54 protein-coding genes, 1 tRNA gene and 2 riboswitches (2 of these 57 cut by a window edge) are annotated in these 56,596 nt (G+C 65.9%); of the genes, 29 read left to right on the forward strand and 26 right to left on the reverse strand.

Going from position 1 to position 56,596, the window contains the following annotated elements:
- The 7 genes from urtA to FYJ92_RS17470 form a co-directional block, all read right to left on the reverse strand.
- Positions 1–646: the 5' portion of an urea ABC transporter substrate-binding protein gene (urtA, locus tag FYJ92_RS17440; protein WP_185261823.1), read on the reverse strand. The gene continues 620 nt to the left of window position 1, outside the view; only the first 646 of its 1,266 coding nucleotides appear in the window; it begins with the start codon at positions 644–646; the stop codon falls past the left edge of the window.
- Positions 647–952: 306 nt separating this feature from the next.
- Entirely contained in the window at positions 953–1,378 is a 426-nt protein-coding gene (locus tag FYJ92_RS17445) for a heat shock protein transcriptional repressor HspR (protein ID WP_185261824.1), read from the reverse strand.
- Between the two features lie 15 nt (positions 1,379–1,393).
- Positions 1,394–2,368, reverse strand: coding sequence for a DnaJ C-terminal domain-containing protein (locus tag FYJ92_RS17450; RefSeq protein WP_185261825.1), 975 nt, complete (start codon positions 2,366–2,368; stop codon positions 1,394–1,396).
- Between the two features lie 193 nt (positions 2,369–2,561).
- Positions 2,562–3,248 (reverse strand): nucleotide exchange factor GrpE, encoded by a 687-nt coding sequence (locus FYJ92_RS17455; protein ID WP_185261826.1) that lies wholly within the window; start codon positions 3,246–3,248, stop codon positions 2,562–2,564.
- A gap of 2 nt (positions 3,249–3,250) precedes the next feature.
- Complete coding sequence (gene dnaK / locus FYJ92_RS17460) at positions 3,251–5,122, reverse strand: molecular chaperone DnaK (protein ID WP_185261827.1); 1,872 nt, start codon at positions 5,120–5,122, stop codon at positions 3,251–3,253.
- 222 nt (positions 5,123–5,344) lie between these two features.
- Positions 5,345–5,572, reverse strand: a complete 228-nt coding sequence (locus FYJ92_RS17465) for a hypothetical protein (protein ID WP_185261828.1) — start codon at positions 5,570–5,572, stop codon at positions 5,345–5,347.
- A 173-nt stretch (positions 5,573–5,745) separates the two neighbouring features.
- Positions 5,746–7,980: an efflux RND transporter permease subunit gene (locus tag FYJ92_RS17470; protein ID WP_185261829.1), complete on the reverse strand. Its 2,235-nt coding sequence runs from the start codon at positions 7,978–7,980 to the stop codon at positions 5,746–5,748.
- Positions 7,981–8,162: 182 nt separating this feature from the next.
- Here FYJ92_RS17470 and FYJ92_RS17475 point away from each other — a divergent pair, with 182 nt between their 5' ends.
- From FYJ92_RS17475 to FYJ92_RS17505, 7 genes are all read left to right on the forward strand, one after another.
- Positions 8,163–8,672, forward strand: a complete 510-nt coding sequence (locus FYJ92_RS17475; protein ID WP_185261830.1) for a MarR family winged helix-turn-helix transcriptional regulator — start codon at positions 8,163–8,165, stop codon at positions 8,670–8,672.
- A 44-nt stretch (positions 8,673–8,716) separates the two neighbouring features.
- Positions 8,717–9,535 carry a methyltransferase domain-containing protein gene (locus tag FYJ92_RS17480; RefSeq protein WP_185261831.1) on the forward strand — a complete coding sequence of 273 codons (819 nt, stop codon included), beginning with the start codon at positions 8,717–8,719 and terminating at the stop codon, positions 9,533–9,535.
- A 59-nt stretch (positions 9,536–9,594) separates the two neighbouring features.
- Positions 9,595–9,906, forward strand: a complete 312-nt coding sequence (locus FYJ92_RS17485; protein WP_309233242.1) for a type II toxin-antitoxin system prevent-host-death family antitoxin — start codon at positions 9,595–9,597, stop codon at positions 9,904–9,906.
- A complete protein-coding gene (locus tag FYJ92_RS17490) occupies positions 9,906–10,295 on the forward strand; it encodes a type II toxin-antitoxin system VapC family toxin (protein ID WP_185261832.1) in 390 nt (129 codons plus the stop codon). The genes FYJ92_RS17485 and FYJ92_RS17490 overlap by 1 nt, the downstream gene beginning before the upstream one ends.
- Positions 10,296–10,358: 63 nt before the next feature.
- A complete protein-coding gene (locus FYJ92_RS17495; protein WP_185261833.1) occupies positions 10,359–10,982 on the forward strand; it encodes a LysE family transporter in 624 nt (207 codons plus the stop codon).
- A gap of 40 nt (positions 10,983–11,022) precedes the next feature.
- A complete protein-coding gene (locus FYJ92_RS17500) occupies positions 11,023–11,472 on the forward strand; it encodes a bile acid:sodium symporter family protein (protein ID WP_370526046.1) in 450 nt (149 codons plus the stop codon).
- Entirely contained in the window at positions 11,469–13,625 is a 2,157-nt protein-coding gene (locus tag FYJ92_RS17505; RefSeq protein WP_185261834.1) for a chorismate-binding protein, read from the forward strand. Before FYJ92_RS17500 ends, FYJ92_RS17505 begins: the two co-directional genes overlap by 4 nt.
- 22 nt (positions 13,626–13,647) lie before the next feature.
- Here the strand turns inward: FYJ92_RS17505 and cls are convergent, their stop codons facing one another.
- Positions 13,648–15,120 (reverse strand): cardiolipin synthase, encoded by a 1,473-nt coding sequence (cls, locus tag FYJ92_RS17510; RefSeq protein WP_185263864.1) that lies wholly within the window; start codon positions 15,118–15,120, stop codon positions 13,648–13,650.
- Positions 15,121–15,215: 95 nt separating this feature from the next.
- Between cls and FYJ92_RS17515 the strand changes: the two genes are divergently transcribed.
- The 9 genes from FYJ92_RS17515 to FYJ92_RS17555 all read left to right on the forward strand — a co-directional run bounded on the left by FYJ92_RS17515 (position 15,216) and on the right by FYJ92_RS17555 (position 23,670).
- Positions 15,216–16,157 carry an aminodeoxychorismate lyase gene (locus tag FYJ92_RS17515; protein ID WP_185261835.1) on the forward strand — a complete coding sequence of 314 codons (942 nt, stop codon included), beginning with the start codon at positions 15,216–15,218 and terminating at the stop codon, positions 16,155–16,157.
- Positions 16,158–16,225: 68 nt separating this feature from the next.
- On the forward strand, positions 16,226–16,693 hold the full coding sequence (locus FYJ92_RS17520; protein ID WP_185261836.1) for an NUDIX domain-containing protein: 468 nt from the start codon (positions 16,226–16,228) through the stop codon (positions 16,691–16,693).
- Between the two features lie 48 nt (positions 16,694–16,741).
- Positions 16,742–17,206, forward strand: a complete 465-nt coding sequence (locus FYJ92_RS17525; RefSeq protein ID WP_185261837.1) for a pyridoxamine 5'-phosphate oxidase family protein — start codon at positions 16,742–16,744, stop codon at positions 17,204–17,206.
- A gap of 13 nt (positions 17,207–17,219) precedes the next feature.
- On the forward strand, positions 17,220–17,801 hold the full coding sequence (locus tag FYJ92_RS17530; protein ID WP_185261838.1) for a GNAT family N-acetyltransferase: 582 nt from the start codon (positions 17,220–17,222) through the stop codon (positions 17,799–17,801).
- Positions 17,798–19,063: an acetyl-CoA C-acetyltransferase gene (locus FYJ92_RS17535; protein WP_185261839.1), complete on the forward strand. Its 1,266-nt coding sequence runs from the start codon at positions 17,798–17,800 to the stop codon at positions 19,061–19,063. Before FYJ92_RS17530 ends, FYJ92_RS17535 begins: the two co-directional genes overlap by 4 nt.
- Before the next feature lie 47 nt (positions 19,064–19,110).
- Complete coding sequence (locus FYJ92_RS17540) at positions 19,111–20,694, forward strand: long-chain fatty acid--CoA ligase (RefSeq protein WP_185261840.1); 1,584 nt, start codon at positions 19,111–19,113, stop codon at positions 20,692–20,694.
- 974 nt (positions 20,695–21,668) lie between these two features.
- A riboswitch (SAM riboswitch) is annotated at positions 21,669–21,784 on the forward strand.
- A 13-nt stretch (positions 21,785–21,797) separates the two neighbouring features.
- Positions 21,798–22,055, forward strand: coding sequence for a DUF1737 domain-containing protein (locus tag FYJ92_RS17545; protein WP_185261841.1), 258 nt, complete (start codon positions 21,798–21,800; stop codon positions 22,053–22,055).
- Positions 22,052–22,465: a rhodanese-like domain-containing protein gene (locus tag FYJ92_RS17550; protein ID WP_185261842.1), complete on the forward strand. Its 414-nt coding sequence runs from the start codon at positions 22,052–22,054 to the stop codon at positions 22,463–22,465. The genes FYJ92_RS17545 and FYJ92_RS17550 overlap by 4 nt, the downstream gene beginning before the upstream one ends.
- On the forward strand, positions 22,462–23,670 hold the full coding sequence (locus FYJ92_RS17555) for an O-succinylhomoserine sulfhydrylase (protein ID WP_185261843.1): 1,209 nt from the start codon (positions 22,462–22,464) through the stop codon (positions 23,668–23,670). Before FYJ92_RS17550 ends, FYJ92_RS17555 begins: the two co-directional genes overlap by 4 nt.
- A gap of 18 nt (positions 23,671–23,688) precedes the next feature.
- Here FYJ92_RS17555 and FYJ92_RS17560 read toward each other — a convergent pair whose 3' ends face one another.
- On the reverse strand, positions 23,689–24,591 hold the full coding sequence (locus tag FYJ92_RS17560) for a LysR family transcriptional regulator ArgP (RefSeq protein WP_219729668.1): 903 nt from the start codon (positions 24,589–24,591) through the stop codon (positions 23,689–23,691).
- Between the two features lie 70 nt (positions 24,592–24,661).
- Between FYJ92_RS17560 and FYJ92_RS17565 the strand changes: the two genes are divergently transcribed.
- A complete protein-coding gene (locus tag FYJ92_RS17565; protein ID WP_185261844.1) occupies positions 24,662–25,285 on the forward strand; it encodes a LysE/ArgO family amino acid transporter in 624 nt (207 codons plus the stop codon).
- A gap of 138 nt (positions 25,286–25,423) precedes the next feature.
- Complete coding sequence (locus FYJ92_RS17570; RefSeq protein WP_185263866.1) at positions 25,424–26,059, forward strand: hypothetical protein; 636 nt, start codon at positions 25,424–25,426, stop codon at positions 26,057–26,059.
- A gap of 46 nt (positions 26,060–26,105) precedes the next feature.
- On the opposite strand, the gene FYJ92_RS17575 is transcribed toward FYJ92_RS17570, so the two are convergent.
- Both FYJ92_RS17575 and FYJ92_RS17580 read right to left on the reverse strand, forming a co-directional pair.
- Positions 26,106–27,332, reverse strand: coding sequence for a glutamate--cysteine ligase (locus tag FYJ92_RS17575; protein ID WP_185261845.1), 1,227 nt, complete (start codon positions 27,330–27,332; stop codon positions 26,106–26,108).
- Between the two features lie 64 nt (positions 27,333–27,396).
- Entirely contained in the window at positions 27,397–28,920 is a 1,524-nt protein-coding gene (locus tag FYJ92_RS17580; protein WP_185261846.1) for a UDP-N-acetylglucosamine 1-carboxyvinyltransferase, read from the reverse strand.
- Positions 28,921–29,208: 288 nt separating this feature from the next.
- On the opposite strand from FYJ92_RS17580, the gene FYJ92_RS17585 reads away from it, so the two are divergent.
- Positions 29,209–29,946: a hypothetical protein gene (locus FYJ92_RS17585; RefSeq protein ID WP_370526048.1), complete on the forward strand. Its 738-nt coding sequence runs from the start codon at positions 29,209–29,211 to the stop codon at positions 29,944–29,946.
- A gap of 48 nt (positions 29,947–29,994) precedes the next feature.
- On the opposite strand, the gene FYJ92_RS17590 is transcribed toward FYJ92_RS17585, so the two are convergent.
- From FYJ92_RS17590 to FYJ92_RS17600, 3 genes are read right to left on the reverse strand one after another with little or no spacing between them, the layout of a single operon-like run.
- Positions 29,995–30,789 carry an energy-coupling factor transporter transmembrane protein EcfT gene (locus FYJ92_RS17590; RefSeq protein WP_185261848.1) on the reverse strand — a complete coding sequence of 265 codons (795 nt, stop codon included), beginning with the start codon at positions 30,787–30,789 and terminating at the stop codon, positions 29,995–29,997.
- Positions 30,786–32,429 (reverse strand): ABC transporter ATP-binding protein, encoded by a 1,644-nt coding sequence (locus tag FYJ92_RS17595; protein WP_185261849.1) that lies wholly within the window; start codon positions 32,427–32,429, stop codon positions 30,786–30,788. Before FYJ92_RS17595 ends, FYJ92_RS17590 begins: the two co-directional genes overlap by 4 nt.
- Positions 32,429–33,079 (reverse strand): ECF transporter S component, encoded by a 651-nt coding sequence (locus FYJ92_RS17600; RefSeq protein ID WP_058930860.1) that lies wholly within the window; start codon positions 33,077–33,079, stop codon positions 32,429–32,431. The genes FYJ92_RS17595 and FYJ92_RS17600 overlap by 1 nt, the downstream gene beginning before the upstream one ends.
- 64 nt (positions 33,080–33,143) lie before the next feature.
- Positions 33,144–33,285, reverse strand: a riboswitch (TPP riboswitch).
- Between the two features lie 56 nt (positions 33,286–33,341).
- Here FYJ92_RS17600 and FYJ92_RS17605 point away from each other — a divergent pair.
- Both FYJ92_RS17605 and FYJ92_RS17610 read left to right on the forward strand, forming a co-directional pair.
- Complete coding sequence (locus tag FYJ92_RS17605; RefSeq protein WP_185261850.1) at positions 33,342–33,884, forward strand: heme-degrading domain-containing protein; 543 nt, start codon at positions 33,342–33,344, stop codon at positions 33,882–33,884.
- Positions 33,885–33,925: 41 nt separating this feature from the next.
- Positions 33,926–34,189 (forward strand): DUF4235 domain-containing protein, encoded by a 264-nt coding sequence (locus FYJ92_RS17610; RefSeq protein ID WP_185261851.1) that lies wholly within the window; start codon positions 33,926–33,928, stop codon positions 34,187–34,189.
- A 117-nt stretch (positions 34,190–34,306) separates the two neighbouring features.
- On the opposite strand, the gene mnhG is transcribed toward FYJ92_RS17610, so the two are convergent.
- From mnhG to FYJ92_RS17640, 6 genes are read right to left on the reverse strand one after another with little or no spacing between them, the layout of a single operon-like run.
- Positions 34,307–34,729 carry a monovalent cation/H(+) antiporter subunit G gene (mnhG, locus tag FYJ92_RS17615; protein ID WP_185261852.1) on the reverse strand — a complete coding sequence of 141 codons (423 nt, stop codon included), beginning with the start codon at positions 34,727–34,729 and terminating at the stop codon, positions 34,307–34,309.
- Complete coding sequence (locus FYJ92_RS17620; RefSeq protein ID WP_185261853.1) at positions 34,719–34,997, reverse strand: monovalent cation/H+ antiporter complex subunit F; 279 nt, start codon at positions 34,995–34,997, stop codon at positions 34,719–34,721. The genes mnhG and FYJ92_RS17620 overlap by 11 nt, the downstream gene beginning before the upstream one ends.
- Positions 34,994–35,539, reverse strand: a complete 546-nt coding sequence (locus tag FYJ92_RS17625) for a Na+/H+ antiporter subunit E (RefSeq protein ID WP_185261854.1) — start codon at positions 35,537–35,539, stop codon at positions 34,994–34,996. Before FYJ92_RS17625 ends, FYJ92_RS17620 begins: the two co-directional genes overlap by 4 nt.
- The gene (locus FYJ92_RS17630; protein ID WP_185261855.1) at positions 35,536–37,143 is read right to left on the reverse strand and encodes a Na+/H+ antiporter subunit D; all 1,608 of its coding nucleotides are present in this window, start codon (positions 37,141–37,143) and stop codon (positions 35,536–35,538) included. The genes FYJ92_RS17625 and FYJ92_RS17630 overlap by 4 nt, the downstream gene beginning before the upstream one ends.
- Positions 37,140–37,733, reverse strand: a complete 594-nt coding sequence (locus FYJ92_RS17635) for a Na(+)/H(+) antiporter subunit C (RefSeq protein ID WP_185261856.1) — start codon at positions 37,731–37,733, stop codon at positions 37,140–37,142. Before FYJ92_RS17635 ends, FYJ92_RS17630 begins: the two co-directional genes overlap by 4 nt.
- Entirely contained in the window at positions 37,730–40,774 is a 3,045-nt protein-coding gene (locus FYJ92_RS17640) for a Na+/H+ antiporter subunit A (RefSeq protein WP_185261857.1), read from the reverse strand. Before FYJ92_RS17640 ends, FYJ92_RS17635 begins: the two co-directional genes overlap by 4 nt.
- 195 nt (positions 40,775–40,969) lie before the next feature.
- Between FYJ92_RS17640 and FYJ92_RS17645 the strand changes: the two genes are divergently transcribed.
- The 3 genes from FYJ92_RS17645 to FYJ92_RS17655 all read left to right on the forward strand — a co-directional run bounded on the left by FYJ92_RS17645 (position 40,970) and on the right by FYJ92_RS17655 (position 44,136).
- Positions 40,970–42,373, forward strand: a complete 1,404-nt coding sequence (locus FYJ92_RS17645; RefSeq protein ID WP_185261858.1) for an MFS transporter — start codon at positions 40,970–40,972, stop codon at positions 42,371–42,373.
- Positions 42,374–42,466: 93 nt separating this feature from the next.
- Complete coding sequence (locus FYJ92_RS17650) at positions 42,467–42,949, forward strand: cation:proton antiporter regulatory subunit (RefSeq protein ID WP_185261859.1); 483 nt, start codon at positions 42,467–42,469, stop codon at positions 42,947–42,949.
- 5 nt (positions 42,950–42,954) lie between these two features.
- The gene (locus tag FYJ92_RS17655) at positions 42,955–44,136 is read left to right on the forward strand and encodes a cation:proton antiporter (protein ID WP_185261860.1); all 1,182 of its coding nucleotides are present in this window, start codon (positions 42,955–42,957) and stop codon (positions 44,134–44,136) included.
- A 63-nt stretch (positions 44,137–44,199) separates the two neighbouring features.
- Here the strand turns inward: FYJ92_RS17655 and dcd are convergent, their stop codons facing one another.
- Positions 44,200–44,775: a dCTP deaminase gene (dcd, locus tag FYJ92_RS17660; RefSeq protein WP_185261861.1), complete on the reverse strand. Its 576-nt coding sequence runs from the start codon at positions 44,773–44,775 to the stop codon at positions 44,200–44,202.
- Positions 44,776–44,913: 138 nt separating this feature from the next.
- Here dcd and FYJ92_RS17665 point away from each other — a divergent pair, with 138 nt between their 5' ends.
- The gene (locus FYJ92_RS17665; protein WP_370526051.1) at positions 44,914–46,635 is read left to right on the forward strand and encodes a CAP domain-containing protein; all 1,722 of its coding nucleotides are present in this window, start codon (positions 44,914–44,916) and stop codon (positions 46,633–46,635) included.
- Positions 46,636–46,638: 3 nt separating this feature from the next.
- Here FYJ92_RS17665 and FYJ92_RS17670 read toward each other — a convergent pair whose 3' ends face one another.
- Complete coding sequence (locus tag FYJ92_RS17670; protein WP_185261862.1) at positions 46,639–47,082, reverse strand: SRPBCC family protein; 444 nt, start codon at positions 47,080–47,082, stop codon at positions 46,639–46,641.
- 249 nt (positions 47,083–47,331) lie between these two features.
- On the opposite strand from FYJ92_RS17670, the gene FYJ92_RS17675 reads away from it, so the two are divergent.
- Positions 47,332–47,405, forward strand: a tRNA-Gly gene (locus FYJ92_RS17675).
- A gap of 40 nt (positions 47,406–47,445) precedes the next feature.
- On the opposite strand, the gene FYJ92_RS17680 is transcribed toward FYJ92_RS17675, so the two are convergent.
- Entirely contained in the window at positions 47,446–47,823 is a 378-nt protein-coding gene (locus FYJ92_RS17680) for a hypothetical protein (protein ID WP_185261863.1), read from the reverse strand.
- A 199-nt stretch (positions 47,824–48,022) separates the two neighbouring features.
- Here FYJ92_RS17680 and FYJ92_RS17685 point away from each other — a divergent pair, with 199 nt between their 5' ends.
- Together FYJ92_RS17685 and FYJ92_RS17690 are read left to right on the forward strand one after the other, a co-directional pair.
- Positions 48,023–48,160, forward strand: a complete 138-nt coding sequence (locus tag FYJ92_RS17685) for a hypothetical protein (protein WP_185261864.1) — start codon at positions 48,023–48,025, stop codon at positions 48,158–48,160.
- Positions 48,157–49,311 (forward strand): N(5)-(carboxyethyl)ornithine synthase, encoded by a 1,155-nt coding sequence (locus FYJ92_RS17690; protein WP_185261865.1) that lies wholly within the window; start codon positions 48,157–48,159, stop codon positions 49,309–49,311. The genes FYJ92_RS17685 and FYJ92_RS17690 overlap by 4 nt, the downstream gene beginning before the upstream one ends.
- 94 nt (positions 49,312–49,405) lie before the next feature.
- Here the strand turns inward: FYJ92_RS17690 and FYJ92_RS17695 are convergent, their stop codons facing one another.
- Positions 49,406–50,782, reverse strand: coding sequence for an MFS transporter (locus tag FYJ92_RS17695; protein ID WP_185261866.1), 1,377 nt, complete (start codon positions 50,780–50,782; stop codon positions 49,406–49,408).
- A 161-nt stretch (positions 50,783–50,943) separates the two neighbouring features.
- Here FYJ92_RS17695 and FYJ92_RS17700 point away from each other — a divergent pair, with 161 nt between their 5' ends.
- The gene (locus tag FYJ92_RS17700) at positions 50,944–51,798 is read left to right on the forward strand and encodes a LysR substrate-binding domain-containing protein (RefSeq protein ID WP_185261867.1); all 855 of its coding nucleotides are present in this window, start codon (positions 50,944–50,946) and stop codon (positions 51,796–51,798) included.
- Between the two features lie 613 nt (positions 51,799–52,411).
- Here FYJ92_RS17700 and FYJ92_RS17705 read toward each other — a convergent pair.
- Both FYJ92_RS17705 and FYJ92_RS17710 read right to left on the reverse strand, forming a co-directional pair.
- The gene (locus FYJ92_RS17705; protein WP_185261868.1) at positions 52,412–55,930 is read right to left on the reverse strand and encodes a bifunctional proline dehydrogenase/L-glutamate gamma-semialdehyde dehydrogenase; all 3,519 of its coding nucleotides are present in this window, start codon (positions 55,928–55,930) and stop codon (positions 52,412–52,414) included.
- A 307-nt stretch (positions 55,931–56,237) separates the two neighbouring features.
- A protein-coding gene (locus FYJ92_RS17710) for an amino acid permease (RefSeq protein ID WP_185261869.1) crosses the window boundary here: on the reverse strand, positions 56,238–56,596 show its 3' portion. The gene runs 1,105 nt beyond the window's last position; only the last 359 of its 1,464 coding nucleotides appear in the window; its start codon lies beyond the right edge, outside the window; it ends in the stop codon at positions 56,238–56,240.

The following is a 56,596-nucleotide window of genomic DNA, read 5'->3' on the forward strand; positions in this document are numbered from 1 at the left end:
CTTCGATCCCCTTGGCTGCCGCGTAGGCCTGGATGATCTTGTTGGCTGTACGCGGGAAGACATAGTCACTGCCCACCAGGAAGAGGGACTTGGTTCCCTGCTCGGCCAGGTAGTCCAGGGCTGGAATGATCTGCTGGTTGGTGGTGGCCCCGGTGTAGAAGATGTTCTTGGACGATTCCAGGCCTTCGTACTGCACCGGGTAGAACAGCAGCGCGTCGTTGGCCTCAAACACGGGGAGCATCGCCTTGCGGCTTGATGATGTCCAGCCGCCGAACACCGCGGCGGTGCAGTCCTGCTGGATCAGTTTCCCGGCACGCTCCGCGAACTTGGTCGGTTCGCTGGCGCCGTCCTCACTGATGACCTCAAGCTTTTTGCCCAGAACACCGCCGGAACCATTGATTTCCTCGGCGGCCAGGGTCAGAGAGTCGAAGACGGTGCTCTCGCTGATTGCCATGGTGCCTGAGAGCGAGTTGATGAACCCCACTTTGACGCTGCTGCCCGAAGTGTCAACACAGGACGTGCCGCTGCTCGCGGCGGAGCCGGCGGACGCCGGATCGGCTATCTGGCTGCCGCAACCCGTTAGGACTGTGGCCATGGCGGCCGCCGCCAGAGGAAGGAAAGCGCGTTTGGTGATCAAAAACCTCATGTGTACCTGCTTCTCACTCCGCCGCTGCGCTGGGCAGCGGCTCGCCTCCGAGGTCCGTCAGAAGTGACCCCTTGCGATGAACGTAGAAGCGAATTGTTTCGGCGCCTGCTTGGTTGGTTTCGGAACCGTTTCGGGGCTCTCGCTATCCCGGCCTGAAGTTGAGGTGCACCACAATCGTGCGGGAAAAAACCGCGGGACGGCGGGCCTTGGGAGAATTAACCTGCGGGAAACCTGCCGCGGCGTAACTTTGGCCCGGCAGCCGGACACAATCCGGCCCGGACACGAATGACCGGCCCTGACCTGCGGCTATTCGCCGAGCGCTCTCGGCCGCCAGACCACCACGGCCTGGGATCGGGCGCGGGGGCGCTGGCCGCGGGCCAGGCTCACCACGTCGCCGGCGGCACCGGCCGCGAAGATCCGCGAATCAAGGGGATCCCGACGGCGGACCAGCTCCTCGGTCAGCTCGCCCACCCTGCGCTGCAGCGCGGCCACCTGGTTCTCGAGCTCAAGGATCCGTTTGATGCCTTCAAGGGAGACGCCTTCGTGGGACAGCCGCTGGACTTCACGCAGCATGTTGACGTCCCGCTGCGAGTAGCGGCGCGATTTCCCCGGCGCCCGGCTGGGCGAGACAATGCCCAGCCGGTCGTACTGCCGGAGCGTCTGCGGGTGCATATCCGCCAGTTCAGCCGCGACGGAGATCACGAAGATCGGCTGGTCAGCGCTGATGTCCACGGTCTGCTCCGTTGCTTAGAGCCGGGCCTTGGCGGCCAGGCCCTCACGGACATCGGCGTCGGCGGTGGCTTCGGCAAAGGCCTTCACGGCTGCTTCGGCTTCCTTGTTCAGGTTCTTCGGAACCGCGACGTCGATGGTCACCAGGAGATCGCCGGTTACCTTGGAGGTCTTCACGCCGTGGCCTTTGACCCGGAGCGTTCGCCCCGAGGGCGTGCCGGCCGGAACGCGGACCTTCACGGTCTCGCCGTCGATCGTGGGGACCTGGATGTCGGCGCCCAAAGCAGCTTCCGGGAAGGTGACCGGGACATGGATGCGGAGGTTGTCGCCGTCACGCGTGTAAAACTCGTGGGGCTTGACGGACACGGCCACCATCAGGTCGCCGTTGCCGGCAGGCCCTGGCTGGCCCTTGCCACGGACGCGCACCTTCTGGCCGTCCTTGATGCCGGCGGGAACGCGGACGTCAATGACGTCACCGCTGGGTTCGCGCAGGCCGATGGTGGTGCCGCGGATGGACCCGGAGAAGGAAATGCTGGTGGTCGCTGTGCGGTCGGCACCCTTCGAAGGCGGACGCTGGAAGCCGGGCTGGCCACCGAATCCACCGCCGCCAAACAGATCGGCGAACTCGGGCGGGATGCCGCCTGACCGGTTGAACCCGCTGGGCTGACGCCCTTGGCCGCCGGTGAACAACCCGCCAAACATGTCCTCGAAGCCGCCGTTGCCGCCGCCGGCCCCGCCGGGAGCGAACCTGGCGCCGCCGCCCATGGCCCGGATGGCGTCATACTGCTGGCGCTCATCCGGATCAGACAGCACCGAGTAGGCCTCGGAGATGTCCTTGAATTTCTTCTCCGACGCAACGTTCCCCGAGTTTGTATCCGGGTGGTGCTGGCGGGCAAGTTTCCGGTAGGCCTTCTTGATGTCGGCGTCGGAAGCGTCCTTGGCGATACCAAGGATCGCGTAAAAGTCCTTGTCAACCCAATCCTGGCTAGCCAATGGCGTTTCCTTTCAAAAGTACAAAAGCGTTAAGGCGAGATTACCGCCAGCGCGGAGGCCGGATATGGGGCGGCGGTGTGGAGGGCACCCGTGGGGGGCCCGCTGCCGCGAGGGTCCCGACGCGAGCTTGCGAGCGTTGGGAGCGGCAGGGGACGGGCACCGCCCCATATCCGGCGTAGCGCATCGGTGAGGATCAGGCCGGGACGGCCACAATCACCTGTGCTGCGCGGAGCACGCGGTCCCCTGACTTGTAGCCGGAGCGGAGCACCTGGCTGACGGTGTCAACCTCGATGTCTTCGCCAGGCTGCTGGATGAGGGCCTCGTGGATCGTGGGATCGAACTCCACTCCGGTCTCATCAATGCGGACCAGGCCGTACGTCTTCAGCGCGTTCTCCAATTTGGTGGCGATCGCGGCGAACGGGCCGTCGGACAGGTCACCGTGCTGGCGGGCGGCGTCGACGTCGTCAAGTACCGGAAGCAGGGAGTTCAGGACGCCGATGACGGCCATCTCCCCTGCCACGGCCCGGTCGCGCTCAACGCGCTTGCGGTAGTTGACGTATTCAGCCTGGAGCCGGAGAAGATCGTTCTTCATCTCGGCGGCTTCAGCCTGTCCTGCACCCTGTGCCACCGATTCCTCGGCCGGGACCTCGATGCCGTTGAGGATTTCCTCGGCCTGGGCGAGCGCATCGCCGTCGCTGTCCACAGGCTCGCCCACCGGGGACTCGCCTGCCGGCGCGTCAGCGGGCTGCCCGCCCTCCGGGTGCCGGGCCTGCCCGGTCACCGGATCAACCTTGCGGTTGTCCCGGATGACCGGCTCCTGGTGGCCGCTGCCCTGGTCTGGTGAAGAGTTGTGCTCTTCCTCGTTACCGTGGTGCGGCATGGCTACTTCTTCGCTTCGTCTTCGTCGATGATCTCGGCGTCGACGATATCCTCGTCAGCAGCCTTATCCCCACCGGCGGGAGCACCCTCGGCACCTGCGGCACCGGTGGCACCGTCCGGCGAACCGGCCTGGGCGTAGATGGCTTCGCCGAGCTTGGTCTGGGAAGCCTGGAGCTTCTCGAACGCGGTCTTCACGGCTGCGTCGTCGGTGCCTTCAAGGGCCTTCTTGAGTTCGTCGACGTCGGCTTGGACCTCGGTCTTGACTTCTTCAGGCAGCTTGTCGGTGTTGTCGGCGATCAACTTGTCCACGGAGTACGCGAGCTGCTCGGCGGTGTTGCGGGTGTCGGTCGCCTCGCGGCGGGCCTTGTCCTCGGCTGCGTGCTCCTCGGCGTCCTTGACCATGCGCTCAATGTCTTCCTTGGAGAGCGCGGTGCCGCCGGTGATGGTCATGGACTGTTCCTTGCCGGTGCCCTTGTCCTTCGCGGAGACGTGGACAATGCCGTTGGCATCGATGTCGAACGTGACCTCGACCTGCGGGACACCGCGCGGAGCCGGCGCGATGCCGGTCAGCTCGAACGTGCCCAGCGGCTTGTTGTCCCGGGTGAACTCGCGCTCGCCCTGGAAGACCTGGATGGCCACGGACGGCTGGTTGTCATCAGCCGTGGTGAAGGTCTCGGACCGCTTGGTGGGGATGGCGGTGTTGCGCTCGATCAGGTGCGTCATGACGCCGCCCTTGGTTTCGATGCCGAGGGACAGCGGGGTGACGTCGATCAGCAGGACGTCCTTGCGCTCGCCCTTCAGAACGCCGGCCTGGAGTGCTGCGCCAACGGCCACAACTTCATCCGGGTTTACGCCCTTGTTAGGCTCCTTGCCGCCGGCCAGTTCTTTGACCAGGTCGTACACAGCGGGCATACGGGTGGATCCGCCAACGAGGACGATGTGGTCGATCTCGGAAAGCTTGATGCCGGCTTCCTTGATGACGTCGTGGAACGGCTTCTTGGTGCGCTCCAGCAGGTCCTTGGTGAGCTCCTGGAACTTGGCGCGGGTCAGCTGCTCGTCGAGGTGCACCGGGCCGTCGGGGGTGACGGAGAGGTACTGAAGCGAGACGTTGGTGCTGCTGGAAGAAGAGAGTTCCTTCTTGGCCTGCTCAGCGGCTTCACGGAGGCGCTGCAGGGCGATCTTGTCCTTGGACAGGTCCATGCCCTTGACCTTGAGCTGGTTCAGCAGGTAATCCACAACGCGCTGGTCCCAGTCGTCGCCGCCGAGGCGGTTGTCGCCTGCGGTGGAGCGGACCTGGATGGTGGAGAAGTTGTCTTCATCCTTGCCCACTTCGAGCAGGGAGACGTCGAACGTGCCGCCGCCGAGGTCGAAGACCAGGATGAGCTCGTCTTCCTTGCCCTTGTCCAGGCCATAAGCCAGCGCAGCCGCGGTTGGCTCGTTGACAATGCGCAGGACGTTGAGGCCCGCGATTTCGCCGGCCTCCTTGGTGGCCTGGCGCTCGGCGTCGTTGAAGTAGGCCGGAACGGTGATCACTGCGTCGGTGACCTTCTCACCGAGGTAGGACTCGGCGTCGTTCTTAAGCTTCATGAGCACACGGGCGGAGATTTCCTGCGCGGTGTACTTCTTGTCATCGATGCCAACGGACCAGTCAGTGCCCATGTGGCGCTTGACGGAAGCGATGGTGCGATCAATGTTGTTGACGGCCTGGCGCTTGGCGATCTCGCCAACCAGGACTTCGCCGGACTTGGAGAATGCAACGACGGACGGCGTGGTGCGGCCACCCTCGGCGTTGGCAATTACGGTGGGCTCGCCACCTTCGAGAACGGAGACGACGGAGTTAGTGGTTCCGAGGTCGATACCTACTGCACGTGACATGTGTTGCTTCCTTCTTTTCCTTGGAAACTTGCTGGCGCTCGAGTGTTGAGCGTTCTGCACTCAACTTTACTCAGGGCGCAAGCGATGTCAATCCAAGGTTGAGCGGAGTCCGCTCAACCTTGGATTGTTAGGTCACGGCATCTTCGGGCTATCCCCGGATTTCCGGGGCATTTATGCCGAAATTCCGCTTCCCCGGCGGTAGTTCGCTGTGCGTGAACGGCACTACGGGTTCTTGTCCTCGTCCACTTCCACTTCGCGGGCGCTGTCAACGGAGCCGGCCTCGCCATAGTCACCTTCGGGGTAATCGCCTTCCTCGGGCTGGTTCTCCGCGCCGCCCACAACGCCGGCCTCGCCGTAGTCACCTTCCTCATACTGGCCGCCTTCACCCTCCAAACCGGGTTCGGTGCTGCCCTTGCGGCGGTCTTCTTCAGGTGCGGTGTTCTCACTCATGACGTGATCTCTCCTTTGAGTTTCCGCGTCCATCCGGGCGCAATTGGAGTCTACTCAGCCGGAGGCCTGCTAAACAGGGGGTGGCGCAGGCTTCGGGGCGCCCTCCGGGTTTCCGTCAGGCGCCGAGGCCGGCCATCCCCGCGAAGACGGCGAGGTGGTGCTCAAAGAGTTCATCACGGGCCCGGACGGCGGCCGGCGCCCTCCGTCTCGGATGGGCGGGCTTCGTCGTCGCGGAGCTCTGACGCGTCCAGCTCAGGCCTGCCCAGCTTGCCGGGCCACCAGATGCGCGGGCCGATGTCGTAAGCCAGCGCGGGGACCAGGAGCGAGCGCACCAGCACAGTGTCCAGCAGCACGCCGAACGCCACAATGAAGGCAAGCTGTACCAGGAACATGATGGGGATGACCCCCAGCGCGGCGAACGTGGCGGCGAGCACCACACCGGCAGAGGTGATCACGCCGCCGGTCACGCCAAGGCCGCGCAGGATGCCCGGCCGGGTCCCGTGCTTCAACGATTCCTCCCGCACCCGGCTCATCAGGAAGATGTTGTAGTCAACGCCCAGGGCCACCAGGAACACAAACCCGAACAACGGCACAGTGGCGTCAGCGCCGGGGAATCCCAGCAGGCTGTTGAAGACCACAGCCGAGACGCCCATGGCTGCCCCGTACGACAACACCACGGAGAGCACCAACAGCACCGGCGCCACCACGGAGCGAAGCAGCAGCATCAGGATGAACAGAATAACCACCAGCACGATGGGGATAATGATCACCAGGTCGCGCTGGGCGGTGATGTTGGTGTCCAGGGCCGTGGCGGTCACACCGCCAACCAAAGCGCCGGCGTCGACCGTTTTTACGTCTTGGCGCAGCGCCTTGACCGAGTCCTCCGCCTCAATGGAATCCGCGGCATAGTTGAGCGTGGCGTTGATCAGCACCTTGCCGTCGTGGACGTCGGGAGCGCTGGGACTGCTGGGCGCGCCGGGTGCTGCTGGTTCGGTGGAAATGATCGGCACCCCGCCTTCAGCCAGGAGGTAGGCGTCCCCCACGCCGTCGGCCGCTTTGACCTTTGCCAGCACTTCATCGGCTTTGCTTTCGTCCGCAATGACGACGGCGGGGCTGCCGCTGCCGGCGTCGAAATGCCGCGCCAGCGCGTCCTGGCCGTCCACCGCATTGGACGCGGTGAGGATGACGTCGGTCTGCGGCACGCCGTTGGCCTTCAGCTGCAGCACGCCGGCCGAAGCCACCAAAAGGAGGAGGACCGACGCCACCCAGACCGTGCGCGGGCGGCGGGAAACCAGCGACCCGGTGGCCCGCCAGATGCCCTTCTGCCCCTCCAGGCCGCTGACCAGTTCGGGCTCACGCTCGCCCGCCGGAACCAGCTTGGGGCGGAACGGCCAGAACGCGGCCCGGCCCAGGAGCGCCATCAGAGCGGGCAGTAGGGTCAGCGCGGCGAACAGCGAGCAGAGGATGCCGGCGGCCGCAACAGGGCCCAGCGCCTTGTTGGAATTCAGGTCCGAGAACAGCAGGCAGAGCAGGGCAATGATGACGGTGGCGCCGGATGCCAGGATCGGCTCGAACGACGCCTTCCACGCCGTTAGCACGGCTGCGGTCCGGTTGCGCGTGTGGGTCAGGGCCTCGCGGAACCTCGCCACGTACAGCAGCGCATAGTCCGTGGCCGCGCCGATCACCAGGATGGACAGGATGCCCTGGCTCTGGCCGCTCAACTGGATCCAGCCGAGCTTGGCCATGCCGAAAACGAGCAGAATGGCGGCGCACAACGCAAAGACCGAGGTGAGCAACACGGCGAGGGGCAGGAGAAGCGAGCGGTAGACGATGAGCAGGATCAGGAACACCGCACCGAGTGCCACCAGGAGCAGGATGCCGTCGATGCCGGCGAAGGCGCTGACCAGGTCTGCGGTCAGGCCCGCGGGGCCGGTGACGAAGGTCTGCATGCCTTCAGGAGCGGAATCCGCCAAAAAGTCCCGCAACTCCTGGACGGATTCCTTCAGCTCACCGGTGGACCCGATCGGAACGATGAACTGGACTGCTTTCCCGTCTTCCGAAGGGATGGGTCCGATCACAGCGCTGCCTGATTCGAGGCCCTCCAGTCCCGTTTTCAGGGATGCCAGTTCGCCAAGCTCCGCGGGGCTTATGGCGTCGCGGTTCTCGATGACGATAACGGCCGGCACTTCGTCTGAATCACGGAACTTCGCCTGCCAGTCCTGCGCGGCGGTGGCTTCGGCGCTGGCCGGCAGGAAGGAAGCCTGGTCATTGGAGGAGACCTCGTCGAGGCGCCCGAAGGTGGGTCCGCCCACCCCGGCGATGGCCAGCCACGTGAGCACCAACAAAACAGGAAGGAGCCAGCGCAGCCAGAACGGAACGCTCGCGCTGTGTTGGGGACTGGATTTCATGATTCCTACTTCACCTAGGGTGGCCGGGTAAGCTTGTGTCCATAATAGAGTATCTCTAAGATAGAGATAAATACCCGGGATTTTTTGTTCTACACCAATCAGCTGGCATCGCTGCAGTAATATCCGTCAGGGCACCAGGCAAGTTCACGGGCACCAGGCAAGCGAGTGGAGGAGGGCCGGATATGACGGACGAATCGTTCCAGCGCCCACCGAACTCCGCGCCCTTTGCCCTTGTCCGCCTGCTCCAGGACTTCACCCTGGAGGCCAACCGCTACGTGGACACCGCCGGCGGCCGCAACGACATGCACCGCACGGACCTCAATGCGCTGGCGGCGATCATGCGGCACACCGCCAAGGGCCTGGTGGTCACGCCGGGCATCCTGCGCAAAGAACTCAACCTCAGCTCCCCCGCCACCACCGCCCTCATCGACCGGCTGGACAGTTCGGGGCACGTGGTCAGAGAGCGTCTCGGCCCGGACCGGCGGCAGGTCCAGCTCCGCATGACACCGAAGGCGTTCCAGGACGGCAGTGCCATGTTCATGCCGCTGTCGCGCCACATGGGTACCGCCATGGCGGACTTCTCGCCCGCCGAACTGGAGCTCGTCACGCGATTCATGACCGCCATGGTGGAGGCCACCGTCGCGGCCCGTGAGGAGGCGGCCGGCGGCGGCCCCGCCGCCCCCGCCAAGTAGGAAGGTTCCGTCCGTTTTCCATTGGGGAGGGGTAGCGTTTCACTATGAGCGCGCAGCAGCCTGACGACGATGTGTACACGCACGGCCACCACGATTCTGTGGTCCGCGCCCACGCCTCCAGGACCGCGGAGAACTCCGCGGCCTTTGTCATTCCCCACCTCACGCCCGGGGTTTCAGTGCTCGACGTCGGCTGCGGCCCTGGGAGCATCACCTGCGATTTCGCGGGGCTGGTGTCGCCAGGAAAAGTCACCGGCCTGGACCGGTCACCGAACATCATCGCCCAGGCCACGGCACTGGCCGCCGAGCGCGGCGTGGCCAATGCGGAATTCTTGGCCGGCAACATCTATGACCTCGACTTCGAGGACGAAACGTTCGACGTCGTGCATGCCCACCAGGTGCTCCAGCACCTCACCGATCCTGTGGAGGCGTTGCGCGAGATGCGCCGGGTGGCGAAACCGGGCGGCATTGTGGCAGTGCGCGACGCCGACTTCCACGGCATGAGCTGGTACCCGGCCATCCCTGAGCTGGACGAATGGATGGACCTGTACCAGCGGATCGCCCGCCGCAACGGAGCCGAGCCTGACGCCGGCCGCCGGCTCGTATCCTGGGTCCAGTCCGCGGGCTTCGGCGACGTGGCGCCCACCAGCAGCAACTGGCTGTATGCCACCGGGCAACAGCGGAGATGGCAGGCCAGGGTCTGGGGTGAACGGGTGCTGCATTCGGCCTTCGCGGAGCAGGCCCTTGAATACGGCTTCGCCAATCCGGCGGACCTGGCCAGGATTTCCGCTGGCTGGCACCGTTGGGGCTCCACCGACGACGGCTGGTTCCTGATCCCGAACGGTGAGGTAATCGCCCGGGCATGATTTCCACATAGGCATAACAACGCCTATCCACCCCGCTCTGGCCGCAATAGCGTCGGCACATGAGCTATTGCGGAGAGAACGAATACTGGGCAGAGCCTTACACCGCCGAGGTTGACCAACTAGACTTGGTCAACATGGGACAATACAACGTCCAGGAGGCAAAAACGCGCCTCTCTGAGCTGTTAAATCTTGTTGAAAACGGCGAGGATGTGGTCATTGCCAAGGCAGGCCGCCCGGTGGCCCGGCTGGTGAAAATCGAGCGCCCGCTCAAACGCGAACTGGGCTTCCTGGCGCCCCTCCAGATCCCTGACGGGTTCTACGAGCCGTGGACCGACGAGGAAATGGGTGTAGTGACGGGTGGCGATCATTGATGCGCCTGCTCCTGGACACCCATGTTTTCCTGTGGGCCCTCGCCGAACCCAGGAAACTGTCCACCAAAGCCAGGAACGCCATCACTAAGCTAGAGAACTCGGTCTATGTCTCGCCCATGACCGCCTACGAACTGTCATACAAACACCATCAAGGCAAGCTGCCGTCGGGGGCGGCGATAGTGGCAAGCTTCGGACGGCAGGTGGCCCACCTGTACGCCTCAGAGCTGGCCATCTCCGCTCCGCATGCGTTGGCCGCCGGTCAGCTGGAATGGGAACACAAGGACCCCTTTGACCGGATCCTGGCTGCGCAAGCCATGGTGGAAGGACTGACGCTGGTGACGGCAGATCAGCATCTTCACGCCTTTGAGCCCGTGACCACACTGTGGTGAGGGCGGCACTCACTTGTGGTGAGGGTGCCATTCTTGCGGTGCTGACGGCACTAAACTTGGCAGGTGCAATTCTCCCTTTGGCTCGCCCTCGCGGGCGCCGGTCTCCTGATCAGTTTCACGCCGGGCGCCGGTGCCATCAACACCATGAGCAACTCGCTGACGTCCGGGTTCCGCCGCTCCATCTGGGGGATCCTTGGCCAGCAGGCAGCGCTGGTTGTCCACGTGGTGATCGTGGCGTTGGGCGTCGGCGTGCTGGTGGCCAGCTCCCCGGTGGCCTTCAACGTGATCCGCTACGCCGGCGCCGCTTACCTGGTGTACCTGGGTATCCGCCAGTTCCTGAGCAAACCGGAACTGGACCAGGAACAGGCCGACGCCCTCCGGAATGAGCCCGCCTGGTCAATGTTCCGGCGCGGCCTCTGGGTCAACCTGCTCAATCCGAAGGCCATCGTTTTCTTCCTCGCGTTTATGCCACAGTTCATCCGCCCGGAACAGCCCCTCCTGCCCCAGTATCTTGTGCTCACGGCCACCGTGGTGGTGATCGACATCCTGGTCATGTGGTTCTTCTTCGCTTTTGCCGCCAAATCCTTCCAGCGCTTCACGCACAACGCCCGCGGCCAGAAGATCCTCAGCCGGATCTTCGGGGTGCTCTTTGTGGGGGTGGGAATTCTCCTCGCCCTGATCCACTAGGCCTGGCCACTGGGGCTGATCACCCGGTAGCCCGGCCATCATGCCCGGCGCGGGCTGGCTGAGTGCCGTAGGGGCTCCAGCTTTCGCCGGAGCTTGCCCCGTAGGTCTGATCCTGGTGGGCTCTCCACCACCGGGCACAGCCTCGAACGTGATGGCGTTCCTGGCCAAGGGGGACGTGGCCCTGTCGGTAGCCGTCGCCTCGGTATCCACCCTGATCGCACCGGTGGTTACGCCGCTGCTGGTCCTGTTCCTGTTCCTGTTCCTGGCCGGATCATTCCTGGAAATCGACGCCGGGAGCATGGTTCTGGACATCGTCAAGACGGTGCTCCTGCCAGTCATTGCCGGGCTGCTGCCGCGGCGCCCGCTGCGGGACGACCAGCAAGGGCTGCTTGAGGCAGCTTCGATCACCGCGCACGTCCGCACCGTCCTCCGCCAGGCGGCGCCGCGACAGCGGCTGATGCAGCAGCAGCAGGTACGCTCTATTTCATGACCCCCGCACCTGTGATCATCGCCATTGACGGGCGATCCGGCGCAGGCAAAACCACTCTGGCCATCGAACTCGCTGCGCAGCTACGGAACCATCACAAAGTCGCGCTGTTCCACCTTGAGGACATCTACCCGGGCTGGAATGGCCTCACCGCGGGCATCGAGCGCTACATTTCCACCGTGCTCAGACCCTTGAGCCGCGCCGAGCCCGCCACCTGGACCAGCTGGGACTGGGACAGTCATTACGACGGCGACACCCGGGTCACGCTGCCCGCCGAGATCGTGATCATTGAGGGAGTGGGGGCGGCCGCCGCCGACGCCAGGCCCATGCTCAGCGCTGTCATCTGGGCCGACTCGCCGGACGACATCCGCCGGAAGCGGGCCCTGGACCGCGACGGCGGGACGTATGAGCCGTTTTGGGACCAATGGGCCGAACAGGAAAACGCGTGGCTCGCCGCCGACGACGTCCTCCGCCAAGCCGATATCCGCGTCCTCAACAATGCCGATGGTTCCGCCACCGCCGACGTCATGCAGGCCCTCGCGTACCTGCCCGCCCTCGGTCCGGCGCTTGTTCCCGAGCTTGCCTCCCGCCGCGGCCTCAGGCTGCGTGCAGAACGGCTGGACGCCAGGCCTGACGCCGCGGCCCTCTTCGAGAACCTTTACGGCGGCTCAGCGAACGCCGCCTGGCTGGACTCCTCCAATGCGGGCATCGCCAACACAGACATCTCCTACACAGGCTCCGCGAGCGCGTCCGCCGGGTCACCCCCCGAACAATCGCCAGCGCAGTCGCCGGCCACCGAACGCAACCGCTTCAGCATCCTCGCGGACGACGGCGGAACGTACGGTCAGGCGGTCACGCACAGGTCCGGCGAAAGCGTCATCACGGCAGGCTCCGCCACGGCGCGCGTGCCGGGACCGTTCTTCCGCTGGCTGGACACCGTCTGGGGACGCCGGGCGGTCCGCGCTCCGGAGGGCTACCCGGGCGACTTCACCCTGGGCTGGCTGGGCTGCCTGGGCTATGAGCTCAAGCGCGAAACCGGAGGGACGGACGTAGCGGCGCCGACTCCCGACGCGGCCCTGATCTTCGCGGGCCGCGCCGTCGTTCTGGACCACGTTGAAGGAACGGCCTGGCTCCTGGCGCTGGAAGCGCCCGACGCCGACAGTTGGCTGACCGCCGCCCGCGCCGCCGTCGCCGCCGGCTCCCCAAGCACCCCGGGCTCAGGCGCTCAAAGCACGCACGCCGGCGGCAGCAACGTCGTCGTGCGTCCCGTTGGGCCCGCATTCAGCAGCCGCGACACGGAGCGCTCCTACCTGGCCAAAATCGAGGCTGCCCAGCACCAAATCCATGAGGGCAACTCCTACGAGGTGTGCCTGACCACCACGCTCACGGCCCGGCTGCCCGCCGCCGCGGCGGCCCCCTGGCCCACGTACCTCGCGCTGCGGCGGAAGAACCCGGCGCCGTTCGCCAGCTACCTGCGGTTCGGCGGGCTGACGGTGGCCAGTACGTCGCCTGAGCGGTTCCTGAGGATAACGTCCGACGGCGGCATGCGCGCCGAACCGATCAAGGGCACCCGCCGCCGGGGTGCTGATCCGGAGCGTGACAGGCAACTGCGGGAGAACCTGGCGGCCTCGCTGAAGGACCGTGCGGAAAACATCATGATTGTGGACCTGCTGCGGAACGACCTTAGCCACTTCGCTGAGCCCGGATCGGTGACAGTCAGCAGGCTGTGCGAGATCGAAAGCTACGCCACCGTCCACCAGATGGTCAGCACCATCGATGCGCAGCTCCTGCCCGGAGCGCCGCGAGCCGAGGCGGTGGCCGCATGTTTCCCTGCCGGCTCCATGACCGGCGCTCCGAAAATCAGCACCATGGCAATCCTGGACCGGCTGGAGGAAGGCCCACGGGGCCTGTATTCCGGCGCGATCGGCTATTTTTCGCTCAACGGGGCCACGGACCTGGCGGTGGCGATCCGTACTTTGGTCACCACGGCGCAGCCCGGTGGTGACGGCGGCGAACAAGGGGCGACGGCGGATCTCACCCTCGGCATCGGCGGTGCCATCACTGCCGACTCGGTACCTGACGAGGAGTACGACGAAATCCGGGTGAAGGCGCACGGTGTGCTGTCCGCGCTGGGTGCGGACTTTCCCGGCGGCTAGGCAGGTCTGGTGACTGGCAGGCTTACTGGACGGTAGCCGTCAGCCGGGCCACGTTGTCGATGTACCGGGCCGCGAGGGGGCGCTGAAGCCAGTCCTCAAGCATGAGTTCGTTGGAAATGTCGCGGTACGTGTCTTCGACCGCGCGCATATTGTTCACGATCTCCGCGCCGAGCAGCATCACCGAGACCTCCATGTTCAGCGAGAAGGAGCGCATGTCCATGTTGCTGGAGCCCAGGACCGCCACTTCGTCGTCGATGGTGAAGTGCTTGGCGTGGAGCACGAAGGGCGCTTTGTAGAGGTAGATCCGGACGCCTGCCTCCAACAGCGCCTCGTAATAGGAGCGCTGGGCGTGGTGGACCAGGAACTGATCGCCCTTCTCGGAGACGAACAACTCCACGTCCACGCCCCGCTGGGCCGCTGTGGTGATGGCGTAGAGCAGGGAATCGTCGGGCACAAAATACGGGCTGCAGATGGAGATCCGGTGCTGCGCAGAGTAGATCAGGGTGTTGAAGAGGCGCAGGTTGTTTTCGGTGATGAACCCGGGGCCGCTGGGCACCACCTGGGCCGTGACGTTGCCCGGTTCGGGGTTGGCCGGGAGCTGCAGCTGATGTTCCAGCGACTCGTCGGTTTCGCTCAGCCAGTCCGTGGCGAAAACAACGTTGAGTGTGGTGACGATCGGTCCGCGCAGGCAGGCCATCAGCTCCACCCATTCGCGGCCGGCCTTGCGGTGTTTGGGGTTGTTGTAGGAAGGCTCGATCAGATTCTGCGACCCTGTGAAGGCGAGTTCGCCGTCGATCACCATGATCTTCCGGTGGTTGCGGAGGTCCGGGCGCCGCCACTGGCCGTGGGTGGGCAGCAGCGGGAGCATCCGCTTCCACTGGATCTTCCCGGCCCTCAGCCGCTTAAGGAAGTTGCGGTAACCCTTGACCCGGAGCGTGCCGATGTGGTCGAACAGCACCCTGACTTCCACGCCGCGCTCGGCAGCCTCCTCGAGGGCGGTCAGCAGGTCATCGGTGACGTGGTCCGTACTCATGATGTAGAACTCGGCGTTAACGAAGTACTTGGCCTTGCGCACAGCCTCGGTCATGGCCAGGATCGAGTCCGGGTAGCCGGGGATGAGGTCCACGGTGTTGCCATCCACCATGGGGAGGGAGCCGAGCCGCCGGTTCAATTCACCGGCGGACTTCACCCATTCGGGCCCAGGGTATTCACTGACGACGTCGGCGAGAGCCGAGATGCCGGACCGCACGCGGGTGTTGATGATCTCCTGCTGCTGGCGGCGGCGGCTGGAGAGCCTGAAGTTTCCGAAGAGAAGGAAAAGGATCAGGCCCAGGAACGGCACAAAAAAGATGCCCAGCAGCCAGGCCATGGCCGTTGTGGGGCGCCTGTTGCCGGGAATGATGCCGACGGCGACGACCCGGATCACCAGGTCTGCAATGCTGAGCACCACCACCACCCACGTCGGTGCGGTACCGGCAAGCGAAATTGGCCACAGCACTGGAATACCCCCGGTTTGCGCGCACCCGCGGACCGGTTCCGGCGGGGCAATGACCACATCTTAGCCGCGGCGGGCCCTACTAAGCTGGAGCCATGACATCTCCTGCGCCCGTGGTGCTCGTTTTCCTTGACCCCGCGTTCCCGGACGGCCGGCTGGCCGACGCTTCACAGCCCCAGCTGATGGCCACGGACCAGGGCGCCACCCGCGGCGATGGCGTGTTCGAATCCATGCTCGCGGTGGGCGGCGCAGTCCGGAAGCAGCAGGCGCATCTGGACCGGCTGGCGGGGTCGGCCCAGGCCCTTGACCTGCTGATTCCGGCGCAGGACGTGTGGCGGGCAGCCATCTCCGCGGGCGTCGCGGAGCACCGTAACCAGCACCCTGCTCCCTCGCCAGCGGAGGACGAGGTGGTGGTGAAACTTGTGGTCACCCGTGGCCCGGAAGGCGCGGAGTCTCCTACGTGCTGGGTCCAGGTCTCCCCGGTGGGCGCCCTCGGCCGCCGGCAGCGCGAAACCGGGATCGACGTCATCCTCCTGGACCGCGGCTACGACAGCGACGTGGCTGAGCGTGCCCCGTGGCTGCTGCTCGGCGCCAAGACCCTGTCCTATGCCACGAACATGGCCGCCCTGCGGTACGCCCACAAACAGGGCGCCGACGACGTCATCTTCACGTCCTCGGACGGCAGGGTCCTGGAAGGCCCCACGTCCACTGTGCTGCTGGCACATCTGGAAACGTCCGACGACGGCGCCGGCGCCACCCGCACGGTGCGCCGGCTCATCACTCCGCAGCTGGACAGCGGGATCCTCCCCGGGACCTCCCAGGGTGCCCTTTTCGCGGCGGCCAAGGCGGCCGGGTGGGAGCTCGGGTATGGTCCGCTGGAACCACAGGACCTGCTGGATGCCGACGCCGTATGGCTGATTTCCAGCATCAGGCTGCTCGCGCCGGTGAACCACATTGACGGCAAGGAAGTGGGAACCCCTGCCCTGCAGAAGCAGCTGACGGCCGAACTCAACGCATTGTTTGCCGGGGTTCAGTAGTTCGTTGGGATTCAACAGTTTTCCGGGATCCAGCAGTTTTCCGACGTTCAGCAGGGAGGCCTGAGGCCATGGCGGTTCGCAGTGCGGGGATCCTGCTGTACCGGCGGGGAGCAGACGGGCCGGAAGTATGGATAGCGCACATGGGCGGACCGTTCTGGGCTCGCAAACAGACGCAGTCGTGGTCCGTTCCCAAGGGCGAATACCTTCCCGATGAGGAACCCCTGCTGGCCGCCCTTCGGGAATTCGCCGAAGAGATCGGCACGCCGCCGCCGGCCGTTGACTATTTTGAGGTGGGGGCTTTCCGGCAACCGTCGGGAAAGGTCATTACGGTGTTTGCGGCAGAGTCTGACTTCCAGCCGGATGGGATTGTGAGCAACACCTTTCCGCTGGAGTGGCCCAGAGGATCCGGCATCATCCAGGACTTTCCCGAGGTGGACGACGCCCGGTGGGTGACGGAGACCGATGCCCGCGGCAAGCTGGTCAAGGGCCAGCTGCCGATCCTGGACGCAGTGCTGCACCGTCTTGAACGGCACTGAATTGAACCGCCCTGTTGGTCCGTCGCGCGGGTCCGTATGGTTTGGTGCATGAACTCTCACACGGAGCCGACCAACACATTGACGTTCGACGAATGCTGGGAGTTGCTGGCCGATGACATACTGGGGCGCCTGGCCCTGGTAGTGGACGGCCATCCGGAGATCTTTCCGGTCAACTACGTGCTGGACCGCAGGAGCATCGTCTTCCGCAGCGCCGGTGGCTCCAAACTCTGGGGCGCGCAGGCGGACCGTGCCGCGGCGCTGGAGATCGACGGATACGATCCCCGCACGGAGATCGCCTGGAGCGTGGTGGTGCGCGGAGACACCGCAGTGATCGAGGCCCAGGCCGACAAGGACGCCGTTGACGCCCTGCATCTGGAGCCCTGGCAGCCCGGGCCCAAGGACTACTACATCCGGCTGACCCCCTTTGCACTGACCGGCCGTCGTTTCCGGGTCACCAAACCGGACGTCTGGAACACCCGGTTGGCGGACCGCCGTCGTGCTTCCTTCGAGTAGCGCGGGTGACCTTATGGACGGCGAAGCAGCCGCTCCGCTTGTCCCTGGGGTCCGGATCCGGCTGCTCCGGCGTAACGATGCCGCCGGCCTGAGCGAGGCCTACCGCCGGAACCGCCAGCACCTCGCGCATTGGGAACCGGAGCGGGACGAAGCCTTCTTCACTCCCCGGCATCAACTGGACATCATCCGGGCCAAGCTCGTCCAGCATTCAACGGGCCAGGAAGTTCCGTGGGTGCTGGTGGGCCACGATGATCCCGCTTACATCCTCGGCGCCGTCACCCTCACCGGCATCGCCCGTGGGCCGTTCCTCAACGCCAACCTCGGGTACTGGGTTGATTCCAGCCTCAACCGGCGGGGCATCGGATCTGCGGCTGTCCGCTTTGCCACGGACCATGCCCGGACGGAGCTGGGCCTCCACCGCATCCAGGCGGCAACGCTGCTCCACAATGAGCCCTCACGCAAAATCCTCGGGCGCGCCGGCTTTCGGGAAATCGGCGTAGCGCCGCAATACCTGAAAATTGCCGGCCGCTGGCAGGACCACCTGCTCCACCAACTGCTGCTCCACAATGAGCCCACCGCGAAAGGCACCCCATGAGTAACGACTCTCCTATCCCCGTCATCCTGGGCGGCGCACGCACTCCCTTCGGCAAGTTCCGCGGCGCCCTCTCCGGGCTCACCTCCAGCGAACTGGGCGCCCACGCCATCCGGAACGCACTGGAACGGTCCGGGGTGGCGCCGGAACAGGTCCAGGCCGTCATCGTGGGCCAGGTCATCCAGGCGGGCGCGGGCCAGGGACCCGCCAGGCAGGCCAGCCTTGCCGCCGGCATCGGCTGGGACGTGCCCACCGTGACCATCAACAAACTGTGCCTGTCCGGGCTGACCGCCGTGATCGATGCCGCCCGGATGATCCGCGCCGGCGAGGCTGATTTCATTGTGGCGGCGGGCCAGGAATCCATGACCAACGCCCCGCACCTGCTGCCCCGGCTTCGCGGCGGCGTTGCGATCGGCGATGCGCCGTTGCTGGATTCCCTGAACTTTGACGGCCTGCAGGACCCTGTCTCCGGCGAACTGATGGGATCCGCCACCGACGCCGGGAACACCCGCCTGGGCATCAGCCGCGAGGACCAGGACGCCGTCGCCGCCCTCTCCCACCAGCGGGCGGAGGCCGCCCGGGCCGCAGGCATCCTGGCCGAAGAGATCGCCCCGGTGGAGGTCCCGCAGCGCCGGGGACCCGCCGTCGTGATTGATGCCGACGAAGGCATCCGCGCCGGCACCACCATCGAGACGCTGGCGGCACTGAAACCCGCCTTCTCCAAGGATCCGGCGGCCACCATCACCGCCGGTTCGGCCTCCCCACTGTCCGACGGCGCGGCCGCCGTTGTGGTGGCCAGCAAGTCAGCAGCGGAAGCGGCCGGCCTTAGCTGGATCGCGGAGATCGGTAGCCACGGCCAGACCGCCGGACCGGACGGGTCCCTGCATTCCCAGCCGTCCCGCGCCATTGAACAGGCCCTGAAACTTGAAGGGCTGAGCATTGACAACGTGGACCTGATTGAGATCAACGAAGCCTTCGCGTCGGTGGTACTGCAGTCAGCCAAGGACCTGGGGATCGACGCGGACAGGATCAACGCCGACGGCGGCGCCATCGCCTTGGGCCACCCGGTGGGCGCATCGGGGGCCCGCCTGGTCCTGCATCAGGCACTGGCGCTGAACCGGCGCGGCGGCGGGACGGGCGTGGTTGCCTTGTGCGGCGGCGGTGGCCAGGGCGACGCCCTGATCCTCAAAGCCCGACCCACACCCCTCCTCCAAAGCAACGCGGGGTCACTTAACGCCCATGCGGAGGCTTTGGACGGGCGCTAAGTGACCCCGCGTTGCTGTCAACCACTCCACTAGCGGGACAGGACACCATGAACACTTCACCTACCGCCGAAGAGGGTTTCGGGACCATCTCCGTTGCCGCAATCCTGGCTGAATCAGCCGCCCGCTTTCCGGACTCCGAGGCCCTTGTGGTGGGCGAGGAGCGGGTGACCTACAGCGAACTCTGGGAACAGACGCGCGCATATGCCGGTGCGTTGCGGGACCGTGGCGTGGGGCACGCCAGCCGCGTGGCCCTGCTGATGCCCAATGTTGCTGATTTCGCCCGGGTCTACTACGCGGTCCTCGCGCTGGGCGGCGTGGTGGTGCCGTTGCATGCGCTGCTGAAGGGCAGGGAGATCGAGTACATGCTGCGCGACAGCGGCGCGCAGCTGCTCGTCTGCGCCGGACCGCTCCTTGAGGAAGGTGCCAAAGGCGCCGCGGCCGCGGGCATCGACGCCGTCACCGTCCTGGTGCCGGAGGGGCCCGAAGGTGCCGCCCGGCTGGAGACCGAAGCGGCAGGCGCCGAGCCCATCAGCACCTGGCTGCCGCTGCGGCCCTTCGAGACGGCCACGATTCTGTACACATCCGGGACCACCGGCCAGCCCAAGGGCGCCTTGGGCAGCCACTTCGCCATTGTGGAACAGACCAATACGCTGCTGACCAGCACGTTTGACCTCCGCCGCGGTGACGTCATCTTCGGAGGACTGCCGATGTTCCACACCTTCGGCCAGACGTGCGTACTCAACACCGGGCTGCGGGCGGGGGCCACCATCGTGATGCTGCCCAAGTTCAGCGGGGATGCAGCCCTGGATGCCCTCGCCCGGCACAACATCAACGTCTTCTTCGGCGTGCCCACCATGTACATCGCCATGCTCGAAGCCGCCCGCACCAACACCGGCCGGTCCAACGCCCTGCGCTACTGCATCTCCGGCGGCGCGTCCCTGCCTGTGGCGGTGATGGACAGGTTCAAGACGGAATTCGGCTCGGACATTTACGAAGGCTACGGCCTGACCGAGACGTCCCCGGTTGCCACCTTCAACCATGTAGGCAAAGCGCCGCGGCCCGGAACGGTAGGCCAGGCCATTTGGGGAGTCCAGGTGGAGATCGCCCGCGCGGACGTCCAGGATGCCATCGAGCTGCAGCCCACGGGCGAGTTAGGCGAGCTGGTGGTCCGGGGGCACAACCTCTTCACGGGCTACCTCAACCGGCCCGAAGCCACCGCAGAGGCTGTGGTGGACGGTTGGTTCCGGACCGGCGACCTGGGCACCAAGGACGGGGACGGCTACCTCCGGATCCTGGACCGGAAGAAGGAGATGATCATCCGGAACGGCTTTAACGTCTACCCGCGCGAGGTAGAGGAAGTCCTCAGCCGGCACGATGCAGTCCTGAGCGTTGCCGTCTATGGCGTCCCCGACGAAACCCACGGGCAGGAGGTGGCGGCCGCCGTCGTCCTCAATCCGGGCAGCAGCGCCACCGTTGATGAGTTGCGGGACTTCGCCGCCGCGGAATTGGCGGCCTATAAGTATCCGCGGATCATTACCCTAGTCACCGAATTCCCCACCGGCCCCAGCGGCAAGGTCCTCAAGCGCGAACTCACCGCCCGGTACAGCGCCGCCGATACTCCAACAGGGTGATCAGGCGGGAATGATGCGGAACAGGAAACGCGTCCGGACCATGACCCACAGGAGCCCCAGGATCACGGCGTAGGCAGCCGTGTTGAGGAGAATGGCGCCCTGCTGCAGCGCCGGGATGGTTCGCTGACCGGACCCGTCATGAGGCCGGACGCGTCCAGCCGGGCACTTGCCGCTGCGGCCACGTCGGCTGCGGGGCTGTAGCAGACTTCAGTCTGCAGGAGGAACGGCTTGTCCCGTTGCGCCACGTAGGTGGCGTAGAAGTCCTCGTTTGCCTGCTCCGGTCAGCATCCCGGCCAGTTCCCCGGGGGCAGCCACGGTGTTGACGGCTGCCGTTCCGGCGGTGTCGTCATGGTAGGCCGACAGCCCTAACCATTCCACGGCGTCTTCCCCGGGAGAGTACGGCGCGTAAGCGGCATCGGTGCCGTCCCAGATGCCGTCGCCGTTGGTGTCCGACAGGGCAAAGCGGTAGTCCCGCCCCAGCCCCGGAAGCCCGCCGAAATCCTGGTGATCTCGGCGGCAAATGACTGGGCGGCGTCGTCGTCGATCTGCTGCAGCGGAACCGTGGGTTTGACGGTGAGCATGGCATGGGAGCCCAGGGCTGCAGCCTGGTCCAGGAACTGCCGGATAGCGATGGTTTCCGAGGACCGGAAGGGGATGGAAATGTCATGGCCCAGCAGAGCCGGCGTCGCTCCGGGACTGTGTTGGCGGCGCGGGCGGCGGCCGGCGCCTTTGCAAACTCTGTCTGCCTCACCTTTGGGTCCGGTTCAGCCATGCTTGGCCTCAGGTCCCAGGTCCCAGGTCCCAGGACCACCAGCGGCATCAGACGCTGCGCACGGGCGACCCCGACGAGGGTCTGCGGTCCCGCCCCCACTCGGTTGTCCCGTCAGCGCCGGGGTTACGGAAACACGCGTTGGTTACGGAACATGACGACGGCGGCGGTGCGGCGGGGCGGGGCGAGTGTTACGTTTTTGGGGAGTAATGAGAACCGGCGCCAAGCCCTGACTGGCCGGTCGGCAACCCTCCCTTTCGCGGCGGGGTGCCTCAGGTGAATACTCGGCATATCGACCCATTCGAGCTGCAAGCGTGAAAGAAGGAGTTCCGTCGTGTCTGACGCCCCCGCCCCTGAAAAGAAACTGTCGTACCGGCTTGTCACCGGGCCGGACGACAGGTCTTTCTGTGAACGGATTTCCACTGCCCTGGCCGAAGGGTATGTCCTGCACGGCAGCCCGGCCGCGACGTCCAACGGAGGTGTTGTGATCGTTGCGCAGGCACTCATCCTCCCGTCGGCCATCGCCACCGCCGATGCCGCCGTCGCCTCTGCCGTGGAAGACCTCGATTTCGACGGCGAGGGCCACGCGTGAGCTACGCCGGAGACCTCACCCCGCAGGAAGCCTGGGCCAAGCTGGAGCAGGGCGCCATCCTGGTGGACGTCCGGACCGAAGGCGAATGGGCCCACATCGGCATCCCCGACACCAAGGCCACGGACAACGATCCCCTGTTCATCCCGTGGACCTTCCCCGGCGGCATCCCCAACTCGGATTTCATCACCGACCTGACACAGCAGGCACCGGAGGACGACGGCGCCGAACTGGTGTTCCTCTGCCGCTCGGGCCAGCGCTCCATCGCCGCCGCCATCGCCGCGACGCAGGCCGGCTTCACCTCCTACAACGTCCTGGAGGGTTTCGAAGGCGAGCCGGACCGCTACGGCGAGCGCACCGTCAACGGCTGGAAAAACCGCGGCCTCCCCACCAACCTGGGAATAACGAAGTGACCTTCAACGAAGACGCCGCCGGCTGGAGCGCCGAAACGCAGGCCGTCCGCGGCGGGCTGAACCGCACCAACTTCCAGGAGACCACCGAGCCGGTCTTCCTGAACTCCGGCTTCGTCTACGAGTCCGCTGCCGCCGCCGAGCGCGCCTTCACCGGCGAGGACGAACGCTTCGTCTACTCCCGGTACGGCAACCCGTCCGTGGCCACCTTCCAGGAACGCCTTCGCCTGCTCGAAGGCACCGAAGCGTGCTTTGCGACGGCATCTGGCATGTCAGCGGTCTTCACCGCCCTGGGCGCCCTGCTGGCGGCCGGCGACCGGGTGGTTGCCGCGCGTTCACTGTTCGGCTCCTGTTTTGTGATCCTGAACGAGATCCTGCCGCGCTGGGGCGTGGAAACCGTGTTCGTTGACGGCCCGGACCTCGAACAGTGGGCTGCTGCACTGTCGGAACCCACCACCGCAGTGTTCTTCGAATCGCCATCCAACCCGATGCAGGAAATCGTGGACATCGCCGCGGTCAGCGAACTGGCGCACGCCGCCGGGGCCACCGTCGTCGTCGACAACGTCTTCGCCACTCCCCTGCTGCAGCGCTGCGGCCAGCTGGGCGCGGACGTGATTGTGTACTCCGGCACCAAGCACATCGACGGCCAGGGACGCGTCCTGGGCGGTGCCATCCTGGGCACCAAGGAGTTCATCGACGGCCCGGTCAAGCAGCTCATGCGGCACACCGGCCCGGCCCTCTCCGCGTTCAACGCCTGGGTGCTGACCAAAGGCCTGGAGACCATGGCGCTGCGCGTGAACCACTCGTCCGCGTCCGCTCTGCGGCTGGCGGAATGGCTCGAAAAGCAGCCGGCCGTCAGCTGGGTCAAGTACCCGCTGCTCAAGTCCCACCCGCAGTACGAACTTGCCGCCAAGCAGATGAAGGCCGGCGGCACCGTCCTCACGCTGGAACTTGCGACGACGGATGGCCGCTCGGGCAAAGAAGCCGCGTTTGGGCTGCTGGACGCCTTGCGGATCATCGACATCTCCAACAACCTGGGCGATTCCAAGTCCCTCATCACCCATCCGGCCACCACCACGCACCGCGCCATGGGCCCCGAAGGCCGCGCCGCCATCGGGCTCAGCGACGGTGTGGTGCGGCTGTCCGTAGGCCTGGAGGACGTGGACGACCTCATCGGCGACCTGGAGCAGGCCCTGAAGCAGATCTGACCGGAGGCGGCGGCCGGTTCAGGCGCCTGGCTGGCGGAGCTGCCGGGACGCCGTCTCCCGGACCGCGTCGGTCAGCTGGTTGAGCACCGGCGAGTCGATTTTCCACCGCTGCCAGTACAACGACACGTCCACGGGCTCGGCCCGTGCCAGCTCCACGAGGCCGCCGTTCCGGATGTCGGACAGGCACTGCTGCTCCGGCAGAAGTCCCCACCCCAGTCCCAGCCGGATGGCCTGCGCGAACTCGGCCGACGACGGCACATAGTGCCGCGGCGCGGTCAGTTCCGCGCCGGTCAGCCTGCGGAAAAACCCGTCCTGAAGGTCATCCTTGCGGTCAAAGTCCACCACCGGGGCCTGGCTCCCTGCAGCAAGTTCCGCCCCGTCGGGCAACCAGCGCAGGAGGTACCCGGGGCTTGCCACCGCACGGTACCGCAGGGAACCCAGCGGTACCATACTGCAGCCCGGGACCGCTTCCGGCGTTGCGGTTACCGCGGCCATCACCGATCCGGTCCGGAGGAGCTGGGTGGAATGCTGCTCGTCTTCCCTGCGGAGTTCGAAGCACGCGCCGAGGTCCGGCGGAAGACTTGCCAGCGCAGGCATGAACCAGGTGGAGAGTGAGTCCGCGTTCACCACCAAGGGAATGGGCGCCGTCGGCAGGTCCTGGCTCGCCCCGAGCTCCTGCTGGGCGTCCCATTCGAGCTGCCGGACCTGCCTGGCGAACCGCAAAACGGCTTCCCCGGCTGTTGTGGGCCGGACGGGGTTGGTGCGCTGCAACAGGATCTGGCCGGCCGCGTCCTCCATCGCCTTGAGCCGTTGGGAAATGGCCGACGGCGTGACGTACAGGCTCCGCGCCGCCGCCTCAAGCGTCCCCTCGTCCACGACCGCCGCGAACGTCCGGAGCTGCTCAAAGTGGAACATCTTCATTAGCTTTCCTTAATAGAGCTAAGAATATTTAGCTGGAGTAATCCTACGTCCGGCCCGTACGTTGGAGGATATGGATCTGACTGCATTTCTAGGCCCCACCGCACTGGGCTTCAGCACGGGCCTCGCCCTGATCGTGGCCATCGGCAGCCAGAACGCCTTTGTGCTCCGGCAGGGCATCCGCGGCGAGCATGTGGCCGCCGTCGTCCTGGTCTGCGGCGTCTCCGATGCGCTGCTCATCGCTGCGGGCATCGCCGGAGTGGGGGCGCTGCTCCAGTCGAGCCCCGTGATCGTGGACGTGGTCCGGTTAGCCGGAGCCGCCTTCCTGGTGGGCTACGGGGTCATGGCCGCGCGCCGGGCACTTCGTCCGGGGGCGTTGTCGGCATCGGGGCGCCAGCCCGCCGTCGGCCTCGGCGCCGCCCTCAGCACGGTGCTGGCCCTGACCTGGCTCAACCCGCACGTCTACCTGGACACCGTGCTGCTGCTCGGATCGGTGGCCAACCAGCAGGCGCACGATTTGCGATGGTGGTTCGGGGCCGGGGCCATCGCCGCCAGCGTCGCCTGGTTCAGCGCGCTGGCTTTCGGGGCCAGGGTCCTGCGGCCCTTCTTCGCGCGGCCCTCATCGTGGCGCATCCTGGACGGGCTCGTCGCCGTGGTCATGCTCACGCTGGGGATACGCCTGGCGATCGGCGCGTGACGTCGATGTCCTTTAGCGCGAACGGACACAGCCGTTGACCTCGGAGACGGTGCGGCGTAACTTCATGGTCACCACCGCGATGTCGCTGGGCCAACGCATCCGCCGGACCGAAAGCCAGCCATGAATGGAAACCAGCCAGTGCAGGGCAACAAGCCATTTCAAAAGGCCGGAGCCGTCATCGTCGCGGCGGGCACGTGCTGGGGACTGGGAATTTCGTTCGTGGGGAACGTGCATGCCACCCGTGACCCGGCCACCAGGCTGGCCATGCTGGAGCGCCACCGAGGCCTCTGGATAACCGGACAATTCCTGGCAGCCGCCGGGACCATGGCCGTTCCCGTTGGATTCGTCCGGTTCGCCCAATCCGTCCGGCCGGGCCCCGCCAACGGCCTCGCCAAGACCCTGGCTGCCGCCGCGGCCGCCGCCCTGCTCGCCGGCGCGCCCTTGTTTGTGGTGGCCCTTGCGAACCGCGCCTCGGACCTGGAGAGGTTCGCCTATCGGCGGGGCGCAAACTGGCCGTTCCTGACATACTCAGGGCTGCATATCGGCGGGCTCGCGGCCCTGGGGACGGGGCTCCTGCTCTTGCCGCTGAAACCCTGGACCGGCATCACGGCGGCCGCCAGCGCACCGGTCTTCGCTGCCATCCTGGCCGGCACCAAGGACATTCCGCCGTTCGCCTTCTACCTGGTGGAAACCGCCGTGGGTGTCCAGCTGATGCGCTACGAGGAACCCCCGGCTCCCGCCGAGGACAACACGGACACACTCCCCCGGCGTTGATGCTGAGGCCGGCGCGAAATGCGTCAGGGGGAACGCTCAGAAAATCTCAGGACTGGCGCACCCGCAGCAGCTCCGGGGCCTCGTCCACCGCCAGCAACCCGGAGGTTCCCCGCATCGTTACATCCACGGCGTGGGCAACCACGGCCCCCAGCCCGCCGTCGTCGGGTCCTGTTTTTTCCGTCACTGCGTCCCACACCCTGCGCTGTTCGGTTGAGCCGGTGCCGCGGGCAATGATGTCCTCAACGCCCTGCCGGGCCAAGGCCAGTTCGTCCTGCTCGGCGAGGACCGGCGCCAGATAATCCACCAAAGACCGCACGACGTCGACGGCGGGCGCCGGCCGGAAGGTCCCGAAATCCAGCAGCTCGCCGCTCATGCCGCTGCTGCTCGCCTGCCACGCCGCCATCCGCAGCAGCACCGTGGGCACCGGCGCAGGATCCACGCCGGCACGCCAATCGCGGCTCGCCGATTCGACCAGGGCCCGGACCAACACCGCAATCAGGGCAGCATCCTCGGCACGGAGGCAGACATCGGCCACCCGGACCTCTACGGTGGGGTGGTTCCGGGACAGGCGCGCGTCGAAGTAGATCATGCCTTCGTCCAACAGCACGCCGCTGTCCAGCAGGCGCGTTACCACCCGCCGATATGCGGAATATGTCGTGAAAATTCCCGAGGGGCCGGACGTGGGCCAGCGGTTCCAGGCCTGGGTGCGGTAACTCTCGAATCCCGTGCGCACCCCGTTCCAGAACGGCGAGTTGGCGCTCAGGGCTGTGAGGACCGCAAGCTTGTCCCGGATCCTGTCCAGCACCGCCACGCCCTCGTCCTTGGACTCAATGAAAGTGTGAACGTGGAAACCGCAGGTCAGCTGCTCCTGCGCAGTCAGGCCGAAGCGTTCCAGCATCCGGGCATAGCGGGGGTCCGGGGTGGTGTGGCTGGCGAGGCCAAACGGAGAGGTGGCCAGCGCGGCCACCCTTGCCCCGTTTTTGGCCGCCGCCTTGTCCGCCAGCAACCGGCCAGCCCGGATCTGCGGCAGCAGTTCTGCGTACTCGAGGCAAGGCCGGGTCTGGGTCTCGATCTGCTCAAGCTTCAGCTCCGCAGTCAAGCCCATTCCGTCGTCGTGCGCGGTTTTGTCCGTATCTGCCATCACATAGTGGCGTTCCGGGGCGTCGTCGGCAGCCATCCGGCGGCCGGACAGCATCGCATCTGCCAGGGCAAGCGGCTCCCCCGTGTCCGGATCAACAATCAGGAGCTCTTCCTCGACGCCGAATGTACGCATGCCTATATTGTGCGGCAACGGGCAAGGCCGCGGCAGTCCTGGAGCCGGCGGATTCTGCCGAGCGTTAGTCCTGGAAGTACTCCACCTTGGCACCGATGGTGTTGAGCCGTTCCGCCAAATCCTCGTAGCCGCGCTCGATCACGTAGATGTTCCGCAGCTCCGACACTCCCCGCGCCGCAAGCATGGCCAGCAGCAGGCAGGCGGCGGGGCGGAGTGCCGGCGGGCAGCCCACCTCGGCGGCCCGCCACTTCGTGGGGCCATTGACGTAGATCCGGTGCGGGTCCAGCAGCTGCACCTGGGCGCCGAGCCGGTTGAGTTCGGTGAGGTAGATGGCCCGGTTCTCGTAGACCCAGTCATGGATCATGGTCTGGCCATGGGCGTTGGCGGCAATGACCGCGAAGAACGGCAAGTTGTCGATGTTCAGGCCGGGGAACGGCATGGGGTGGATCTTGTCCTCCGGAGCCCGCAACTCGGACGGTTTCGTAGTCACATCCACCAGCCGGGTGCGGCCGTTGCGCGCCACGTACTCGCCGGAAATCTCCAGCTGCTGGCCCATCTGCTCCAGCGTGGCCAGCTCGATCTCCATGAACTCGATGGGGACGCGGCGGACGGTCACCTCTGAGTTGGTGACGATGCCGGCGGTGATGAGGCTCATGGCCTCAATGGGGTCCTCGGACGGGAAATATTCAATGTCGAGGTCGATGAGCGGCTGACCGGTGATCTTCAGGGTTGTAGTGCCCACGCCGTCGATCGTCACGCCCAGCATCTCGAGGTAGAAGCAGAGGTCCTGAACCATGTAGTTGGGGCTGGCGTTACGGATGATGGTGGTGCCGCGGCGGTGCGCCGCTGCCATGATCGCGTTCTCGGTGACGGTGTCCCCGCGTTCCGTCAGCACAAAGGAGCGGTCGTGAGCGTCCGGCGGCGGAGCCTGCACGGCATAGAAACCGGCGGTGGCCTCCACTGACAGCCCGAACTGGCGCAAGGCCTGCATGTGCGGCTCAACCGTCCGCGTGCCCAGATCGCACCCGCCGGCATACGGCAGGCGGTACTCTGCGGATTCGTCCAGGAGCGGGCCCAGGAGCATGATCACGCTGCGTGTGCGCCGCGCGGCGTCCACATCCATGGCGTCAAGGTCCAGGACGGCGGGGCGGCGGAGCTGGAGGTCTGTGTCGTTGAGCCACGTGCATTCGACGCCGATGCTGGTGAGGACCTCGACGATCCGGTTGACCTCTTCGATCCGGGCGAGGCGGCGCAGGACGGTGGTGCCGCGGTTGATCAGGCTGGCGCACAGCAGCGCCACACCGGCGTTTTTGCTGCTGTTGACATCCACGGCCCCGGACAGCGTGCGGCCGCCTTCAATCCGCAGGTGCGTCATCTGTGGTTTGCCCACTTTGACGATGCTGCGGTCCAGAATCGCTTCGAGCCGCTGGATCATCTTCAGGCTCAGGTTCTGCTTGCCCTGCTCCATCCGGGCGACGGCGCTTTGGCTGGTTCCCAGCGCGCCGGCGAGCTGGCCCTGGGTCCAGCCCTTCTCGGTCCTGGCGTCCCTGAGTGTGGCGGCGATGTGCTCGGCGGTTTCCTGAATCATAGGAAAAAAATATCACAAGTGAGTTATTTTATGGGATATGAAATCGGAGTGGCCACTGAACTCCCAGCAAATACCCGACTCATGAGATAGCCGCTCCTTGATGGTTGTCCTTGACCCCGCCACTCGCTCGGCGGGAGACTGAAACATCGGGTCCACCCGATAAGCGGAAGAATGCGATGCAGGAGGCCTGCCATGTATGGGAATGCGGCTACAGCATCCCGTGTTTTAGCGTGTGCCATCTTATGCCTGCTCTTGGCCCTTTGCGGGATTATCGTGGCGCCGGCGTCCGTGGCCGCCCCTTCACCCGGCGAGGGCGCCGAGCAAGCACTGGGTAACGATGTCTCGTGGCCTCAGTGCAACAAGGCGCTTCCCGCCGCTCCAGCTTTCGGGATCGTTGGCGTCAACAATGGCCTGGCCAGCACCACTAACCCCTGCCTCGCCGAACTGCTCCGCTGGGCCGAAGCCATCACGGTGAACCCGACCGATCAGCCGTCCGTGGCCCTTTACGTCAACACCGCCAACCCGGGTCACGCTGGCTCCTGGTGGCCCACCAGTAACAACTACCCCGCAGCCCACGCTGTGTCCAACCCCTACGGCACCTGCAAGGACAAGGACGTTGGCACGGCGTGCGCATACATGTACGGCTACGCCAAGGCGTACGACGACGCCAACATCCGCGGCATCAGCAGCCCCTCGGACTACCTGTGGTGGCTCGATGTTGAAACCGGCAACAGCTGGTCCCTCGACAAGAATGCCAACCGTGCCGTTCTGGAAGGTATGACCGACCTTTTTCACAGCATCGGCGCCGACGTCGGCATCTACTCCTCGGCCTATCAATGGGGACAGATCGTGGGCACCGTCAGCCGCTCCAGCAACCTTTATGCCCTGCCCACCTGGCTGGCAGGCGCCCTCAATGCCTTCGGAGCCACGGCCAACTGCTCGAATGCGCCGTTGAACCCCGGTGGCACAGTCACCCTGACCCAGTTCGTCTCCAGGGGCTTCGACTACAACCACTCGTGCATTTAGCAAGCACTGCGCGCCGTAGCCAGAATCCGGAAGCATGGCCCGCCCTTACTAGCGCCAGACGAAGTTCCAGGTCCCCATTACAGCCGCGGCAACCACAGCGGCCGCCGCGATCAGCAGGCCGCCCGCCAGCACCCAGGCGTCCAACGTCGAATAGGTGGACTCCCGGGCCCACGTCCGCTGCCCGGTGCCAAAACCGCGCGCTTCCATGGTGATGGCCAGGCGGGACGCGCGGCGGATGGCCTGGACCAGGAGCCCAAAGCTCTGCCCGAGGGTGGCCCGCAGCCGTTGCAGCGGGGTGCCCTGCGAGCCCACCCCGCGGGCCCGCCGCGCCATGCCGATGGTCTGCCATTCCTCGGCCATAAGTCCCACCAGGCGCATCGCGGCCAGCGTGCCGAGGACAAACCGGTGCGGCAACCGGGCTCTCTGCGCCAGCGCATCCGCGAGGTCAGTGGGGTCTGTGCACGTCATAAGGAGGATCGCCGGCAGTGCTATCGCGAGGCCGCGCAGCATAAAGCCGATTCCCAGCTGCAGGGAACCTTCGCTGATGGACCAGATTCCGACGTCGAGCAGTACGGCGCCGCTATCGGCCGCGACGATCGCCGTGCTCCAGCCGCCCAGGGCGGACGCGATGATGAGCGGCCAACCGCGCTGCCACAACAGGCGCAGGGTGAGGCCGGCCAGCGGGAAGAGCGCCAGCTCGGCAACGAGCGCGGTGGTGGCGGACACCCAGTCGATGGAGAGCGCCAGCACCAGCGTGATGAGGAAAACGACGCCGAACTTGGCCAACGGGTTGGCGCGCGTCAGCAGCGCCTGGTTGCCGCGGAGAGTCAGTGCGTCCCTCATGCCGCACCCGCTTCCTGGCGGGCGCCGCCGCGTGAGGCCGGGCCAAGCCGCAGTTCGGCCCCGCCCAGGACGGCGCTGAATTCCTGGTCGTGGGTCACGGAAACCACGGAGGTTCCGGCGTCGAGCAGTTCTGAGAGGAACGATGCGAGTTCGGCCCAGGTGTTGGCGTCCTGGCCGAAGGTCGGCTCGTCCAGCACCAGCACTCGCGGGTGGGCCGCCAGGACCGTGGCCACCGACAGGCGCCGCTTTTCGCCGCCGGACAACGTGTACGGATTGGCGTCCACCAGGTGCGTCAGGCGCAGCCGTTCCAGCAGCTCTTCAACCCGCTCTTCGCCATGGCCCAGATGCCGCGGGCCGAACATCAGTTCGTCCAGCACCCGGCCGGTAACGAACTGGTGCTCGGGCTCCTGGAACACGGTTCCGATGCGGGAAATCAGCTGGTTGGCTTTCCATTTGAAGGGATCGATCCCGGCCCCCTCGGAAAGCTCGACGGCGGCGGACACCTTCCCCGCCACTGGTGCCAAAAGCCCGGCGAGCGTTAGCGCAAACGTTGACTTGCCGGCGCCGTTGGGACCCGTGACGGTGAGTGCGTGGCCGGAACGGACCTGGGCGGTGATGCCCAGCTGCACCGGCACGGGCGGGATGGTCCGGAAGCCGCGGCGCCGCGGACGCTCGCGGGAGACGGCCAGGTCCTCAGCGGCCAGCAGCAGGTCACCGGAGCCTGTGGACGCGCGGCGGCGGGTTGCCGGAATATACCCCGGCACCCACACGCCCGCGCCGATCAGCATTTCCCGCGCCTCGTCGAGTACCTGGTCCGGCGGCCCGTCCAGCAAGACGGCGGACGTACCGGCCAAACTTCCTGCGGAGCCCGCAGCGGAGCCCGGCTGGAGCACCACAATCCGGTCCACCAGGTCCTTCCAGACGGACACGCGGTGTTCCACCACAACGAGTGTGGCGCCGGTTTTGTCCAGGCAGCGGCCCACTGCGTCCCGGACTTCCAGCACGCCGGCGGGATCCAGGTTCGCGGTGGGCTCGTCCAGCAGGATCAGCCCGGGCCGCATCGCGAGGATCCCGGCCAGCGCCAGTCGCTGCTTCTGTCCGCCGGACAGGGCCGACGTCGGGTGGTCCAGCGGGAGCCCGGCGGCACCTGGCCCGCCGTTGGCGTCCACACCTGTGCCATTGGCGTTCAAACCAGCTCCGCCGCCCCCGGCACTTCGCAGCCCGACGTCGTCGAGCGCTTCATGGACGCGCCGCCAGATCTCGTCCCGCGGAACGGCGAGGTTCTCGGCGCCGAAGGCGACGTCGTCGCCCAGGCGCGACAGAACCACCTGCGTTTCCGGGTCCTGCTGCATCAGCCCCGAGCGGCCGCGCTGCCCGCGGGGAACCACCCCGTCGATCAGCAGCGAACCGGTTTCGTCGGCGTCGTCTCCTTCATCCCCCAGCACCCCTGCGAGCGCGTGCAGCAGCGTTGACTTGCCGGCGCCCGACGGGCCCAGCAGCAGCACCCGCTCGCCGGGAGCGATGTCGAGGTCGAGCCCGTGGACGGCGGGGGCGGAACGGCCGGCATGCCGCCAGCCCCAGCCACGGGCGGACACCGCGGCGGGGCGCACTCCGGAAGCGCCGGCGTCGGAAGCGGTCATCAGTTGAAGACGGGCTCCGAAGCTGCCTTCCGGGACGCGAACGAGCTCAGCACGCCGGTCCTGGCCAGGCCGCGGGTGGCGATCCAGGACAGCGCGCCCGCAATCACCGCGCCGGAGATGGTGCAGAAAACGATGTACGCAAGCTTGTCGCCGGGCTCGTACGCGATGTTCCAGCCCCACGGCAGGAACGAGTCGTTGAGGCCGCAGAACAGGCCCGCCCCGGCACCGGCCAGGAGAGCGGCGATGAGGTTGTACTTCTGGTGCAGGAAGGACTTGAACCGGAAGTTGCCGTACACCAGCAGGAAGAACACCAGTTCGGCGCCTAGGCCCTGGAGGAGTCCGGAGATCAGCACCGTGGCGCCGTACTGCGAGCCCATGATGAGTTCGCCGGTGGCGGCCACAGCTTCGCAGAAGAGCGCCGCGCCGGGTTTGCGGATGATGAGCATGCCCAGCACTGCCGGGATCATCCAGCCGCCGGCGATCAGGCCGGTCAGCGGGGGGTAAACGGCATTCATTGGTGCGGAAACGATGCCGGCGCCCTGGGACCAGGCCCAGAAGATCACGCCACCGGTGATGGCGATGAGCGCCGCCACCACGATGTCCACAACACGCCAGGTATTGCCGGTCTTTTTGATTGCTGCAGTTGTCATTCGGTCCTCCTGAGGATCAGGAGGGGAAAGTGCCCCGGCGTGCGGCGCTGCCGCCGTTTCCGGACACTTCGAGAACTCGACTCCCTTGCGCCGGTACTAACCGGATCAGGTTCGAGGGTCTGCGGCTGTCCGCACTCTCAGCGCCTGCCTGCGGTTCCCTGGCAATGCCAGTGATGTCCGACGGCGGCGCTCCCCTGTCGTAATAAATCTGCCCTGATGGGCGTACTCCAGTTTACACCGCGGGCGGGGTAGATTGTGGGCCATGACTGCCAACAACCCGACTGTGACTGCGTTCAATCCCGATGCGACGGTGCCCCAGCCGGTGGGGCTGCTGGAGGCCCTGATCGCCCGCATCGAGGGCGAGATCAGCGAGCTGCAGTTTCCCCATTTCACCAGGGATGATTCCCTCAATCTGGGGCTGCTGCTGGTGGAGCTCGGCAAATCGCGCCGGCTGCCTATCGCGATCGACATCACGAAGGGTGACCAGGTCCTTTTCCATGTTGCCCTGGACGGCGCCACCCCCGACAACGAGCACTGGATCCGGGCGAAGCAGCGCACCGCCGCCAGGTATGAGATCCCGTCGTTGCTGGTGGGCCTCCGCGGCAGGCTGCACGGCGGCCGGATCGAGGACCACGGCTGGTACGACGAAACCGTCTACGCGGCCCACGGCGGCTGCTTCCCGGTCTACGTCGCCGGCGTGGGCGCCGTAGCCACGGTGACGGTCTCGGGCCTGCCCCAGCAGCAGGACCACGATCTCGTGGTGGAAGCCCTGCGGGAGATTCTGGAGTCCATGCAGCCGGGTTAGGCTAAAGACAGTCCCGGATCCGCTCACAAGGAGTTCAACGAATGAACCTGTTCATCAAGCTGCTCGGCACCGCAATCAGCCTCGGCGCCGGATTCGTCGGCACCAAGATGGTCAATACCGTGTGGGAAAAGTCCACCGGCCGGAAGGCTCCCACCGGCAAGGATGAAGACACCCCCACGAGCCTCCGCTCGGCGCTGACGTTCGCGCTTATTTCGGCCTCGGTCAGCACCATCATTCAGGTGCTGGCCAACCGCGGCACACAGCGGGCCATTACCCGCTTCGCCAAGTCCCAGGACATCGTCTAAGCGCACCACCAACACATGAGTTTTTGTCCAGATAAAGGCCTCCAAACGGCCCTGACGCCGTGTTATCTGGACAAAAACTCACGCGCGGGGCGGGACGTTAGCATCGGCGAGTGAGGCTCAGTCCCGCCGCCCGCCGTCGTACGCTTCATCCCGGGACGAGTCATCCCGGGACGATTGTGCCGCCTTCTGAACCACGGCGTCGAGTTCATCGGAGCTGAGCAGCTCGCGGTGCAGGTGTTTGGTGCGGTACCCGGCGCGGCCCACCATGTGGGCGGAAACCGGCACGGTCAGCAGCTGGAAAATCCAGGCCACGAGCAGCGCGGGCCACACCCACCAGGTGCGCATCTGCAGGCCGATGGCCGCAAGGAGCAGGAACAGCCCCAGCACCTGGGGCTTGGTGGCCGCGTGCATGCGGCTGAGCAGGTCCGGAAAACGGAGCAGTCCGACGGCGGCGGCGAGGGACATGAGGGCACCCACCACCAGGAACACCGCCGACACGGTATCGATGACGTTATCAACCACGCTGGCCTCAGGATTCATTGGCTTGCTCCCGCCGGTCGGCCACAAAGCGCGCAACCGTCACTGCCCCGATGAAGCCGACAATGGACAGCGCCACCAGCAGCATCAGGTTGTTCAGGTGCCGGTTAACGGCCATATCGATGCATAGGGCCGCGCCGAGGATCGCGAGCAGGACGTCGGAGGCCAGCACCCTGTCCAGCAGCGACGGGCCGCGGGAGATCCTAATGATGGCTCCCGCCGCTGCCAGCGAAAGAATGACTGCCGTAACAGCCAGAACGGTCTGCATCATGATGCGGCCTCCTGCCGGATTGCTTCGAGTTCTTCGCGGGAGCCCATGATCCTGATCAGGCCGGCCTCGATCGAGCGGACTTCCCTGCGCAGGTTCTCTACCTCTTCCGGGCTGCTGACGTTGAGCCCGTGGAGGTACAAGGTGGACGTTGACCGGTCCACTTCCACCACCAAGGAGCCTGGGATCAGCGAGATCACGTGCCCGGTGGCGGTGACCATGAGGTCCTGGTGGCTCCGCAACGGCACTGCGACGACGGAGCTGATGACCCGCGGGCCGCGGACAGCCGCCAGGTACATAACCTCAACGCTCGCTGCCGCCACCCTGCCCAGGAAACGCAGGGCAAATGGCACGGCGTGAAGAATGTTGAAGCGGCCGCTGACTTCTACCGGCGGCAGGTAGAACATCCGGGCCACGAGCACGGCCAGCAACGCGCCGAACAGCAGGTTGCCGGGGCTGAAGTCCTGCCACAGGGCGCCCCAGACGATCACCAGCCATACCAGCAGGGGCAGTTCCTGGCGCAGAGAAATCCGCCGGCGGCTCATTTGCCTCCTCCGTCTTTCAGTGCCACCGAGGGAACCTGCGTGTCCTCGCCCAGAACGGCCTGGATGTAGGCGGATCTGTCCAGCATCTCGTGGGCGGCCTGGTCCGAGACTGTGAACAGCGGGCCGGCGAAGACCGTCAGTGACACTCCCAGAGCCACCAGGCCCAGCGTTGAACCCACCATGGTCCGGGGCAGCAGCGTGACGTTCTTGCGGCCGGCCCGGCTGCCGGTGTCCGAATCCTCGGGCGCAGCCAGCAAGACGGGGTCCGGGTGCTCGGCGTCCGAGGGCTTGCGCCAGAACGCGCGGTTCCAGACCCGTGCGACTGCCAGCAGGGTCAGGAGGCTGGTGACCACGCCGCCGATCACCAGGGCGTAGGCCAGCGGGGTGCCCAGTTCGATGCCCGCCTGGATGAGCCCCACCTTCCCCAGGAACCCGGAGAACGGCGGGATCCCGGCCAGGTTCATGGCGGGTATAAAGAACAGCAGGGCCAGCATGGGTGACAGCTTGGCCAGGCCTGCCAACCTGTCCACGGAGGAGCTGCCGCCACGGCGTTCGATCAGGCCCGCGACCAGGAAAAGGCTGGTCTGAATGGTGATGTGGTGGGCCACGTAGAACACGGCGGCGCCCAGCCCGGCCACCGAGGACATAGCCAGCCCAAACACCATGTAGCCGATGTGGCTCACCAGGGTGAAGGACAACAGACGTTTGATGTCGCTCTGCGCCAAGGCGCCAAGGATTCCCACCACCATGGTCAGCAGCGCCGCCACCATCAGCGGAGTGTTCAGGCTGTCCCCCGGGAAGAGCAGTGTCTCCGTGCGCACCATCGCGTAGACCCCGACTTTGGTCAGCAGGCCGGCGAATACCGCGGTGACCGGCGCGGGCGCCGTGGGGTAGGAGTCAGGCAGCCAGAAGGAGAGCGGGAACACGGCCGCCTTGATGCCGAAGGCCACCAGGAGCATCACGTGCAGCAGGGTCCGGGTTCCCCCGTCCAGGTCCGCCAGCTTGATGGCGAGGTCGGCCATGTTCACGGTTCCGGTGGCGCCGTAGACCATGGCGATGGAGATCAGGAACAGCACCGAGGACACCACGGAGACCACCACGTAAGTGACACCGGCGCGGATGCGCGGGCCGGTTCCGCCCAACGTCATCAGCACATAGCTTGCCGTCAGCAGGATCTCGAAACCGACGTACAGGTTGAACAGGTCGCCGGACAGGAACGCGTTGGAGACCCCGGCCACCAGGATCAGGTAGGTGGGGTGGAAGATCGACACCGGCGCGTCGTGGTCGCCGTCGGCCATGCCCTGCCCGGTGGCATAGACCAGCACGGCGAGGCTGATAGCCGACGACACCACGAGCATGAGGGACGAGAACTGGTCCACCACCATCGTGATGCCCCACGGCGGCAGCCAGCCACCGATGTTCACGGCGGCGGTTCCGCCGTCCCACACGGAGCCCAACAGCAGGCACTCCAGCAGGAGCGTCAGGGACAGCACCCCGATGCTCACCGCGCGCTGGGCGCGGGAGTGCCGGATCAGGAGGAAGGCCAGGGCAGCACCGAGGATGGGAAGAACGACGGCGAGCGGGGCAAAGCTTGCGATGTTCACTTCACACCTCCTTCGGGACCAGGGGTTACGTTCTGCGAGCCGGGTTGCTCTTCAGCGGCGGCATCCGCGGCAGGAAGCTCCTTGGCCCCGACCGTGACGGAACCGCTGGACGCTTCCGGGCCGTCCGCCGTCCGGGGGTGGTCTGAGACGGCGCCCCCGTCGCCGCCCAGCATGGTCAGGGGAAACTCGGACGTTTCGGCTGGGACGGGGGCATCATCCTCGGCATCGAAGCGGGGCGTCTCGGCGACGCGGAGGTCCTCGACGTCGTCCTGGATCTCATCCTGGCGGGCCAGGACCCAAGTGCGGTAAATGATGCCGAGCATAAAGGCCGTCACTGCGAAGGAGATCACGATCGACGTGAGAATCAGTGCCTGCGGAAGGGGGTCCGAGTACTCGTGGGCGGCGGTGTCCTTGTTGTACAGCGGCGCCAGTCCGGCATAGCCGCCGGTGGCCAGGATCAGCAGGTTGGTGGCGTTGGCCAGCAGCATCAGTCCCAGCAGCACCCGGGTGAGGCTGCGTTCCAGGATCAGGTAGATGCCGCACGCATACAGGGCACCCATGACGGTCAGCAGGGTCAGGTTGACGCTCATGCTTGGTCCGTCGCGGCGGTTCCGGCGGGGACGCCCACGGGCTCCTGCACCGGGGCAGCGGCAGGGTCGTGGTCGGTTGGCAGGTCTTCGGCAGGAGCAGTCCGCTGCTCTTCGAAGTGTTCGTCGATCTCGGAGCCCAAGCTGCGCAGAACGTCCAGCACCAGGCCGATCACCACGATATACACGCCGATGTCGAAGATGGTGGACGTGACGAACTTGATGTCCCCGAACACCGGAAGCCAGAGTTCAATGATGGCGGTCTGAAATACCTGGCCGCCCAGCAGCAGCGGCACCACACCGGAGGCGGCCGCCGTAGCGAGCCCGATCCCCAGCAGCGTCCCGGCGCCGACGGGGGTGGCCTCGCGCAGTTCGAACCGGCCACCGGCCAGGTACCGGATGGCCAAGGCAAGTCCGGCAGTCAAGCCGCCGGCGAATCCGCCGCCGGGCAGGCTGTGGCCGGCCAGAAGGAGGTAGAGCGAGAAGATGATCAGGGAGTGGAAGGTCAGCCGCGTGACCACTTCAAAGATAATGGAGCGCCGCTCCGGTGCCAGGGTGCGTCCCGCCACGATCCAGGCGTCCCGGGCGGAGGCTGCGAATTTGCGGCTGATGGCCAGAGCTGCTGCGTCCCGCGACCCGGGAACCACCGCAACCTGGCGGCCAACGCTGCCCTCGGCAATGGTGTCAGGGACCCTGCTCCGGTCTCCACGGTCGCGGACGAAGATAAGGCTGGCCACACCTGTGGCGGCCAGGGCCAGGACGGATATTTCACCGAAGGTGTCCCACGCGCGGATGTCCACCAGCGTCACGTTGACGATGTTCAGACCGCCGCCGCCTTCATAGGCGAGGCGGGGGAATTCCAAGGACACCGGGGCGGCCACCCGGGCGCCCATGGCGTGGATGGCGGCGAAGACCATGGTGATTCCGAAAGCCACCCCAATGATCACACGGACCACCCGGTACTTGCCGCCGGTGCGGTCGCGGAGTTCGGCGGGCAGGCTGCGCATGGCCAGAACGAAGGCCACCAGGATGATGGTTTCCACAAGGACCTGCGTCAGGGCCAGATCCGGTGCGCCCTGGAGCGCGAACATCAGGGCGATCCCGTACCCGGACACTGCCACCATCAGCACAGCGAGGAACCGTTTGTTGGCCTTAACCGCGGCCAACGCGCCGATCACAATCCCCGCGCCGACCACCGGCTGCAGCGGCGAGTAGGGGTCGATGAAATAAAGGTTCGCAGGGAGCGGCTTGCCCGCCAGCAGCATGGCCGTCAGCGGCAGGACGAATGCCACCGTGAGGATAACGGCGAGGTAGAAGTACAGGGAACCACGCTGCGTGCGGCCCGTGATCCAGACGGCGGTGTCATCCAGGGCACCGATGGTGAGCTGGTAGATGCGGTCGCCGTCGATCCAGCTGGGCACGCGGGACTGCGCGCGGGCCACCAGGGTTCGTCCGAAGTACATCGCCTGGCCCAGCGCGAACGTTAGGGCGGTCAGTCCCAGGGATGCTGTGAAACCGTGCCACAGCGCAAGGTGGCCTGCCTGCTCGGCCGGGGTGCCGGCGTCGGACGCGGTGGAGGCGAACAGCGCCGCGTAGGGCTGGACCCAGGCGTCCACCGGCGCCGGCCAGAGGCCATAGACGATGCTCAGGAGGCTGAGGAGCGCCGGGGCCGCCAGGAAGGAAGGCTTGACCGGCTTGAACGTGGTCAGCTCAATACCCGGTTTCACCGCGAACGCTCCCCACATGAAGCGGGCACTGTAGGCGAACGTGAGAATGGACCCAATGACGATGCCCACGAGGACCACCATGCTCCAGGCCTCGCCGTCGGATGCGTGGTGGACAAAGGCTTCCAGGACTGATTCCTTGGCCACGAACCCTGCGAGCAGAGGGACACCGGCCATCGAGGCGGCACCGATGCCGGCCACAATTCCGAGCGCCCGCGACGACCGGAATACGCCGGACAGCTGGCGGACATCGCGGGTCCCCGCCTGCTGGTCGATGATGCCTACCACCAGGAAGAGGGTGGCCTTGAAAAGTCCGTGGGCGAGGAGCATCGCGAGCCCTGCGAGAGCTGCATCCGGCGTGCCCAGGCCCGCCACCATCGTCAGGAACCCCAGCTGGCTGACGGTGCCGTAGGCCAGGATGAGTTTGATGTCGGTCTGCCGTAGAGCCCGGTAGCCGCCTACCAGCATGGTGGCCAGGCCGAGCCCCAGCACGATGATCTGCCAGTACGTGGCGTCGGAAAACCCCGGGGCGAGCCGCGCCACCAGGTAGATCCCGGCCTTTACCATCGCCGCGGCGTGGAGGTATGCGCTCACCGGGGTGGGAGCCGCCATGGCTCCGGGAAGCCAGAAGTGGAAGGGAACCAGGGCGGACTTACTGATGGCGCCCGTCAGGATAAGTACGACGGCGGCAGCAACGGTTGCGCCCGAAGGTCCGCTCACCAGGGTGGGTGCCTGCGCCAGAATCGCCGAAATCCGGTAGGTGCCGGCGCTGTGCCCCAGCATGATCAGCCCCACCAGCATGGCCAGCCCGCCCGCGGTGGTGACCATCAGGGCCTGCAGCGCCGAACGCCGGGCCGCCAGCCTGGTGCGGGCGAAGCCGATCAGCAGGTAGGACAGGATGGTGGTGAGTTCCCAGAATATGAACATCAGGAGAAGATCGTCGGCTATCACCAGGCCGAACATCACTCCGGCGAAGGCGAGGAACTGGGCGGCGAATCCACCCAGATCCCGGTCTTCGGGGCTGAAATACCGGGCGCAATAGACGAGCACCAAGGCGCCGACGCCCAGGATCAGGAGCGACATCACCCAGGCAAGGGGATCGAGCCGGAAGGCGAGTTCAAGGTCCAGCCCGGGAATCCACGGGAAGACCTCTGAGACCGCGCCGGCGTCCGAGTACACGCCCGCGTGCTGGAACAGCAGCCAGGCAAAGGATGCAGCGGGCACAGCCGCCAGCGCGTAGAAAGCGTTCCGGCCCCAGACCCTGAAGAGAAACGGCGCCACGGCGGCCACCGCAAAGTGCACGGCAAGAACTGTGATCACTGGTATCTCCGCAATGTCAGGGATTCGATTGTCAAAAAGTCAGGGCAGGCGGTTCATGTGTCAGGTTCGGTGGCCACAGTTTATCAAGGCAGCCCTGACGCTTTTCCCCGGACAAGACCACGCCTCCCCGGAATTTCCCCGGTGCCCGGCGTATCACCACCGCCCTGTTCGCCACGGGCGGATACGATTCAGGCTATGAACACCGCCAGCGCTCCTGAGGCCATACAGCCGTCATCGGAACTCGCGTCCGGAACCCAGTCCACCAGCAAGGGCCGGGTGCTCGCCTGGGCCGCCTGGGACTGGGGTTCGGCGGCCTTCAACGCGGTCATGACCACCTTCGTCTTCACCGTCTACCTCACCTCCAACGCCTTCGGTGGCGAAGACCAGGCTTCTGCCGTTCTTGGCAGTGCACTGGCCATTGCGGGGATCGCCATCGCGCTGCTCGCTCCGGTGACCGGGCAGCGCTCGGACAACGGAGGCCGCCGGAAGCTGTGGCTTGGGGTCAACACGGCCGCCGTGGCCATCCTGACGGGCCTGTGCTTCTTTGTGTTCCCTCGGCCGGAGTTCCTGCTGCTGGGCGTTTCTCTCATCGCGCTGGGGAATGTGTTTTTTGAGTTCGCCGGCGTCAACTACAACGCCATGTTGGCCCAGATCTCCACGCCGAAAAACATCGGCAAGGTCAGCGGATTCGGCTGGGGCATGGGCTACCTGGGCGGCATTGTGGCATTGCTGATTGTGCTGCAGCTCTTTGTGCAGCCAAGCTTCGACTGGTTCGGCGCCTCCACCGAGGACAGCCTGAACATCCGGCTGGTAGCTGTGTTCTCCGCCCTGTGGTTCTTCATCTTCGCCCTGCCGGTGCTGTTCGCTGTCCCTGAACTCCCGCGGCCGGAGCGGGCCCAACCCCTGAATTTCGTGGCCTCCTACGGCCTGCTGATCCGCCGGATCAAGGCAATCTATGCCACCAGCCCGCACACCATCTATTTCCTCCTGGCCAGCGCCGTCTTCCGCGACGGCCTCGCGGCCGTGTTCACGTTCGGCGGCATCATCGCGGCCGGCACGTTCGGCTTCGAATTATCCGAAGTCATCTTCTTCGCCATCTTCGGGAACGTGGTGGCGGCCGTGGGGGCGGTCATCGGCGGGTTCCTGGACGACAGGGTGGGGCCCAAGGCCGTCATTGTGGGTTCCCTCGTGGGGCTGCTGATCGCCGGGACCATGATCCTGGTCCTCGGCAACGGGGACTACATTTTCTTTGGCACGGCGTGGGCAGGCAGCACTACGTTCTGGGTCTTCGGACTGTTCCTGTGCCTGTTTGTGGGGCCCGCCCAGTCCTCGTCGCGGGCTTACCTGGCCCGGCTGGCACCCCACGGTGAGTCCGGCGAACTGTTCGGCCTCTACGCCACCACCGGCCGCGCCGTCAGCTTCCTGGCTCCGGCGCTGTTCACCCTGTGCATCGTGCTGGCCACTCCGCTGGTGGCGCCCGGCGAGGCCCAGCGCTGGGGCATACTCGGCATCATGGTGGTGCTGCTCGCCGGCCTGCTGGTTCTGCTCCCGGTGAAGTCGCCGGCCAAGACCGCCATCGCCGTCGTTCCCGTCTCCTAGCACCAACGGATACTTAGGCCCCGCTCCCTGGACGCCCGCGCCGCCCTGCGCGCACCCACCCGAAATCCGTTTGTGGAGACTAGGCTGGGTTGTATGAACGTGGACGAGACTGACCTCCCCGGCCTGGGCCGTCGGAAGGACTTCATGACGGCTTCCGGCCGCCGCATCGGCGTCGTGGAGCTGCGGGAGGGCATGATGGAACTCATCGTTTCCACCTGGGACGATCCTGACACCTGCCAGGCGTCAATCCCCCTGACCGGTGATGAGGCCGCTGCCCTGGGCAACCTCCTGGGCGGGCAGCACCTGGCCATGAAACTGAGTGAGGAGCACAAGGAGATTCCGGGCATCGTGACCCGGCAGTTCTCCATCGCTCCGGAATCCCCGTTCCAGAACCAGCCCATGGGGAAGGCCTGCATCCGCACCCGTTGCGGCGTCTCGATCGTGGCGATCATGCGTGAAGGCGAGGTGCTCCCGTCACCGGGTCCCGACGTCGTCCTTCACTCCGGTGACCTCCTGGTCGCAGTGGGAACGCAAGAAGGCCTCGATTCGGCGGCCGACATCCTGCGCAACGGCTGAGCGCCATGGACCCGCTGGCCCTGACCCTCATTGAACTGGGGGCCGTTGTGTTCTGCCTTGGCCTCCTGGCCAGGCTGGCCGGACGGATCGGAATGTCACCCATCCCGCTTTACCTCGTTGGCGGACTCGCCTTCGGCGCAGGCGGCGTGGTCAAGCTCGAAGGCATGCAAGAATTCGCACATCTCTCCGGCGAAATCGGCGTGATCCTGCTGCTGCTTATGCTCGGTTTGGAATATACGGCTGCCGAGCTTTTCACCGGTCTGCGCAAGTCTTGGCAGGCCGGTGTTCTTGACCTGGTGCTGAATTTCGTTCCCGGTGCGGCACTGGCGCTGCTGCTTGGCTGGGGCCTGGTAGGCGCAATGGTCATGGGCGGTGTCACGTATATATCGTCCTCCGGGATCGCGGCAAAGGTCATCACGGACCTTGGCCGGATCGGTAACCGCGAGACTCCCGTGGTGCTGTCCATCCTGGTGTTCGAGGACCTGGCCATGGCCGTGTACCTGCCCATCCTCACTGCAACCCTCTCCGGCGTGGGCTTCCTGGGCGGTCTCACCACAGTGGGGATCTCCCTGGCAGTGGTCACCGTGGTGTTGATGGTGGCGCTCCGCCACGGCCACCGGGTGTCCCAGGCCGTGCACAGCGAAAATTCCGAGGTTTTCCTGCTCAATCTCCTCGGCGCTGCACTGCTGGTGGCTGGCGTCGCGTCCGCCCTGCAGGTTTCAGCGGCAGTGGGCGCGTTTATGCTGGGCATCGCCATCTCGGGGGCTACCGCCCACAGCGCCACCCGGATCCTGGAACCGCTGCGGGACCTCTTTGCAGCCATCTTCTTTGTGGCCTTCGGGCTCAACACAGACCCGGCCACCATCCCGCCGGTGTTCGGCTGGGCCCTGCTCCTGGCGGTCATCACGGCCATTACCAAGATGCTCACAGGGATCTGGGCCGCCAAGCGGGCCGGCATTGCCCGTCCGGGGCGCTTCCGTGCCGGCGCCGCACTGATTGCCCGCGGCGAGTTCTCCATCGTGATCGCCGGACTGGCCGTGGCGTCAGGCGTGGTCCCGGACGACCTCGCCGCCCTGGCAACCGCCTACGTGCTGATCATGGCCATCCTCGGGCCGCTGGCAGCGCGCTATGTGGAGCCGGCACTGAAGGCCTTCGGCGGGCCGGTTCGGTTGGCCGCAAAGGCATAGGCCACGGGCCTAATCACGCACCCCGGGGGATCTCACCCCTCACCAACCTCTCGCTGACGCGGCTCAGACCTCGGTGCGGTGGAAGTTCAGGTGGCTGCGGCTGGCTGTTGGCCCGCGCTGGCCCTGGTAGCGGTTGCCGTATTCGCCCGAACCGTAAGGAAACTCAGCAGCCGAGGTCAGCCGGAAGAAGCACAGCTGGCCGATCTTCATACCAGGCCAGAGCTTGATGGGCAGCGTGGCCATGTTGGAGAGCTCCAACGTGACGTGGCCGGAAAACCCCGGATCAATGAACCCCGCCGTGGAGTGCGTCAGCAGGCCCAGGCGGCCCAGGGAGGACTTGCCTTCCAACCGCGCAGCAATATCGTCCGGCAACGTGACGGTCTCGTACGTGGAGCCCAGCACGAACTCACCGGGGTGCAGGATGAACGGCTCTCCGCTCTCCACTTCCACCAGCCGGGTCAGCTCGGGCTGCTCTTCCGCTGGGTCGATATGCGCGTACTTGTGGTTGTCGAAGAGTCGGAAAAACCGGTCGATCCGGACGTCCACGGACGACGGCTGGACCATCTCGGGATCGTACGGTTCGAGGACGATCCGTTGGGAGTTTAGTTCGGCACGAATGTCGCGGTCAGAGATCAGCACCGTCCCAAATTACTATGCGTTGTCCACAGCGCACACTTTTTCGTTGTTGCTGTCGCCTTCTGGGGCTAATGTTGCCTCAGAATGACACCGCCGGATGGTCTCCCCGGTTGGTACAGCTGAACTGATCTGGGGTTGGTTTTGAATAAATTTGCGGCGCCCGCCGTTGTGGCGATGCTATGTGCGCTCGCGCTGGTGTCCCCGGCGGCCGGCATGTATTCCGGCCCAACGGTGGATGGGCCGTCAGTCCAGGTGGGTGCCCTGGGGCCGCGCACGGTCACGTTGGGCCCGGCGGGAACAGCGGACGACGACGGCGGTGCAGCGGACGCGGGTACCGGACTGGGGTCCCTGCTCGCCCCAGCCGTGGAACCGGTGATCACCCCGGCCTCGCCCGCTGGAGAAGGCACGTCAGGGACCGCAGCAGCGCCTCCGGCGGCGACGGTGGCTGCCCCCGTGACCACCGGATCCGAACCAGTCGCGCCCGAGCCGCCCTCACTCCCACCCCTCTGGGCCCCCGAAGCTGAACTGGCGCACAACAAAACCGCGGCTCCCGCCCCGCCAGCCGGCGCACCGGAATCCCTCACTACCGGATCCCTTGGCACCGAGGCCTTGGTGCCGGACAGCAACACGGCCGCCATCCTCACGGTTTTCAACGAAATCAACAAGTACCGGGTGGCCAATAGCCTGGCCCCGGTCAAGTACCACCCCACGGTTGCCGGCCTGGCGCAGGAGTGGTCCAACAGCATCGCCTCCCGCGAAGTCATTGAACACCGCGCCAGCTTCTGGACCGATCCCCGGGCCCTGAACCCGACCAGCGCTGGTGAGGTCATCGCAATTCGCACGGACCGCAACGCGGCAATGCTGGTGGAGTGGTGGAAAACCTCGCCCGGCCACAACGCGATGCTGCTCGATCCGCGGTTCAACGTCATGGGCGCCGGGATCTCCTACACGAACAGCCAGTACACAATCTGGGGCGTGGTGAACTTCTTCGGTTACACCACCCTGCCCGCCGGCACCGTCACCTCCCCCGGGGGCAGTTCCGCCGGCGGGGGCGCGTTCCCCGCCCCGGCGCCCACCGTGTGCGATCCCGCCGTCAAACACATGCCGCCCACCCTGGATCTGACCAGCGCGGCGATCAACAGTGCAGCTGATCTGGTGACCATCAACGCCTCAGGCCAGCTCATCAACCGCCCCTCCACAGGGAACAGGACCTTTGGTGCTGCCAAGGTCATCGGCTCCGGATTTGGTACGGCCAAGGAGGTGCTCACCACAGACTGGGACCGTGACGGCGCCTATGACCTCCTGACCCAGTGGAACGACGGCCGGCTGACGCTCCACCGGGGTATCGCCACCGGAGGGTTCCAACCCTCGTTCACACTGGGCTCGGGCGGCTGGGAAACCATGACGCTGGCCGTGGGCGGCTGGTGTGCCAACAACCGGCTTCCCCAGCTGGTCGCCCTGGACGCCGGCGGCACCCTGTTCCTCTACCCGAACGTGGGCGTGGCCGACATGTCCACGCGCACCCAGATGGCCACCGGCGTATCGGCCAGGAAGCTCGCCATGGTGGATTATGACGCCGACGGCTTCCAGGATCTCCTGGCCATAAAGCCAGACGGCGGTGTGCTGCTTTACCGCGGAGCAGGCACTCCGGCGCCACGCGTCGAAGCCCGCCTTACCGTCACCACCGACTGGGCCGATGTCACCGGAATCCGTCCGCTGCGTGACGTGACCGCCCTGAACTCCACGGGGGTGGCGCTGCGCCGGGCCAATGACGTGGTGCAGTACTGGAACCTGAGCACCGGAACCCTGGCGTCGCCGTCGAACATCACCGGAAGCTGGGCGGGCCAGCGGCTGGCGCAGTAGCCCTCAGGCCGCCGACCGCAATTCCAGGACATCCTTGAGCCGCGCGAGCTGGGACACTTCGGCCTTGATGGTGCGCTGGATGCCGGTGTTCATCAGGCCCAGGAGGCCCCTGGGCTGGTATTCGAGGGCGAATCTGACCCTTGTGCCGGCCGGTTCGGTGCTGAGGTAGTAGCCGCCGGAGTGCTGCGACGGTCCGGAGATCACCCGGAACTCGATCTCGGCGCCCGGCCTGGCCTGCGTTATTTCGAAGTCGGCGGAGATGGTCCGGCCTGACCGGCCCGTGGTGGTCTGCCGGTAGACGGCGCCCTTGGTTCCGGCGGCACCGGTCACCAGGCTGATGCTGCGGATGCCCCCCCGCCATTGCGGAAGGTTCATGCCGTCCACCAGGAACGTGTACACACTCATTGCGTCGCACCGGATAAGTACCTCGTGCTCTGCAAATGCCATGGGAGTCCTTAGTTAGCGGCGGTCAGTGGTAGCCCGCCCCACCCCCATGACACCGCAGCTAACGGGTTCAGAGTAGCCACTTGGCCCGCCCCGGACCTAGCCACCGGCGGCGCCGTTATTGAAGAGTTACTGGATGACGCGGCGGGTAGCGGCTATCCCGGCGGACACGCACGCGGTGCGTGGCCCCGGTGCGGACGCTGGATCGCATCTGCGCTAAGCTAAGTTCTGCCCCGCTCAAAACGGGGCGATGCGGCTGTAGCTCAATGGTAGAGCGCTAGCTTCCCAAGCTTGATACGCGGGTCCGATTCCCGTCAGCCGCTCCAAAATCTTCGAATCATGGTGTCCGCCGCGCGGCAGCGATTCCTAGCTGCTCCGGGCCTTCCTGATGGCCCGTTCCACGGCCTTCTTCAGCGTCGCCAGCCTGGCCGCCTCCTGTTTCCGGCAGGTGCCCTCCTTGACCCCGGAAAACATGCGCCCGATTCCCTTGGGAACGTACTGCGCAGTCACGGTCAGCCGGGTGCTGTCCGCCACGGGATACACCACGCACGAACAGGTGATGGTTTCCGTGCGGGTTTCGTGTGTTTCGGTCCAGGAACGGTCCGCCACCAGGTGCTCGACATGGAGCACCACGCCCTCCTGGCCGGGAACTGCCGAGCGGGCCTGGACATCCACGCAGAACGCGTAGACCTCCGGGCGGCCACAGGGGACAAGGACCGTACTCTCAATCGTGATGGTTCCCATGATTCTGTTCCCGTACTTCCGCAGGCCTGCCCGGCACAGTGCCCAGAGCGCCATTTTCACACCGGGAACCCGCGGGCACAATGGTCGGCGCGCCGGCGGGTCGGTTTCAACTTTGTACGCGCATCCTTCGGTGGCCGTTAGGCCCTGCCGTGTATCGTCAGAAGTCAGGAACCTCTTCGGTTCCGCTACAGGAGCAATCATGGCTGACAAGTCCCCGCGTCAAGCAGCATCCAAAAAAGCCGGCAAGTCCATCAAGGAAAAGCGCGCCGACAAGCGGGCCGCCGGAGCCCCGGCCACCTCCCTGGACGTCACGTCCAAGGCCGCAAAAAAGAAGTGAGTGGCAAACAGAGCCACCTGACCCTGGGCGTCCTGGCCTCCACCCGGAAACAGGACGAACGCCGCCTCCCCATCCACCCCCTGCATTTCGAGCGGATCGCGCCGGAACTGCGCCAGCGCATCATCCTGGAGCAGGGCTACGGCGAGCGCTTCGGCGTCTCGGATGACCACCTCGGAACCCTGGTGGGCAAAATGGCCACCAAGGAAGCGCTACTGGCGGAGGCCGACGTCGTCCTCCTACCGAAGCCGCAGCCGGAGTGCCTCGCGGAACTGCGGGACGGCCAGGTCCTCTGGGGCTGGCCGCACTGTGTCCAGGACCGTGCCATCACGCAGCTGGCCATCGACAAGAAGCTCACGCTGATTGCCTTCGAAGCGATGAACCACTGGGCGAGCGACGGCGGTTTTGGGCTTCACGTGTTCCACAAGAACAACGAGCTGGCAGGGTACTGCTCCGTACTTCATGCGCTCTCGCTCACCGGATCCACCGGCGACTACGGCCGCCGGCTCAGTGCCGTGGTGATTGGTTTCGGCGCTACCGCCCGCGGCGCCGTAACCGCGCTGAACGCGCACGGCATCCACGATGTCCAGGTGCTCACCAACCGGGGAGTAGCCGCCGTCGGCGCCCCGATCCACTCGGTCAACATCGTCCAGTTTGATCATGACGACAAGGCGCCCTTCCTGAGCCAGGTCATCACTGAGCGGGGCCGGGTTCCGCTGGCGCCGTTCCTGGCTGAAAGCGACATCGTGGTCAACTGCACGCTGCAGGACCCGAACAATCCGCTGACGTATTTGCGGGCTGAGGACCTCGCGGCGTTCAGCCCGGGCAGCCTGGTGGTCGATGTGTCATGCGATGAGGGAATGGGCTTCAGCTGGGCGCGCTCCACCACGTTCGCCGAACCGATGTTTACCATCGGCGACCACATCAACTATTACGCAGTGGACCACAGCCCGTCCTACCTCTGGAATTCCTCCAGCTGGGAGATCAGCCAGGCCCTGCTGCCGTTCCTTGAGACGGTCATCGGCGGCCCGGAGGCGTGGGACGGAAACGAAACCATTTCCCGCTCCATCGAGATCCGCGAGGGTGTGGTCCTCAACAAGGACGTGCTGGAATTCCAGCGGCGCGAGGCCGAGTACCCGCACCTCCCGGCCTAGCCGGCACCCCTCGGGCCGCGGCGCGTACGCCGCGGCCCTTTTAGGCGGACCCTCTAGTCCGGGCCTTCTGCGCCGGGCTGTTTACGCATGCTTTTTACGCGGCTGCCTCACGGCTGATGATCCGCAGCGGGTGGCGCCGGTCCTTAAGGTCCACCCTGAGTGACAGCGCGCCCTTTCGTGCCAGGACGACGCCGACAGTCACCGCGGCGAGCGCCGGCACCCCGCCGGAGACCAAGAGTGCCACGTGCGGGTCCACGTGCTCGGCGATCCAGCCGAGCATGGGCCCGCCGATGGCCTGGCCGCCGATCAGCACCATGATGTACAGGCTCATGACCCGGCCCCGGATGCCCATGTTGGAGCTGATCTGGACCAGCTGGTTGGAACTGGTCAGGAACATCAGGCACCAGAATCCGGACAGGACCATCACCACGCTGAACCACACCATGGACGGCGCCAGTGCGGCCAGGCACAGCATCAGACCGTACATTCCGGCGCAGAATACCACCGACCGGAGCCGCAGCTGGCGGCGCCGGGTGGAGGCGACAGCACCGGCCAACGCTCCGAGTGCCACCAGGGCGTTCAGCAGGCCATAGCCACCGGCACCGACGTCGTACACGTGGTCCGCGAAGGCGGCGAGCAGGACGGGCAAGCTCATGGCGAAGACGGAGATGAAGCCGGCCATCAGCCACGGCCAGTAGATGGTGGGTTTGCTGAGCGCGTACTGCAGCCCCTCACGCAGCATGCCCTTTCTCTTGGGGGCGGGAGCGCTGAGGAACAGCTGCTCCTTGCGCAGGAGCATCAGCATGGTCGCCGTGGAGCAGCACGCCAGCGCATTCGCGGCGAAGGCCCAGCCGGCGCCAACGGCGGTGAGCAGCAGTCCTGCCAGCGCCGGGCCGATCAGTCCGCCCAGCTGGAACGTGGTGGAGTTGACGCTGATGGCGTTCCGGAGGTACCTGGGACCTACCAGCTCGTTGACGAACACCTGGCGCGCGGGCTGATCCAGTACCGTGACCAGGCCCAGCAGCAGCGCGATGACATAGACGTGCCACACTTCGATGGCGCCCGTCAGGGCAAGCACCGCGAGTGCCGCAGCTAGGACCGCGGCGAGGCTCTGGCAAAGGATGAGGATCCTGCGCTTGGCGAACCGGTCCGCCATCATGCCGCCCCACGGCCCCAGAAGCAGCGACGGCATGAACTGCAGAGCCACCGTGATGCCCACGGCGGTGACGGAACCGGACAGTTCCAGCACCAGCCAGTCCTGGGCGATCCGCTGCATCCAGAGGGCGGTGACCGCGACAAAGTGCCCAATCGCGAAGATGCGGAAATTGGGGACTCGCAGGGAGATAAACGTGTGCCGCCAGGGAAGGTGTTCACTGACCAAGGCGATGGGTTGGGTCCGGGTGGAAGCGGCGGAGGCGGAGTCGATGACGGGCTGGCTGACGGTTGCCGACGTTGGCGGTGGGGGTGCCACAGGGATGTCCTCAGGGAAGCGGGCGGACTGGGATGCTTCCCACGCTAGGCTGATCCCACGTGATTATGTAGTCTTATCGCGTCTATAACTACCATTACAAAACGTAATATCTCCCGCTCTGACGTGGGTGAACAGCCGGCCAGGCAGCCAAGGAGTCCATCGTGTTCGAACCCGCCCAGCTCCGCTCCTTCCTTGCTGTGGCCGAGACGCTCAGTTTCACCAAGGCAGCGGAACGCCTGGGCCTGGCACAGCCCACCGTCAGCCAGCACGTCCGCAAGCTGGAGACGGCCGCGAAGCGCATCCTCGTCAGCAGGGATACGCGCGATGTCCGGCTCACGGACAACGGGGACGCGATGGCCGGCTTCGCCCGCACCATCCTTGCCGCCCACGATGCCGCTACGCGGTACTTTTCCGGCTCGGCCATGCGGGGTCGGCTGCGTTTCGGCACGGCCGACGACCTGGCCATCACCGGCCTCCCCCGGATCCTTCGTGAGTTCCGGCAGGTCTATCCACAGATCAACCTGGAGCTCACCGTTGGCCAGAGCGACCAGCTGTACAAGAAACTCAACGCGGGCCAGCTGGACCTGGTGTTTGTGAAGTGGGTGGCCGGCGTCAAGGACGGCACGGTGGTCCAGCACGACACCTTTTCCTGGGTGGGACTGGAGCAGACGTCCCTGGAGCCCGGGGATCCCGTACCGCTGATCGCCTACCCCTCCCCCAGCCTTAGCCGGAAACTGGCCATCGATGCGCTGGAATCAATCGGCCGGACCTGGCGGATCACGTGCACCACCCGGCAGATCAGCGGCGTCCTGGCGGCACTCCGGGCAGGCATCGGCGTTGCCGTGATGCCGACGTCGCTGGTTCCCGAAGACCTGAAAATCATCACCCGCCGGTTCGACCTGCCGCCGGTGGGCGACGTCGACTTCACCCTCATCCGCAACCCGCTGGCCAACGCCGAGGTGATCGATGCGCTGACTCAGGCCATCGTCGGACGGACGCTCAAAAAGTCGGTCTGACCAAATTTGCCGCAGGGTTCAGGGCTGTTAACGAACCATTGAAGTAAAAGCCCGCCTCCTCTATGCTGGATTATCCATGGGTCAAGCAGTGGCAAATTTAACACTACGAGTGCGCCCTGCAGCCCATGATGCGGCCGTACTCGGGATAGGCAGCCAATGACGACAGCCGAGAATACCCATTTACACACTGTGTATACCCAGCGACATAGCACTGCACGGCCGCTGGTCACCCATCATTCCAGCCACAACACCGGCATTTCGCGGGCCGCCGAGTACATCGGCAAGCCCACATGCGACAAGTGCGGCACTGATGAGTTCATTTACCTCGAGTCCTACATTCCGCCGGTGTACCGGCGTGACGGGGCGGTCAGGACACTGGGCGAAGTCGCCTACACCTGCACCCGTTGCGAAAATTTCTCCGCCCATAATGTTCCTGCATCGTGGACTCCCCCAGGCTGGTATCTGGGCTAATCACCAACGGTCTCCAGGCTCGCCCCGGCGCAGCCCCTGATCACTACCCAACTATTCAATAGCGAAGGCCCGGCAACCGCCTGATGGCGGCCACCGGGCCTTTTCGTGTCTTCGGCCGCCCTGAGTCCGGCCTAGACCAGCCCTAGATCAGTGACGCCGAGAGGTGGTTCGGGGTGCCGAACCGGTGGGCCGTAATGCTGATGGCCTGCTCGTGCAGGAACGGCAACAGCTCCACCCGCCCGGCCTCCGTGACCGCGTGGGCGTAGATCGCCAGGTCCGGACGCCCGTCCGTGGCCTCGGCGAGGGCTTTGGCGTCCCCGCCGATCAGGCGGATCCGCGCCCCGGCCAGTTTGCCCGCCGCGGCGAGGCGGGCCGCCGAAGCCAGCCAACCGGCGTCGGACTCCACCGTGACGTTGATGTCCAGCCCGGTAAGCACGGCGCGCAGCTGGGCGGGAAGGTCGACGGCGGTGGAGACGGTGAGTGCCGAACCGGCCAGGACGCCGGCCGCCACGGTCCGCGCCAGGTGGGCCAGTGGGGCACCTTCGGAGAGCCGCACGGTGACCGGCAGCGCACGGTAGCGGAAGATGTTCCGCTCCGCACTCAGTCCGGAAACGTCCTGGGCGTTGCCGAACTCCTCGTCCCAGGCCAGGGCATCAGACTCCAGGGAGCGCTGGAGCGACTCGCGCTCCGCCGGATCCAGGGCCTCCGCGGCGGCATTCAGGATGCGGCCGACGCCCGCATTGGTGACACTTGCCGCGGCTGCGGCTTCCGCACTAACCCAGTAGCCGAGGCCGGTCAGATAGTTGGGTCCGCCTGCCTTGGTCCCGGCCCCGACGGCGGATTTCTTCCAGCCGCCGAACGGCTGGCGCTGCACGATGGCGCCGGTGATGCCGCGGTTCACATAGAGGTTTCCGGCCTGGATGGAGTCCAGCCAGGTGCCGAGCTCGTCCGGGTCCAGGGCATGCAGGCCGGCGGTGAGGCCGTACTCGACCTGGTTCTGGATCTCGATGGCCTCCTCCAGCGTGTCAGCGGTCATGACGCCCAGGACCGGTCCGAAGAATTCAGTGAGGTGGACGTAGGATCCGCGGCGCACGCCGTAGCGCACGCCCGGGCTCCAGAGACGGCCCGTATCGTCCAGCTTGCGCGGTTCCACAGCCCAGGTTTCGCCCTCGCCCAGGGTGGTGAGGGCGTTGAGCAGCTTGCCGTTTGCGGGCTCGATGATGGGGCCCATCTGGCTGGTGGGGTCCTGCGGGTAGCCCACCTTCAGCGAGGTGACGGCATCAACCAGCTGGTTGTGGAATCGCTTCGATTTAGCAACAGTGCCCACCAGGATCACCAGGGAGGCGGCGGAGCACTTCTGGCCGGCGTGGCCGAACGCGGAATACGCCACGTCCTTCGCGGCCAGGTCCAGGTCCGCACTCGGCGTGACGATGATGGCGTTCTTGCCGCTCGTCTCGGCCAGCAGCGGAAGGTCCTTGCGGAAGGAGCGGAACAGCTCTGCCGTCTCGTAGCCGCCGGTGAGGATCACGCGGTCCACTGCGGGGTGCGAGATCAGCTGCTGACCGAGCTCACGCTCGCCGAGCTGGACCATGGTCAGCACGTCGCGCGGGATGCCGGCTTCCCACAGTGCTTCGATCATCACGGCGCCGCTGCGGCGGGCCTGCTTGGCGGGTTTGATCACGACGGCGGAGCCGGCGGCGAGTGCCGCGAGGGTGGACCCTGCCGGGATGGCGACCGGGAAGTTCCACGGCGGGGTCACCACGGTGAGCTCGGCCGGGACGAACGTGGCGCCGTCGACCTTTTCCAGCTTCCGGGCGGACTCGGCGTAGTAGTGGGCAAAGTCCACGGCTTCGCTGACCTCGGGATCGCCCTGGTCGAGGGTTTTGCCGGTTTCGCTGGCCATGACCTCCAGGAGGTCGGCGCGGCGGGCTTCGAGGACGTCGCCGGCGCGGTGCAGGATCTCGGCGCGCTCGTCGCCGGTCAGGGCACCCCAGGCCTTGCCCTTCTCGACGGCGGTGGCGATGACGGCGTTCAGGGTCGCCTCGTCGTTGATCGTGGCGGCCTCGACGGCGGCGTTGCCCAGCGCGGAGCCTGCCACTCGGCCCAGGATGGCACGGCCCCAGTCGCGGTTGGCGGGCAGCGACGGATCGGTGTCCGCGGTGTTCTCGAACGAGTCGTGCGGCATCGGCGCGGCCGGGAGGGCGCGGTTCTGCCGGCGGTTCGGGCCCGGGACCTCGCCGTCGAGCGTGGCGAGGGAGGCGAGGAAGCGCTGCTTCTCACGCTCGAAAAGGGATTCGTTCTCGCTGAGTTCGAACACCGCGGACATGAAGTTGTCCTGGCTGGCGCCCTCTTCGAGGCGGCGGATCAGGTAGGCGATGGCGACGTCGAACTCGGCGGGGTGCACCACGGGGGTGTAGAGCAGGAGCGATCCGACGTCCTTCTTGACGGCTTCAGCCTGACCCTGCGCCATGCCCAGCAGCATCTCGAATTCGATGCCGGATTCCACGCCGCGCTGCTTGGCGAGCAGCCAGGCGAATGCGATGTCGAAGAGGTTGTGGCCGGCCACGCCGATCCGGACGTTGTTGATCCGGTCCGGGTGCAGCGAGTAGTTGATGACGCGCTTGTAGTTGGTGTCCGAATCCTGCTTGGTGTGCCAGGTGGCCAGCGGCCAGTCGTGCAGCGAGGCTTCGACGTGTTCCATGGGCAGGTTGGCGCCCTTGACCACGCGGACCTTGATGGCGGCACCGCCGTTGGCGCGGCGCTCGGTGGCCCAGTCCTGGAGGCGGATCATGGCGGCGAGGGCGTCCGGGAGGTAGGCCTGCAGCACAATTCCGGCCTCGAGGTTCTTGAACTCGGGCTTGTCCAGGATCCTGGTGAAGACCGCGATGGTCATGTCCAGGTCCTTGTATTCCTCCATGTCCAGGTTGATGAACTTGGCGTTCTTCCCGGCGCCGGCGAAGGACGCGGCCTTGGTGAACAGCGGCGTGAGCTTCTCGACGACGTGCTCCACGGCCTCGTCGAATGCCCAGGCGGAGTGCGGGGCCACGGTGGAGGAAACCTTGATGGAGACGTAGTCCACGTCCGGGCGGGCCAGGAGCGTGTGGGTTCCCGCGAGCCGCCGGGACGCCTCGTGTTCGCCCAGGACGGCCTCGCCGAGGAGGTTCACGTTGAGCTTGATGCCGTCCTTGCGGATCTTGGCGATGGCCGGGCCCAGCTTGGCGTCGGTGGCGTCAACGATCAGGTGGCCCACCATTTCGCGGAGCACACGGCGGGCGATCGGGATGACAACCTGCGGCAGGACCGGGGCCATGGTGCCGCCGAGGCGGACGGCACTACGCATGTACCAGGGCAGGAACGCCGGGACCTTGGGCGCCAGTGCGGCGAGGTTGCGGGCAGCCACATGGAGGTCTTCCGGGCGGACCACGCCGTCCACGAAGCCCACGGTGAAGTCCAGTCCGTTCGGATCCTTCAGCACACCGGCGAGCTGTTCAGCGGAGGCATCCACGGGGACCTTGGCGGCTTCCGTCAACCAGCGGCGCACCAGCCCGATTGCTTCCCCGGCCAAGGCCTGGGCTTCGGGCACGTGGGACGTGGCTGCAACGGCCGGTTCGGTGGCCGTATTCCCGGTGAAAGCGCCGGGCTCCGTTGAAATGTTGATCATATCTAACACTCGTTCTTTCCGTTGGTGAGGTCGTTCTTTCCACCAGTATGATCTTCCGGTCACGTAAGATAAAGCGACGTTTTCTGAGCAATACAGGTTAGAAAAATCAATGCTTTTAATGGCCGTCCGAACGGTCAGGAAATAGCCACATTTTGGGCAACCCTCTCGCGCTTAACGCGGGTTTTCGGGCAACCCTCTCTCACTTCCTGAAAAACGGACGAACCCTCCCCCACAGGACGTGAGAGAGGGTTCGTCGTTCGCGCCCCGAAAGTGAGAGAGCGTCAGGGTTGGGCTGGGAGGCCGGGGGTCAGCCGAGGGGCCGGTGCATTTCCACGGCTTCCTCGTGCCGGGGACTGTCAGGGTTCATCAGCGAGTGCTTACGGCCGTAGCCGAAGTAGATGACCAGGCCAATGACGAGCCAGACGCTGAAACGCAGCCACGTCTCCCAGTGCAGCTGAAACATCAGGAATCCGGACGCCAGGACGCCGAAGGCCGGAACAAGCGGCATCAGGGGCAGCCGGAAGGTGCGTGGTGCGTCAGGCTTCTTGTAGCGGAACACGATCACCGAGAAGCAGACGACGACGAACGCGGCCAGGATGCCGATGTTGGTCAGGTCGGCGACTGCCTTGATCGGGAACACGCCGGCCAGCAGGGCGGAAGCGATGC

Origin of the sequence: Pseudarthrobacter sp. NBSH8 (assembly GCF_014217545.1) — a bacterium.
Classification (GTDB): Bacteria; Actinomycetota; Actinomycetes; order Actinomycetales; family Micrococcaceae; genus Arthrobacter.

Bases quoted from the DNA above. Each gene is read 5' to 3' on its own strand.
- FYJ92_RS17560 (WP_219729668.1), bottom strand. From the start codon at position 24,591: ATGAAGATGTTCCACTTTGAGCAGCTCCGGACGTTCGCGGCGGTCGTG.
- FYJ92_RS17505 (WP_185261834.1), top strand. From the start codon at position 11,469: ATGACCCCCGCACCTGTGATCATCGCCATTGACGGGCGATCCGGCGCA.
- FYJ92_RS17620 (WP_185261853.1), bottom strand. From the start codon at position 34,997: ATGATGCAGACCGTTCTGGCTGTTACGGCAGTCATTCTTTCGCTGGCA.
- FYJ92_RS17525 (WP_185261837.1), top strand. From the start codon at position 16,742: ATGAACTCTCACACGGAGCCGACCAACACATTGACGTTCGACGAATGC.
- FYJ92_RS17635 (WP_185261856.1), bottom strand. From the start codon at position 37,733: ATGAGCGTCAACCTGACCCTGCTGACCGTCATGGGTGCCCTGTATGCG.
- FYJ92_RS17575 (WP_185261845.1), bottom strand. From the start codon at position 27,332: ATGCGTACATTCGGCGTCGAGGAAGAGCTCCTGATTGTTGATCCGGAC.
- FYJ92_RS17470 (WP_185261829.1), bottom strand. From the start codon at position 7,980: ATGAAATCCAGTCCCCAACACAGCGCGAGCGTTCCGTTCTGGCTGCGC.
- FYJ92_RS17520 (WP_185261836.1), top strand. From the start codon at position 16,226: ATGGCGGTTCGCAGTGCGGGGATCCTGCTGTACCGGCGGGGAGCAGAC.
- FYJ92_RS17565 (WP_185261844.1), top strand. From the start codon at position 24,662: ATGGATCTGACTGCATTTCTAGGCCCCACCGCACTGGGCTTCAGCACG.
- FYJ92_RS17490 (WP_185261832.1), top strand. From the start codon at position 9,906: ATGCGCCTGCTCCTGGACACCCATGTTTTCCTGTGGGCCCTCGCCGAA.
- FYJ92_RS17680 (WP_185261863.1), bottom strand. From the start codon at position 47,823: ATGGGAACCATCACGATTGAGAGTACGGTCCTTGTCCCCTGTGGCCGC.
- FYJ92_RS17485 (WP_309233242.1), top strand. From the start codon at position 9,595: ATGAGCTATTGCGGAGAGAACGAATACTGGGCAGAGCCTTACACCGCC.
- FYJ92_RS17670 (WP_185261862.1), bottom strand. From the start codon at position 47,082: ATGGCATTTGCAGAGCACGAGGTACTTATCCGGTGCGACGCAATGAGT.
- mnhG (WP_185261852.1), bottom strand. From the start codon at position 34,729: ATGAATCCTGAGGCCAGCGTGGTTGATAACGTCATCGATACCGTGTCG.
- FYJ92_RS17535 (WP_185261839.1), top strand. From the start codon at position 17,798: ATGAGTAACGACTCTCCTATCCCCGTCATCCTGGGCGGCGCACGCACT.
- FYJ92_RS17530 (WP_185261838.1), top strand. From the start codon at position 17,220: ATGGACGGCGAAGCAGCCGCTCCGCTTGTCCCTGGGGTCCGGATCCGG.
- FYJ92_RS17455 (WP_185261826.1), bottom strand. From the start codon at position 3,248: ATGCCGCACCACGGTAACGAGGAAGAGCACAACTCTTCACCAGACCAG.
- FYJ92_RS17600 (WP_058930860.1), bottom strand. From the start codon at position 33,079: ATGACAACTGCAGCAATCAAAAAGACCGGCAATACCTGGCGTGTTGTG.
- FYJ92_RS17610 (WP_185261851.1), top strand. From the start codon at position 33,926: ATGAACCTGTTCATCAAGCTGCTCGGCACCGCAATCAGCCTCGGCGCC.
- FYJ92_RS17590 (WP_185261848.1), bottom strand. From the start codon at position 30,789: ATGAGGGACGCACTGACTCTCCGCGGCAACCAGGCGCTGCTGACGCGC.
- FYJ92_RS17465 (WP_185261828.1), bottom strand. From the start codon at position 5,572: ATGAGTGAGAACACCGCACCTGAAGAAGACCGCCGCAAGGGCAGCACC.
- FYJ92_RS17515 (WP_185261835.1), top strand. From the start codon at position 15,216: ATGACATCTCCTGCGCCCGTGGTGCTCGTTTTCCTTGACCCCGCGTTC.
- FYJ92_RS17475 (WP_185261830.1), top strand. From the start codon at position 8,163: ATGACGGACGAATCGTTCCAGCGCCCACCGAACTCCGCGCCCTTTGCC.
- dnaK (WP_185261827.1), bottom strand. From the start codon at position 5,122: ATGTCACGTGCAGTAGGTATCGACCTCGGAACCACTAACTCCGTCGTC.
- FYJ92_RS17580 (WP_185261846.1), bottom strand. From the start codon at position 28,920: ATGATTCAGGAAACCGCCGAGCACATCGCCGCCACACTCAGGGACGCC.
- FYJ92_RS17650 (WP_185261859.1), top strand. From the start codon at position 42,467: ATGAACGTGGACGAGACTGACCTCCCCGGCCTGGGCCGTCGGAAGGAC.
- FYJ92_RS17705 (WP_185261868.1), bottom strand. From the start codon at position 55,930: ATGATCAACATTTCAACGGAGCCCGGCGCTTTCACCGGGAATACGGCC.
- FYJ92_RS17605 (WP_185261850.1), top strand. From the start codon at position 33,342: ATGACTGCCAACAACCCGACTGTGACTGCGTTCAATCCCGATGCGACG.
- FYJ92_RS17625 (WP_185261854.1), bottom strand. From the start codon at position 35,539: ATGAGCCGCCGGCGGATTTCTCTGCGCCAGGAACTGCCCCTGCTGGTA.
- FYJ92_RS17480 (WP_185261831.1), top strand. From the start codon at position 8,717: ATGAGCGCGCAGCAGCCTGACGACGATGTGTACACGCACGGCCACCAC.
- FYJ92_RS17645 (WP_185261858.1), top strand. From the start codon at position 40,970: ATGAACACCGCCAGCGCTCCTGAGGCCATACAGCCGTCATCGGAACTC.
- FYJ92_RS17500 (WP_370526046.1), top strand. From the start codon at position 11,023: ATGCCCGGCGCGGGCTGGCTGAGTGCCGTAGGGGCTCCAGCTTTCGCC.
- FYJ92_RS17685 (WP_185261864.1), top strand. From the start codon at position 48,023: ATGGCTGACAAGTCCCCGCGTCAAGCAGCATCCAAAAAAGCCGGCAAG.
- FYJ92_RS17540 (WP_185261840.1), top strand. From the start codon at position 19,111: ATGAACACTTCACCTACCGCCGAAGAGGGTTTCGGGACCATCTCCGTT.
- FYJ92_RS17655 (WP_185261860.1), top strand. From the start codon at position 42,955: ATGGACCCGCTGGCCCTGACCCTCATTGAACTGGGGGCCGTTGTGTTC.
- FYJ92_RS17595 (WP_185261849.1), bottom strand. From the start codon at position 32,429: ATGACCGCTTCCGACGCCGGCGCTTCCGGAGTGCGCCCCGCCGCGGTG.